Source organism: Nocardioides sp. Root1257 (genome assembly GCF_001425175.1).
Lineage (GTDB): Bacteria > Actinomycetota > Actinomycetes > Propionibacteriales > Nocardioidaceae > Nocardioides.
The window spans coordinates 112,656-168,381 of the sequence record NZ_LMDV01000013.1 but is presented as its reverse complement, the minus strand read 5'-3'; the positions used below and the strand labels follow the sequence as shown (position 1 = coordinate 168,381).

Here is a 55,726-nt window from a genome sequence, read left to right as displayed (position 1 = left end):
AGGCGGTCGGCGTACGTGCGCAGCCGCGGGATGAAGTGGTCCCAGCCCTGCACGTGGTCGACGTACGCCGCCTCGAGGACCGCGGCCTCCCAGCCCATCTCGCGGAAGCCGGTCTCGGTCATCCGCAGCGACGTGCCGGTGTCGGTCGGGGTGAGCTCGAAGACGACGAGCAGCGAGTTGCCGACCTCGGCCTCCTCGTCGATCGCGTGCGTCCACCGGAAGGCGAAGCGGCGCGGCGGGTCCGACTCGACGACGGTCATCGCGACGACGTTGGCCCGCGGGTTCGCGTCGTCGCCCCAGATCAGCTCACCGGTCGCGCCGGGTGCCGACGAGTCGAGGCTGATGTCGTCGGGCCACCACTCCTTGAGGTGCTCGGGGCGGCTGACCACCTCGAACACCACCTCGGGCGAGGCCTGGACGTGGATCTCGCGCTCGATGCTTGCGTACTCCATGGGATCTCCCGGTTCCGTAGTGCAACGTTTGGTTGCACATCACCGTAGACCGTGCTGTCGCCAAATGCAACCGTTGGTTGCGGGTCGGCGGTGAGCAGGCAACCGTTTCGGCGAGCCGTGCGGCAGGTTTCGGTTGCTGGCTCACCGCTGCCCGACGTCAGCGGTTGAAGCGGTAGCCCATTCCTCGCACCGTCGCGATCGCGGTGGGTCCGAGCTTCTTGCGCAGGTAGCCGACGTACACGTCGACCACGTTGGAGCCCGGGTCGAAGTCCATGCCCCAGACCTGGTCGAGGAGCTGCTCGCGGGAGAGCACCTGGCCGGCGTTGACCATGAACATCTCGGCGAGCGCGAACTCGCGGGCGGAGAGCTCGACCTCGCGCCCGGCGACGTCGGCGCGCCGGCTGCGTACGTCGAGGCGCACGCCGCCGGACTCCATGACATCGACGGCCGTCCGGCTGCCGTCGCCGTGCTGGCGCAGCCGGAGCCGGATCCGGGCGAGCAGCTCGGCGAAGCGGAACGGCTTGGGCATGTAGTCGTCGGCCCCGCCCTCGAGCGCCGAGACGGTGTCGCCGACGGAGTCGCGGGCCGTGAGCACGATGACCGGGAGCTGGGAGCCCTGCGAGCGGAGCCGGTCGAGCACCTCGAAGCCGTCGATGCCGGGCAGCCCGATGTCGAGCACCATCAGGTCGAAGTCGTCGCTCAGCGCGTGCTCCAGGCCGTGGCGGCCGTCGCCCACGCAGGTGGTGACGTGCCCGTCGGCACGCAGCCCCTTCGACACGAACGCGGCGATGCGCTCCTCGTCCTCGACGATCAGGATGCGGGCCACTCGTCCTCCAGCGTCTTGGTCCTGGGCAGGGTCACGACGAACCGGGCGCCCGGCGGCTCGGCGTCCTCCACCGTCACGGTCCCGCCGTGCGCCCGCACGACGGCCCCGACGATGGAGAGGCCCAGACCGAAGCCCTCGTCACCAGGGGGTACGGCGGAGCGGCCGAAACGTTCAAAGATCAGCTCACGGTCCTCGGGCGGTACGCCGGTCCCGGTGTCGCGGACCCACAGGCGGGCCTCGGTCGCGGTCGCCGAGGAGCCGATCGCGACGGTGTCGCCGTCCCGGGTGTGCTTGACCGCGTTGTCGGCGAGCTGCAGCACCGCCTGGGTGAGCCGCTGCTGGTCGGCGACGATCTTGACGTCGGCGCTGTCGTCCAGGACCCAGTCGCGATCGCCGAGCCCGCGCGCCTTCGCGACCAGGTCGAGGGTCAGGCCGCCGAGGTCCACCGGCGAGGACTGGAGGAAGTCGGGCCGGTCGCTCTTGGCGAGCAGGATCAGGTCGCCGACCAGGCGGGACATCCGATCGATCTCGTCGAGCAGCAGCAGCCGGGTCTCCGCGACGTCGTCGGGGTTGCCGGTGTCGAGCAGCTCGAGGTGCCCGCGCAGCACGGTCAGCGGCGTCTTGAGCTCGTGACCGGCGTCGTCGAGGAACTGGCGCTGGCCGACGAACGCCGCCTCCAGCCGCTCGAGCATGCCGTTGAACGTCCGGGTCAGCGCGGTGAGGTCGTCGTTGCCGGTGACCGGCAGTCGCTGGGAGAGGTCGTTCTCGGAGATCTCGTCGGCGGTCTCGCGCAGCGTGCGCAGCGGCGAGAGCAGCCGGCCCGACACCCACGCGGCCATCGCCGTGACGAGCAGCAGCGCGAGCGCGGCCACGATCGCGTAGGTGCGCATGGTCTCGTGCAGCCCCGCGCGCGAGCGGTCGAGGAAGGTGACGACCACGAGGGCGCCGGTCCGGTCGCCCTGGGTCACGCTCTGGGTGGAGACCTGGAGCTCGCCGAACTCGGAGTCGACCGTGGTGGTCCCGTTGTCGGCCAGCAGGGGGCGTACGGCGTCCGCGAACCAGGCGCTCCTGCTGATCGTGTTCCACTTCGGCGACTGGGCCTGGACGCCGTCGTCCCACCAGCCGATGAGCAGCTCGTTGTCGTCCGGGACGTTGCTCTCCATGAACTGCCGGACCATCGCCTGGGGGCTGTCGAAGGGCCGGCCGGTCGCCGGGTTGAGGCCCTTCGCCTGGAGCTTGGAGAACTCCGCGAACTCCTGGTCGACCTCGGCGGTGATCTGCTGGTCGACGCGTCGGGACTCGATCGTCGCGACGACCACCCCGGCGACCACCAGGCCCGCGAGCACGAGCAGTGCGACGGTGGCCGTGATCCGGACCCGGACCGAGACGCTAGTCCTCGCCACTGCCACCGTGCCCGCCGTCGTCGCCGCTGCCGTGACCGCTGTGGTCGTCACCGCCACCGTCGTCGCCACCGTGGCCCCCGCCGTCGTCACCGCCGCCACCGTGGCCGCTGTGGTCGTCGCCGTCGCCGTCGTCGTCGCCGCGGTCGTCGTGGTCGTCGAAGTCGTCGTAGTGCGGCGTGATGACCTCGACCTCACCCGTGTCGCTCGGCTCCGAGGTCGGCGGCGGCGTGCGGGTCGGGGTGGGGGACGGCGAGGCCGAGCGGCTGTGCTCGGTCTCGTTGATCTGGATCGTCTGCCGGGGCGTCGGGTCGTCCGAGGCGGACGCGGCGAGCGAGCCCGCGACGTACGCCCCCATCGGGACGACGAGGGCGAGCCCGAGCAGGACCTTCCAGACCGTCTTCATGTGAGGACCATCCTCCCCGATCGTGGGGCATCCATGAGAGCGCCATGAGAGGACTCTCATCCCCGCGGCGGCTGGCTACAGTGGCGACATGATCGTCCCGTTCAGCGTTTCGGACTTCATCGATCGAGCCGTGCAGGTCTACGGCGAGCGAGTGGGCGTCGTCGACGAGCCCGACCAGCCGGCGCCGCCGCTGAGTGGATCCTCGGGCAGCGGCGAGCTCACGTACGCCGAGGTCGGAGCGCTCGCGCGGCGGATGGCCGCGAAGCTCGACGAGCTCGGGCTGGAGGTCGGCGACCGGGTGGCGATCGTCAGCCACAACAGCGCGCGGCTGCTCACGGCGTTCTTCGGGGTCAGCGGCTGGGGCCGCGTCCTGGTGCCGGTGAACTTCCGGCTGCGCCCCGACGAGATCAGCTTCATCGTCGCGCACTCCGGCGCGCGGGGGCTGCTGGTCGACCCGGAGCTCGAGGACGCGCTGCAGGGCGTCGAGGCCGAGATCAAGCTGGTCCTGGGCGACGACGACAGCCTGTACGCCGCGGCCGACGCCGAGCCGCGCGCCTGGGAGCCGGACGAGAACGCCACGGCCTGCATCAACTACACGTCGGGCACGACCGCGCGCCCCAAGGGCGTCCAGATCACGCACCGCAACATCTGGGTCAACGCGGTCACCTTCGCGATGCACGCGACGGTCTCGGACCGCGACGTCTACCTGCACACGCTGCCGATGTTCCACGCCAACGGCTGGGGGATGCCGTACGCGATGACCGGCCTGGGAGCAAAGCACATCGTGCTGCGCAAGGTCGACGGCGCCGAGATCCTGCGCCGGGTCCGGGACCACGGCGTCACCGTGATGTGCGCAGCGCCGGCCGTCGCGGCGGCGGTCCTGGAGGCGGCGCAGACCTGGGAGGGCGAGATCCCCGGGCGCGACCGGGTGCGGATCATCATGGCCGGCGCGCCGCCGCCGACGAAGACCGTCGCGCGCGTGCAGGAGGAGCTGGGCTGGGAGTTCATCCAGATCTACGGCCTCACCGAGACCTCGCCGCTGCTGACCTTCAACCGCACCCGGGCCGAGTGGGACGACCTCGACGCCGAGGAGCGGGCGACGAAGCTGACCCGGGCGGGCGCACCCGCCCTCGGCGTACGTCTCGCGATCTCGGAGGGCGACCCCGAGGACGGCGGCGGGGAGGTCCTGGCGCGCTCGAACGTCGTACTCGAGGGCTACTGGGAGCAGCCCGAGGAGAGCGAGCGGGCGCTCGCCGGCGGGTGGTTCCACACCGGCGACGGCGGGGTCGTCGGCGACGACGGCTACCTGACGATCTCGGACCGCAAGAAGGACGTGATCATCACCGGCGGCGAGAACGTCTCCTCGATCGAGGTGGAGGACGTGATCTTCTCGCACCCGGCGGTCGCCGAGGTCGCGGTGATCGGCATCCCCAGCGAGAAGTGGGGCGAGACGATCATGGCGCTCGTCGTGCTGGCCGAGGGGGAGTCCGTGACCGAGGCGGAGCTGATCGCCTGGTGCAAGGAGAAGGCCGCCGGCTACAAGGCGCCGACGATCGTCGAGTTCCGCGACGAGCTGGCCCGCACGGCGACCGGCAAGCTCCAGAAGTTCAAGCTCCGCGCGCCGTTCTGGGAGGGGCGGGACCGGCAGGTCAACTGAGCCTGTTGGGGTAGTCCCTGACGTTTCGGCCCCTTGGGATCGCTCCCAGAGACCAAATCGTCAGGGACTACCCCAAGCCACGTCAGGAACCCTTGACGTCGAGCACGACCTCGAACTCGAGCAGCTCGGCGCCGGTCGCGACGGGGTTGGCGCGCTGCCCGGCGTGGGCCGCGGCCGCGCCGCCGTCGCGCCAGGCGGCGAAGGACTCCTCGTCCTCCCAGTGCGTGACGACGAAGTAGCGGTCCTCGCCCTTGACCGGACGGAGCAGCTGGAAGCCGAGGAAACCGGGCGAGCCGTCGACCGTGTGCGCGCGGTGGGCGAAGCGCTTCTCGAGCTCCTCGTGCGCGTCGGCGGGCACGGAGATGGCGTTGATCTTCACGACGGACATGCCACGAGCCTAGCCAGGGCGCACCGGGTCCCCGACCCGGATCGTCCCCGACGAGAGTGCCCGGAACGCCGTACCTCCACGACGGCGCAGCGCGACCCGTCCGCCCGGCCCGATGGAGGTCTCCATGATCCGGCACGGCGCCGCGATCCGGACCGCCTCCAGCAGGACCTCGCCGACGACGATCCGGGCGCCGGGCTCGGTCGGGACCGGTACGTCGACGGTGACGTTGCGCCTCGTCATCGGCGGGGTGACCGGCGCGCCCAGGTCGGCCGCCGCGGCGTCGAGGTCGGCCGCCGACTGCACGGTCACGTGTCGGTGCCGACTGCCGTGGTAGCGGTCGCCGACGATCCCGCTGCCGGCCTCGACCTGGATCGACTCGCGCGGCTCCATCGCGGCGTGGTGCTCGGCCGCGACGTACAGCGCGATGACGGTCCCCTCCACGACGTGCATCCTCCCCGATAGCCTCGGCCCATGCCTCACCTGTCGGACGTCGTCGACCTGCTCCACGGCTGGTACCCACCCGAGACGGCCGACTCCTGGGACGCCGTCGGCCTCGTGCACGGCGACCCGGAGCAGCCGGTCGGCAAGGTGATGTTCGCCGTCGACCCGACCCTGGAGGTGGCGCAGGAGGCGGCCGCGTGGGGCGCGGACCTGCTGGTCGTGCACCACCCGCTCTTCCTGAAGCCGGTCCACGGGTTCGCGGCGACCACGCCGAAGGGTCGGACGCTCGCGACCCTGGCGGGTGCCGGCTGCGCGCTGCTGACCGCCCACACCAACGCAGACCAGGCGCTCGGCGGCGTCTCGGAGGCGATGGCGACCGCGCTCGGCCTGACCGACGTCGCGCCGCTGCTCCCCGCGCCGGGTCTCTCGATGGACAAGCTGACCGTCTACGTGCCCGTCGACGACGCCGACCGGCTCCGCACGGCCCTGGCCGACGCCGGCGCGGGCCGGATCGGCGACTACGACACCGCGTCGTTCTCGACCCCGGGGACCGGCCGCTTCCGGCCGCTCGCCGGGGCCAACCCGACGATCGGCGACGTCGGCCGCCTGGAGGCCGTCGCCGAGGAGCGGGTCGAGGTCGTGCTGCCCCGCAGCCTCCGCCGGGCAGTCGTGGCCGCCATGCTGGCCGCCCACCCCTACGAGACCCCGGCCTACGACCTGGTCGAGCTGGCCGACCCCGGCACGTCCGACACCGGGACCGGGCGGATCGGCTCCGTGCCGCCGACGACGCTGGGGGAGTTCGCCGCCACGGTGGCCGGAGCGCTGCCGCCGACGGCGCACGGCGTACGCGTCGGAGGCGACCCGGACCGCGTCGTACGACGGGTGGCACTGTGCGGGGGAGCCGGCGACTTCCTGCTCGACACCGTCGCGCGCACCGACGCGGACGTCTACGTGACGAGCGACCTGCGGCACCACCCGGCGGGCGAGTTCCTGGAGCGGGGCGGGCCCGCGCTGCTCGACGTGGCGCACTGGGCGGCCGAGTGGACGTGGCTCCCGGTGGTGGAGGCTCGGGTGCGCGAGGCGCTGGACGATACGGTGGAGACCCGCGTGAGCACCATCTGCACGGACCCCTGGCAGCACCGCATCTGAGGAGACCCCGCTGAAAGCCGATCCCGCCGCCCAACTCAAGCTCCTCGACGTGCAGGAGCTCGACTCCCACGTCGACCAGCTGCGTCACCAGCGGGCCAGGCTGCCCGAGCTCGCCGAGATCGCCGAGCTCACGGCCAAGCGCACGGACGTCGACAACCTGGCGCGCGACGCCCGGATCACCGTCGACGACCTCACCACCGAGCAGAAGAAGGTCGACCTCGACGTCGAGGCGGTCAAGACGCGACGCACGCGCGACCGCGACCGGATGGACCAGGGCCTGATCACGAACCCCAAGGACCTCGAGCGGATGCAGCACGAGCTCCAGTCCCTGGAGCGCCGGATCTCCAGCCTCGAGGACGACGAGCTCGAGGTGATGGAGAAGATCGAGGAGGCGCAGAAGGAGCTCGTCCAGTACGAGACGATGGTCGCCGAGACCGACGAGCGGCTGACCGCGCTGGCGGTCGCCCGCGACGAGAAGGTCGCCGCGATCGACGAGCAGCTCCAGGACCTGGCTGCCCGGCGCGGTCCGGCGGGCGAGGGCCTGCCGGACGACCTCGTCGCGCTCTACCAGCGGCTGCGCGAGCAGAAGGGCGGCGTCGGCGCGGCCGCGCTGCGGGCGCGGACGTGCACCGGCTGCCAGCTGACGCTCGACTCGGTCGAGCTCAGCCGGATCAAGGCACTCCCGGAGGACGAGGTGGTCCGCTGCGAGGAGTGCAATCGGATCCTGGTGCGCACCTCCGAGTCGGGGCTGTGACGCAGGCTCGACCGAGCAAGGTCCTCATCCAGGCCGACGGGGGCTCGCGCGGCAACCCCGGCCCTGCGTCGTACGGCGCGGTGCTGACCGACGCCGAGACCGGCGACGTCCTCGCGGAGGACGGCAGCACGATCGGGGTGGCGACCAACAACGTCGCGGAGTACTCCGGCCTGATCGCCGGCCTGCGGCTGGCCGCCGAGCTCGCGCCCGACGCCTCTGTCGAGGTGCGGATGGACTCCAAGCTGGTCGTCGAGCAGATGTCGGGGCGCTGGAAGATCAAGCACCCCGACATGAGGCCGCTGGCCGCCGAGGCCGCCGAGCTGGCGCCGCCCGGCACGACGTACACCTGGGTCCCGCGGGAGCAGAACTCGCACGCCGACCGGCTCGCCAACGAGGCCCTCGACGGCAAGCGCAGCGGCGTGACCGTGGCCGGGGCCCCGAAGGTCGAGCCCAAGGCCGAGCCCAAGGCCGAACCCAAGGTGCGCGCCTGGGGGCCGCCGAGCGTGCCGACCACCGTCATCCTGGTGCGCCACGGCGTCACGCCGCACACCGTCGACAAGCGCTTCTCCGGCGGCCTCGCGAGCGCCAACCCGGGCCTGAGCGACGACGGCAAGGACCAGATCCGCGCGGTCGCCGACTGGCTGGGCCTGCTCGCCGACCGCGTCGACGCCGTCATCTCCTCACCCGTACGCCGCACGCTGGAGTCGGCCGAGATCATCGCCGCCGCGCTGGGCCGCGAGGTCGAGGTGGAGCCCGGCTTCGCCGAGATGGAGTTCGGCACCTGGGACGGGATGACCTTCGCCGAGGTCGGCGAGCGCTTCCCCGACGACCTCCAGGCGTGGCTCGGCTCGCTCGACGTGGCGCCGGGCGGGGGAGAGTCGTTCCGTGTCGTCGAGGAGCGGGTGCTCGCCGGTCTCGCGCGCGTGCTCGATGAGCACGCCGGCCGCACGGTCGTCGTGGTGAGCCACGTGACGCCGATCAAGACCCTCGTCGCGCACGCGCTGGACGCGCCGCTCGATGCCGTCTACCGGATGGAGCTCACGCCGGCGTCCGTCACCGTCCTGAACTGGTACGACGGCCGCCCGTCGATGCGGCTCTACAACGCGCTGCCGCCAGGCCGCGACCCGCTCGCTACACCTCGCTGACGACCACGTCGAGGCGACCGCCGTCGACTTCGACCGTCCAGCCGAGGTCGCGCAGCGCGTCCGCGAGCTTCGCCGGCGTCCGTGGGTCGGCGCCGCTCTCGAGCAGGGCCCGGACGATCCGCCCCTTGGTGGCCTTGTTGAAGTGGCTGACGACCTTCCGCTGGCCCTGGTGCTCGTGCAGCACCCGCACGGTGGCGACCTTGACGTCCGGCGTGGGCTTCCAGAACGCGCCGTACATGCCGCTACGCAGGTCGACGAGCAGGCCGCGTCCCACGGCCGCGGTCGCGACCGCGCCGAGGTGCTCGCGCCACACGCCGGCGACCGGGCCGAGCCCGGGCAGGGAGGCGTCGCCGGAGAGGCGGTACGCCGGGATCCGGTCGCTGGGGCGCACCAGTCCGAAGAGGCTCGACGTGACCGCCAGCCGTGCCGTGGCCCGGCGGCGGGCGGCCGTGGAGAGCGTCGCGACGTCGAGCGCGTCGTACAGGACGCCGGAGTAGACCTGATCGGCCCGCGCGGTCGCGCTGGTCCGCAGCGAGCGGTTGAGCGCGACCAGGTCGAGCTGGGTGCTGCCGATGCCGAGGGTCTTCGCGGCGACGTCGGGGTCGCCCTCGCACAGCCCGACCAGGGCGTCCAGGATCCGCTCGCGCGGCTCTGTCAGAGCGGCGAAGTCGAGGGCGGCGAGGTCGAGCGGCTTGCCACGACGTGGCGCGGACTTGCCCTCGCTGGGCGGCAACAGGATGAGCACGCAGTTATGGTGCCGGTATGCCGAGCAGTCGCGTCGTCCGGGTCCGGTCCGTCGATGACGGGGTGGCCGCGGCCACGCTGCGGGGAGGCATCGAGGCCATCCTGAGCGAGATGGATGTCTCCCCGGCGTTCCCACCGGAGGTCGAGGCTGCGGCCGAGGCCGCGGCGGCCGCGCCGCGCCTGCCGGAGCTGGACCGCACCGACGTCGCCTTCGTGACGATCGACCCGGAGGGTGCCCGCGACCTCGACCAGGCGATGCACCTCTCGCGCGCCGACGACGGCGGGTTCGTCGTGCTCTACGCCATCGCCGACGTCGCGGCCTTCGTGACGGCCGGGGACCCGGTCGACGTGGAGGCGAACCAGCGCGGCGAGACGTTGTACGGCGCGGACACCAAGGTGCCGCTGCACCCGCCGGTGCTGAGCGAGGGTGCCGCGTCGCTGCTGCCCGGCGAGGTGCGTCCGGCGCTGCTGTGGACGATCAAGCTCGACGCCGAGGGCACGCGCACCGACGTACAGGTGGAGCGGGCGCGGGTGCGCTCGACCGCCCAGCGGACCTACGAGGAGGTGCAGCGCTCGCTCGACGACGGCACCGCCGACGAGTCGATGGTGCTGCTCAAGGAGGTCGGCGAGATCCGGATCGCCCGCGAGGCGGCGCGCGGCGGTGTCTCGCTGCCGCTGCCCGAGCAGGACGTCGACGTCCAGGGCGACCGCTGGCACCTGGAGTTTCGCGAGCAGCTGCCGGTCGAGCGCTGGAACGCGCAGATCTCGCTGCTCACCGGCTACGCCGCCGCCGACCTGATGATGTACGCCCGGGTCGGGCTGCTGCGCACCCTGCCGCCGCCGGACCCGCGTGACGTGCAGCGCCTGCACCGCACGGCCCGCGCGCTGGGGATCGAGTGGCCGGCCGAGCTGCTCTACCCCGACTTCATCCGCTCGCTCGACCCGTCGATCGCTGCGCACGCCGCGATGGTCAACGCCTCCGCCCGCCTGCTGCGCGGCAGCGGGTACGTCGCCTTCGACGGCGAGGTGCCCGCGCAGCCGCTGCACTCGGCCCTGGCGGAGGAGTACGCCCACGTCACCGCGCCGCTGCGTCGCCTGGGGGACCGGTACGCCGGCGAGGTGTGCCTCGCGCTCTGCGCCGGCACGGAGATTCCCGACTGGGTGCACGCCGCGCTGCCGGGGCTGCCGAAGACCCTGCAGGCCTCGGCCTCGCGCGCGCACGCCTACGAACGCGCCGTGCTCGACCTCGTCGAGGCCGGCGTCCTCGCCGACGACGTGGGCACGACGTACGCCGGCGTGGTGGTCGACGTCGACGACAAGGACCCGCACCGCGGCATCGTCGTCGTGCACGACCCCGACGTCGAGGCGCGCGTCGTCTCCACGTCGCCGCTGCCGCTCGGGACCGACGTACGCGTGCGGCTGTCGGTAGCAGACGTGGCGACGCGCCGCGTGGAGTTCGAGCTCTCGGCGGACTGACTCACCTCTGCGGGTGAGCGGTGGACCAGACCTCCGGTGGCCGATCGCTGCCATGGCCGGATCCGGCGCCCTGATCGCCCGGGTCGACCCCTAGCGTCACCAGGACATCGAACTGGGGGGAACCGTCGTGATGACGAAGCTGCGCGCCCGCGCGCTGACGCGGACAGGTCTGGTCGGGGTGCTGGTCGCCGGCATCCTGGCGCTGGTGCCGGTCGCGCCGGCGTCGGCGATCCAGACGATGGCATGGACCACGGCGCCGCCCGCGACCGCCGCCCTGGGCCAGCCGGTCTCGTTCGCCTGGACCGGGACGGCGAACACGTTCCTCGGCGCCCGCATCACCGGCTGCTTCGCCAACTTCCCCGATTCCCCCAACTACACGAACACCTTCGGCGGCAACTTCACGACGGGCAACTGCAACATCACGAACCGCGTCGTCACCACGTCCCCGACGTACACCATCCAGGTCGGCTTCAACCTCTCGACCGGCGGCCAGATGACGATGAACTGGAACATCAGCGTCCAGGCCGTCTCGCCGACCCTGATGAGCCTGCCGACCGGCAACGCGCTGAGCCTCACGGCCAACACGTCTGGCGGCGCCACCGTGCCGGCGTGGAACGTCTACGGCTACGACAGCACCTACGGCACCTACTCAGCCACCTGCACGCCGGCTGCCGGCACCATCATCTCGGCGCCCGGGACCACCGGCTCCTGCTCGGCCACCAACCCGGGCGGGCAGACCACGACGCAGGCCATCACCATCAACGTCGCCAAGGGCACGCCGACGGCGATCTGGAATCCGGCCGGCCAGTACAACGCCGGCACCACCTGGGCCTCGGTCATGAACGCGTCGGTCACCCCGGCAGGGCTGGCCGGCACCTGGACCTATAGCGACGGCAACGCCAATCCGATCAACAGCAACGCCGCGATCCCCGTCGGCACGACCCAGGTCACCGCCACGTTCAACCCGACCGGCACCACGGGCACCAACTGGAAGTCCGCCACCGTGACCCGGAACATCACCGGGATCCAGACGACCCAGTCGGTCTCGTTCTCGAGCCCGCCGTCGTCCAAGACCTACGGCAACGCCCCGTTCGCCGTCACGGCCGTCGGGACGTCGGGCGGTGGCCAGGTGGCCATCAACGCCCAGGCGGGCAGCCCGTGCACCGTCGCGAGCCCGTCGGGCACCACGACGGTGTCCGCGACCGTCACGCTGACCGGCGCCGGCAGCTGCGTGCTCCTCGCCAACCAGGCGGCCAGCGGCTCCTACACGGCGGCCCCGCAGGGCAGCTGGACGGTCGCGGTCGGGAAGGCCACGCCGTCGGTCAGCTACACGTCGGCCTCGCAGATCACCTACGGCACGACGCTGGCCTCGGTCCTCAACGCCACCGGCTCGGTGCCGGGCACGATCACCTACACGATCAGCGGCACGCCGGTCAGCGCGAGCACCGTGCTGAACGCCGGCACCTACCTGATCACTGCGACGCTGACTCCGACGGACAGCGCCGACTACACGACGGCCTCTGCGAACCTCAGCCAGACCGTCACCCGGGCCGACGCCGGCCTCTCGGTCAACCCGGTCGCCGACACCACCTACGGCACCGGCGTCCCGCAGATCACCGCCTCGGCAACCTCGCCAGCGACCCGCCAGTACTCGACCAGCACTGCGAGCGTCTGCACCGTCAGCAGCTCCGGTGCCGTCACCCTCGCCGGCACCGGCACCTGCACGGTGAGCGTGTCCGTCGCCACGGCGGCCAACTTCAACGCCTCGACCAAGTCGGTCAGCTTCAACGTCGCCAAGGCGGTGCCGAGCCTGGCCTGGTCGTCGCCCGCAGACATCACGTACGGCACCGCCCTCGGCGCCGCCCAGCTGGAGGCGGTCCTCAACACCTCGGCGTTCCCCTACGGCACCCCGGCGATGGGCGACATCGTCTACACCTACGGCAGCGGCCTCCCCGCCTACGGCGCCGTCCTCGGCGCGGGCGACCACGTCCTCACGGCGACCTGGACCCCGTTCGCCAACTTCGCCGGCCGCTACGGTCCCGTGACACGCACCGTGTCGATCCACGTGGCGAAGGCAGCGCCGACCCTGACCTGGGCCGCGCCGGCCGACATCACCGACGGCACGGCGCTGGGCGCCGACCAGCTCGGCGCCACGGCCGACCAGCCGGGCACCTTCACCTACATCCTCGACGACGAGACCGGTCCGGCCACCGGACGGAAGCCGGCGATCGGCGATCACGTGCTCCACGTGCGGTTCGTCCCGGACTCCTCCGACTTCGCGGTCGCGACCGCTCAGGTCCCGCTGACCGTGTCGCCCTCGCCCGAGGCCCCCGACGTCCTCGGCCCGGCCGTCCAGCACCAGGTCGACGAGCAGCGGGTGGAGACCCAGGCCGACCTGTCGGCGGGGGAGACCCGCACGATCTCGGTCGGCTGCCCGAGCGGCTACGTCGCCAGCGACGGCTCCGGCCGGGTCGACGCCGTCGACCAGGGCACCGGCACGCTCGCCGACGTACGCGTCCTCGAGTCGCGCTCGACCGCGCTCGACACGTGGACCGTGACGATGACCAACCACGCCACCGGGCGTGCGCAGGGCAAGGTCTTCGCCGACTGCGTCCAGCGCGAGACCTCCACCGTCGACGGCCACCGACACGCGCTGGTGCTCGACCAGGCCTCGCCCGTGACCCGGACCCTCTCCGGCCCGACCACGGTCACCGTCGCCTGCGCGGACGGCCGGTCGCCGGTCGCACCCGGCTTCGAGCTCGACGGCGACGCCGTCGTACGCCGCAGCGCGCCGGACGGCTCGTCCTGGGTCTTCGAGGTCGTGCCCCACGGCGCGACGACCGGCACGTTCTCCGCTCGCTGCCTCGCCCACCGGGTCGCGACCGTCGACGGCCACGACCACCGCCTCGCCCTGACCCAGGTCGACCAGCACGTGACCGTGGCGGCCGGGCAGGTGGCCGAGCTCCAGACGACGTGCGGTGACCTGGCGCGCGGGATCGTGGGCGGCTGGTCGCTCGACGACGGCCTGGTCCTCACCGGCGCCGACCCGCGCGCCAAGACCCGCGCCACGCGGCTCTTCAACCCAACCGGCGCGCCGCTGTCGGCCGACCTCACGCTCGAGTGCCTCGACACCCGGACCGTGGGCGGCGCGGACAGCACAGCGGCGCCGGTGCCTCCGGTCGCTGTCGCCGCGCCCGCGGCCCAGCAGTCCGTCGCTCGCCTTGCCTCGAGTGCGGTCACCGTCCTCGCCCGTGGCCGCATCTCCGCAGCCGTCGTGTGCGGCGACGGTGGGACGCGGTGCACGGGCACCGTCAGCCTGGTCGCGCTGCGCAGCCAGCGTGTCGCCGGCCGGGTGCTGCGGAAGGGCACGGTGCTCGCGACCGCGACGTACGCCGTCGCCGCGGACAGCGCGGGTCAGGTGGTGCTCCGGACCACCCGACGCGGCCACCAGACCCTGCGTGCCCACGGCCTGCGGCGCGCGCAGCTGCGGATCGACGACCAGGTCCGGACGGTCCGCCTGCGCCGCTAGCGGGTGGAAGTCACACGCGAGCGCTGAGCGGAGCCTCGACCGGCTCGGACGACCCGATCCGGGCGTGGACCGCGAGGGTGTCGCTCCTGGCGCCGTCGACCCAGATGTGGGTCGCGCCCTCCTCGGTGAGGACGTGCTCGACCGCTGTCAGGAGCTTGTCCATCAGCGTGAGGGGCAGGGCCGTGTTCAGGTTGAAGATGTGGTTCTCCGCGAGCATGCAACGTCCTTGGGCCAGGAGGGGGGACCCATTGGCGGCGCGGAAGGGGGCTGGCTGCCTCAGGTCGAACGAGCCGCAGATTAGCGCGTTGATCTGCCGCTCGGGAAGGTTCTGGCGCAAGTCTTGTCATAAGTCGGCAGGTCGCACGTGCGCCGCCGCCACCCACCCCAGGTGCGCGTGCGCTTTCAGGTTGCCGCCGCCGTCCACCCAGACCACCAGCGCCTCCCAGCTCCCGCGGCTGTCGACCCGCCAGTCGATCAGCACCCCGGCGTACCGGTACGCCGGGCTGCCGGTCACGTTGACCCACACATGGCGGGGCATCGTGTGGCCTCGCTGCCCTGATCCGTCACCCGCCCTCACAGGTCCAGATTAGAACATGTGTTCGATCACGGGTCAGGGTGCTGCTCGTTCGTCCGGGACGGCACCCGGCCGCCCGCTCGTCCCCGGGCTGGTATCGGTCTGTGAGAGCCACGTTGACCTCCTCGCGGTGTCGCGCCCGTCGCTCCGGCGCATTTCGACCATGGCACTCCGTACACACGGGCGACAAGCAGCGACCGGCAACGTCCGACGGGTTGGCACGAGGTCACGCACCCGACAGCATGGTGACCGGTGCCTGGCAGGGAGGTGGGTGGTGGATCTCGACACTGGCCTGCGCGCGCTGCTGGTCGTGTCGATCGTCTCCGCGGCGGCACCGTTCGTGTGCGCGCTCCTCGCCCGCTTTCGGGTTCCCCAGGTGGTGGTGTTGATCGTCGGCGGAGTGCTGGTCGGTCCCGAGGTTGCGGGGCTGGCGGAGCCGGACGCTATCGCGCTGGTCGCCAACGTGGGTCTGGGCTTCCTGTTCCTCCTCGCCGGCTACGAGCTGGAGCTCGACCACTTCGGTGAACGCTCCGGCCGGCTGGCCGTGGCCGGCTGGTTCGTCAGCGCTGTGCTCTCGGTCGTTGTCACCGGCGCGCTCGCGGCGGCCGACATCGTCCACGCCTTCGTCCCCGTCGCGCTTGCGCTGACCGCGACGGCGCTCGGAACCCTGTTGCCGATCTTGCGTGACAACGACATGTCGGCCGGCCCTCTGGCGCGGTTCGTGCTGCCCGCCGGGGCAGTCGGTGAGTTCTTCCCGATCGTCGGCATCGCTGTCTTTCTCGGCTCACGTGGCCGCCTGTTCGGCCTGGTCTCGCTCGTGGCGATGTGCGTGCTGGCGCTGGGCCTGACCTGGTTGCCGCGGCTGGCCCGCCTCGATCGGTTCGAGGCGATCTCCCGCAGGGGCGAGAACGCGACGTCGCAGACGACGCTGCGCCTGACCGTGATGCTGTTGTTCGGCCTGCTGGTCTTCGCGAGCGACGTGGGGCTGGACGTGGTCCTCGGTGCGTTCCTCGCGGGCGTCGTCCTGCGTCGTTGGGCGCCTGGAGACGTCGAGGCCCTCGAGGACAAGCTGGACGCGGTGGGCTACGGGTTCTTCATCCCGGTCTTCTTCGTCTCCTCAGGTATGGGTCTCGATCTCGACTCGATCAAGGAGGCGCCGGCCCGGCTGGTCGGATTCTTCGTGCTGCTGCTCGCGGTGCGCGGTCTTCCCTCGCTCTTCCTCTACCGCCGCGACCTAGTGCTGCGTCAACGGGTGCAGCTGATGCTGCTGACCGCGACGTCGCTGCCCCTGCTCGTCGCGCTGTCCGCAATCGGGCTGGACACCGGCCACATGCTGCCGGAGAACGCCGCTGCACTCGTCGGGGCGGGCGTGCTCTCCGTGATGGTCTTTCCTGGACTGGCGGTTGCGCTCAACCGCCCCGTGCGCGCCCGCGATCCTGACGAAGCACCACCTGCCGGTGCCGAGCCGTCGCTGTAGCGAGCATGGGGGTAGCGACGTACGCCGATGAGGAGTACCAAGGAAGCAGCGGGTACCCCCGCCCGCGGGACGGACGGACACCATGGCAAGTCAGATGCCGGATCACCGCAGCGAGCCGACACGGGCGTACGACGAGCGGTGGGCCTCGACCATCGCGTTTCTGGGCGCGGTGCTGCTGGGCGCGGGAATCATCGGGCTGTTCATGTTCATCACCTGGTTCACCTACGCAACGGACTGACGTAGCTCGTGACGACCAAGGAGGACTTCTCCGAGGAGGAGTGGACCCGGATCGTCCGAGCACCGTTGGTGGCCGGACTTGCTGTCGCGCTTGCCGATCCAGGCGGTCCGATCGAGGTCGCGAAAGAGTCGATGGCGATGATCAGGTCCGCCACCAACCCGTCCAGTCGCGAGCAGCTGGTCGCCGAAGCTGCGCTCGACATCCAGGCAGCGGTCCAGCAGAAGAGGAATCCGCTCAAGGGGTACCGCCCGACCTCGCCAGGAACCGCCCCGGCGGGTGATCAGGTCCTGGTCGAGCTCAGGGAGGTCCGGGCGATCGTTGCTGCGCGGGCGACCCCTGACGAGACGACCGCCTTCGGGCAGTGGCTGGTCGAATCGGCGCAGGCCGCCGCCGACGCTGCGAAGGAGGGAGGCTTCCTGGGGTTCGGTGCGAAGCAAGTGAGCGAGGGGGAGCAGCACATGCTCGACCAGGTCCGCGCGGCCGTCTCACCCACCTGACGGTCGCAGGCATGACGTCGTCCCAGCCTGAGGAGGACGGACCGGACGCTGCCGCCGGTCGCCGAGCTCGAGGCGGCCTGGGCGAGCCTCGGTGGCCGATGGCCGGTGCAGTCCTGGTGTCCGTTGCTCTGCAGCTCTCACTCCCCGATCGTCATGTGCTGTCCCCGTCGGTGCTCTTCCCGTCGGTGGAGGTGCTTCTCCTCGCGGTACTCGTGGTCGGCGATCCAGGTCGCATCGACCGGCGTTCCCCGACCCTCATGAGGCTCACGATCGCTCTGGTGGTTGTCATGACCGTGGACAACCTCGCCGGGGTCGCGGAGCTCGTTCGAGGCATTCTCGATGGGTCGGACCGTGACAACGGCCCGGTACTCCTGGCGACGGGAGCGGCGCTCTGGGTGACGAATGTGATCGCGTTCAGCCTGTGGTTCTGGTTGCTCGACCGGGGCGGCCCGGCCGCTCGCGCGTCGGGCAGGCCGCTCGCCGCGGTCTTCGCGTTCCCGGAGAACGCCGCACCCGACCTGGCCCCGCCGAGCTGGTGGCCGCAGTACCCGGACTACCTGTATCTCGCGTTCACCAACTCAGCCGCACTCAGTCCCACGGACACGATGCCGCTGACCCGCTGGGCAAAGATGCTGATGCTCCTCCAAGCCTCGATCTCGTTGGTGATTGCCGTCATGATCGTCGCGCGAGCCGTCAACATCCTCGGCTAGCGGAGACATCTCCCAACACCGTCGACAGGTACCCGGCCCGACATCCGCGTGGGTTCGTGCGACACAAATGGGTGGCAACTCCCCATGTGCCGCGGATGCGACGGCGCGAGTGTTGAGGTCCCGGCGGCACGAGGCCCCGGGACGACACAAGGAGTAGCAATGCAGCGTTTCATCATCGAGCGGGAGATCCCGGACGCGAAGGACCTGACCCAGGACCAGCTGGCCGAGATCGCCCGCACGTCCAACGCGGCCGTCGAGTCGCTCGGGGTCCCGTACGTCTGGATCGTCAGCTACGTGGCTGGCGACCGGATCTACTGCATCCACGACGCCGTCGACGGGGAGGCGATCCTCGAGCACGCCCGTCGAGGCGGCTTCCCCGCGAACAGGGTCACGCCCGTCGTGGCGGAGTTCGGACCGCACACGGCGAACGTCTGAGCCGACGGCCACATGACGACCGACGATCTCCTCGGCGTCACGGAGGAGGGCACCTACACTCGGGCTGTGCGGCTCTTGGAGCGCAGCGCCGAGGTGGGTGTCCTCCGGGCAGCCCTCGGCCACGCCCGTGGCGGTGACGGCAGTGGGGTGGCCATCACCGGAGACAGCGGTGTCGGCAAGTCGTCGCTGGTCGACGCCGTCATCGCGGAGACGGCGGCGGCAGGGTTCGAGGTGCGCGTGCTGCGCGCCCATTGCGACCCGCTCGACACGCCGCGACCGCTCGGCCCCTTCCGCGACCTCGAGCTTCTCGGTGCCGCGGGCGACCCACGGCGCGAGGACGAGTCGCGAGCCGAGCTGTGCGAGCGAGTGTACGACGCCCTACGAAGCGAGCCGAGTCTGCTGATCGTCGAGGATCTGCACTGGGTCGACGCCGCGACAGTCGATGTGCTCCGCTTCCTCGCACGGCGGGTCGAAGCGATGCCGCTCCTTCTCGTCCTCACCTACCGCGACGGGGAGATCGGCCCGCGACACTCCGCGAGGCCGCTGCTGGGCGACCTCGCCTCGCTCGATGGCTTCACGCAGCTCGGGCTCGCGCCTCTCTCGGTGGACGCGGTCCGTGAGGTGGTCAGCGGCACCCACCTGGACGCGTCGCGCGTGCACGCGCTCACCGGAGGCAACCCGTTCTTCGTCGCGGAGGTCGCCAAGGAGCCCGACCGCCCCCTGCCGGCCACCGTGCGTGATGCGGTGCTCGCGCACACGACGGACGTCACCGACCACGACTTCGAGGTCCTCCAGCTGATCGCAGCCGCCCCCGACCACCTCGACAACCGAGTGCTGCCGCACCTCGACGTCGACCTTCCGACCCTGCGGCGTCTCCAGGACACGTCGCTCCTCTCGCGTACCGCCGACGGTCTGGTCTTCCGCCACGAGCTCGCCCGGCAGGCGATCGAGAGCACGATCCCGCCCGGTGGCGGACCACGACTGCATGCCCGGCTCGTCGTCGCGCTCGAGACGATCGATCCTGCCGATCCGGCCGTCCTCACCCACCATGCCGTCGCTGCGCGCGACGGCGCGCGGGCGACGTCGTACGCCCGCCGGGCCGCTGAGGACGCGAACGCGGCCGGATCCCACAGCGAGGCGGCTGCCTTCTTCGAGATCGCACTGGAGCACCTGGAGACCCGTGATCCCGAGGAACGGGCACGTCTCCTGCTCGAGCTCGCCTACCAGCAGTACATGACCAGCCGACTGTCGGAGGCGATCTCGAACGTACGGGCGACCTTCCGGCTCTGGGAGGAGGCGAGGAACCACGAGGGGCTCGCCGATGCGCACGACGCGGTCGCGCTGTTCGAGTACTACAACGCACACCGCGAGAAGGCCGAGCACCACTCCGAGACGGCGGCGCGGATCGCTCTCGATGCCACCACGCCGTCCACCTACGGCGCGGCGCGGGCGACCCAAGGCTTCCTGGCCTATCTCCGCAACGACCTCGTACGGGCACGCGAGCTGGCCGCGGAGGCACGTCTGGTGGCCGAGCGCAGCGACCTCGGCGTGCTCGGTCTGCGCAGCGAGGTCGTCACGACCGTGAGCGACCTGGTGAGCGGCGACGAGGCTGCGCGAGCCACGTTGCTGACCCAGGTCGAGACCGCCCGTGACCGAGGCTGGGACGAGCTGGCGTCGACGGTCTACTCGCAGGTCGCCAGCCTCGACGTCGAGCACGGTCGGTTCCGCGACGCCGAGCAGCTGCTCCAGGTCTCCATCCCCTTCGCCAACCAGCGCGACATCCCGATCTGTCGCCACTGGCAGACCGGCGTGCGTGCGCGGCTCAAGTTCCAGCGCGGACGGTGGGAGGCGGCGCTGGAGGATGCCGCCACAGTCATCGGTGACGACGGGATGCCCCTCGCCACCTTGTGGCCGCGGCTGGTCAGTGTCCTCGTGCCGTTGCGTCGTGGCGAGGATGCCGAGCTCGGCATCCTCGATGACGCGTGGTCGCTGGCGGAGCAGATCGACGAGCCGCTCCGCCGGCTCTCCGTGCTCGCGGCGCTCGCGGAGGCGGCGTGGATGACGGGACGCACGGACCATCGCGTGTCCGACTACGCCGTGTCGCAGCTCGCCGTACTGGGCGCGTGTCCCGGTGCCGAGTGGGGTGCGGGGCACGTGGGCGCGTGGCTGCGTCGCCTGGGCCTCCCGGTGCCTCAGCTGGCCCGGGTCGCCGAGCCCTACCGCCTGGCAGACGAAGGCAGGGTCGCCGAGGCCGCGCGGGCGTGGCAGCTGCTGGGCGATCCCTTCGCCGAGGCGATGGCCTGGACCGACTCGGTGGTCCCCGAGGACCGGGTCACAGGCATCCGGTTGCTCGACTCGATCGGCGCGGTCGGCACGGCCGACCGGCACCGCGTCGTGCTGCGCCAGGAGGGCAGCGTGGTCGTGCCCCAGCGCCCTCGGGAGAGCACCCGCGCGAACCCGGCGGGCCTCACCAACCGGCAGCTCGAGGTCGCACGACTGGTCGCGCGAGGGCTCTCCAACGCCGAGATCGCGACCCAGCTCTTCATCTCACCGAAGACCGCCGACCATCACGTCTCGGCCATCCTGACCAAGCTCGCCGTACCCAACCGGCGTGCCGTCGTGGTCAACTCCGCGCAGCTCGGGCTGACCTGATCTCCGCTCCCGCCGGGGCACGAGCTCGAAGCGCACGTACCAGACCAGCATGAACGCCGTGGTTCCCAGGTGGAACGAGTGCAGCGCCCACAGTGGACCCGGCGCGAGGCTGAAGACGTACACCGAGTAGATGGCGTTCCCGAGGTTCGCCAGCATCAGGTTGCCCAGGCTGTAGGAGCTGAGCTCGCGCGTGCGCAGCGCCTTGCCGAGCATCGGCATGGTGCTGGAGGCGAAGATCACCGTCGATGCGATCCCCGCTAGCACGGGCAGGGCGATGTACATGTCATCACGCCCGGAGCGGCAGGGCGGGACGCGCAGTGGGCTGACGCCCGCCCATGTCGGCGCCAGTGGGCCGGTCGCTCAGCGCGCGTCCTTGCCGTCGCGCTCTGCGGGAGGCCTTCGCGGTGCGCCGTCGGTCGGCGTCGGCAATCATCTCTCGCCGGCGAAGACTGGCCAGGTCCAGGCTGTAGGGGTTGTACATGGCATCACCTCGTCGTATCGGTTAGGACACGACAAGGCTGGTGTCGCGAGCGACCCCGGACATCGGAGGAAATCCCCACCTTTGGCGCAATCTCGCCCAGGTAACGAGCGCAGCTGCGGCGGGTGCTGCAAGGCCTCGTGCGCGACGGGCTGGCCTGTAGGCCGGGTTCTGTACGCCGAAGCGTGGCGACCATCCATCTACGACGACCGTTGCCGGCCGCCTCCAGCGATCTACCCGCGTACTCGGGCGGGCAGCCCTCGGACGTACGCGCGTTCGGGGCCTGGGGGCTCCGAACTTCTTGATCTTGCTCCAGGTGGGGTTTGCCTAGCCGGCCGGGTCGCCCCGACCGCTGGTGGTCTCTTACACCGCCGTTTCATCCTTACCGCCCGGCGCGGAGCGCTGGGAGGCGGTCTGTTTTCTGTGGCACTGTCCCGCAGGTTGCCCCGGGTGGGTGTTACCCACCACCTTGCCCTGTGGAGCCCGGACCTTCCTCGGGGAGTTGCCTCCACGCGGTCGCCCGGCCAGCCCGTCCGCAGGCCAAGGATAGGGGAAACGGCTCCGGGCGCGGCTCTCGCCACGTACGGTCGCGGACAAGCGCAGCGACGAGGGGAGACGACGATGCGGATGCGACGTACGGCGGCGGGGGCCGTCATGGTGACGACGGTGGTCGTCGTGAGTGGCCTGGTCGGGGCCGGGCCGGCGGCAGCGGTGTCGTGGCGCAACTGCGACGCCGTGCACCGGACCTACCCGCACGGGGTCGGCAAGGTCGGGGCGCGCGACCACACGAGCGGGACTCCGGTGACGAGCTTCAAGCGCTCGAACGCGCTCTATAGGACCGCGATGCGGGTGAACAGCGGGCTGGACCGCGACAAGGACGGGATCGCCTGCGAGGCGAGCTGACGGGTTAGGTCGCTTGTCGGTTTCCGGGGTTTCGAGACGGCGCTAGCGCGCCTCCTCAACCGCCGGGAGACTGGCCCGGTGCTTGGTGACGGGTATGTGATCAGGGAGTTGCGGGTGGGGGACGGGGCGGCGCTGGCGGCGGCGTTCCGGAAGAACAAGGAGCACCTGTCGCCGTGGGATCCCGGGCGGCCGGACAGCTTCTACGCCGACGCCGGGCAGGAGGCGGAGGTCGCGCGCAACCTGGGGGAGACGGCGGCGGGCCGGTCGTACATGTACCTGGTCTGGCACGACGACCTGGTCGTCGGGCGGCTGATGATCACCAACATCGTCCGGGCGGTGCTGCAGTCGGGGACAATCGGCTACTGGATCGACCACGAGCACCTGGGTCGCGGGCTGGCGACGGCCGGGGTCGGGCACATGGTCGTGCAGGCGACGAGGCTCGGGCTGCACCGGCTGGAGGCCGGGACGCTGGTCGAGAACACGCCCTCGCAGGCCGTGCTGCGGCGCAGCGGCTTCCAGCAGTACGGCGTCGCCGAGCGCTTCCTCTACATCCGCGAGGAGTGGCGCGACACCATCCTCTTTCAGCGCCTCCTGCACGACGATCCACCCGGGAATCCCGTGCCCTGAGAGAACGTTCAGGAGGCATGAACGACGACATGCTGCCCACGCCGCCCGTCGTGTTCCCGGGACAGACGGCGGCTCCCGAGGCGGCCTACCGCACGGCGTACGATCTCCTGGAGCGTCGCGCCGCGAAGGAGGCCCTGGAGGTCCTCGAGCCGGCGCTCGAGGCGGACCCCGACAACACCGGCCTGCTGACCCTGCGCGCCTGGGCCTACCTGATCCGCGTGCAGCTCCAGCGCGCCGAGACCGACCTGGAGCGGCTGGTCGCCGAGAACCCCACCGACGACTGGGCGCAGCACGCGCTCGGCCGGTGCCTCGAGCGGCAGAGCCGGTACGCCGACGCGCTGCCGCACCTGCGGCTCGCGGCCGCCATGAGCGGTGACTGGGACCACGGGCTCGCCGTGCTCCGCGTCGAGGAGCGGCTCAGCACGAAGGACGAGTGAGCCTCAGGGCGCCGGCGCGAAGTAGGTCTGCTCGACGCTGAACGACGCGACGTCGTACGCCGCGCCGCTCTGCGTGGTCACCGACCAGACGCCGGCGGCCGTGAGGCCGCCGTGCGGGACGTGCAGCGGGATCCAGGGCGACACGAAGCTGCCGTCGCCCTGCATCGTCGTGCCGCTGAGCGAGGCCGTGTCGGGTGCGCCCGGCGTGCTCGGCCCGCCGGTGGCGGTGACCCGGATCTGCTCGTGGCCGGTGTCACCGACCGCCAGGAAGTCCGCGGTCGAGGGGTGCGTGGCACCGGCGCCGCAGCCCGGGCCCGACCGGAAGGACAGGCCGTCGGCGTAGCGGTCGGACCCGACCGGGCCGCACGAGTCGGTGCCGCAGCCCTGGGGAGCACCGGGAATGGCGCACGCGCCGGGAGAGCGGGGCGTGTGCGCGGCGTCGTACGTCGTGGTGCGCGTGTGCTCGACGAGCGGTGCGGCGGAGACCGTCAGCGGGGTGTCGGACACGGCGCGGTTGCCGGCCAGGTCCTCGCCGACGACGTGGAGCACGTAGGAGCCGGGCGGCTGGACCGCGCCCGAGGCGTCACGCCCGTCCCAGCGCAGCATCGGGCAGCCGCCGCTGTAGTACCAGCCCCAGCCGTGGTCCGGCTCCCCGGAGTAGCACGGCGTGTCCTCGGCCGTGAGCGTCCGCACCGCCGCGCCGGCGGCCGTCTGCACGGTGGCGTGGATCTGCGGGGCGGTGATGTCGTGGCCCTCGAACTTGAAGCGCACCTCGTCGGAGAACAACGTGGTCGCCGGGTAGACCGTGGTGCGGTTCGCCGTCACCGTCGGGTCGGGGGCGGTCGTGTCGAGGATCCACGCCCCGATCCAGCCGCTGCTGGCCGTGTGGTGCGGCCGGGCGACCTGGGTGCCGGCGATGGCGAGGTCGTAGCGCCCGGCGGGCACCGGGTTGCCGTGCTCGTCCAGTCCGGACCAGTCCCAGACGTGGTGACCGGCGCTCATCCGGCCGAGGGGGATCCGTGCCACGACCTTGCCGTGGCCATGGTCGACCCGGACGGCGCCCTGCACGACCATCGGCTGCTCGAGCGTGAACCCGAGCCGGGCGACGTCCTGCTGTCCGTCGCCGTTGGGGGAGAAGAAGTGCTGCACCGTGCGCACCGGACCTTGAACGGCCCGGACCATGCGGACGTTGGTCCGGGCCCGGCGCGCTGGCCCGACGTCCTGGACGCGTGCCTTGCGGGTCGGAGAGGCCCAGAAGACGATGCTGAACCGGCCCGGCTTCTGCCGCCACGCCTGAAGGGAGTAGAGGTCCTCGGCGGGGACCCGGTAGGTCCCCGGCTTCAGCCGGCAGCCGGGCCGGCCGAGGCACACCAGCCGGTTGTAGGCGACGTCGGTGTCGCCTCGGGTGTAGGTGACCGTCGCGTGCAGGTAGGCCGCCTGGCGCAGCCGCACCGGGATCACGAGACGGTCGTGGTAGCCGTCCCCGTTGGGGGAGAACTCGTGGCGGTACTTCCCGATCGAGATGACCGGGCCGCTCGCTTCCGCGGGCGCGGCGCTCAGGGCGGCTCCCGCGGTCAGGCCGGCACACACGACGGCGACGGCAGCGACGATGCGCGTCCTGAAGCCCATGATCGATCCCCCTTCGCACGGGCGACCCGATGGCGCCCGGCACGCACTACAGCGCCGATCGGTGCCCGGGCGTTACATGCCGTCGTGGGCCGTCGTGGGTCACGCCAGCCGGGTGAGCGCGACGTCCACGCTCATGGACGACGTCTTCGCGCCCGAGAAGATCCCGCTGAGCGGCTGGACGTCGCCGTACTCGCGACCGGTCGCGACCACGACGTAGCGGTCGCCCGGCTCGGAGTCGTTGGTCGGGTCGAAGGCGTGCCAGCCGTGGTCCCACCACTCCACCCAGGCGTGCGACTCGCCGGGCACCTGCTCGCCGACGGCGGGTCGGCTCTGCGGGTGGAAGTAGCCCGAGACGTAGCGCGCCGGGATGCCGAGCGAGCGGAGCCCGCCGATCGTCAGGTGCGCCATGTCCTGGCACACGCCGGCCCGCTGCTCCCAGGCGTCGGCGGCCCGGGTGTGCACATCGGTCGCGCCGGCGCGGTACTCGACCTCGCGGTGGACGAGGGCGCACACCTCGCGAGCGGCGTCGCCGGGGAGCTCGGCCTCGGCGCGGATGCGCTGCACCCGCTCGCTGAGCTCGGGGTGCAGCGCCACGGCGGGCGTGGTGGCGAGGTACTCGGTGTGCTCGTCGGCGACGTCGGGGTCGGCCAGCTGCTCCCAGCCGATCGTCGGCATCCCCGTCGGCGCGCGGTCGGTGTGGACCGTCGAGGTAGCGGTCACCGTCATCGTCTCGTGCGGGTCGAGCACCTCGAACGCGGTCACGGCCGTGCCGAAGTAGTCGCGGTAGTCGTAGAGCCACGGCGCGGGGGAGACCTCGAGCCGGCTGTGCGACACGATCTGGCCGGGCGTCGTCAGCGGCGTCATCCGCGCCTGGTTGTACGACGCGACCGCGCGGCCGTCGTACTCGAACGTCGTGCGGTGCACGATCCGGAGCTGCATGCTCACGAGAGGACCCCCTGCCACGTGAGCGACTCGGCTCGGGCGAAGTAGCGACGGGTGATGGCGTCGGTGGCCAGCGCGCAGGTGCGCTGGAGCCGCTCCATCTCGTTGGGCAGGTCGGCGAGCACGTCGGAGAGCGAGCGGTACTCGAGCTCGGCGCGAGTCCGGCCCAGGAGCCGCTGCCCCTCGTTCTGGAAGCCGGCGCGCTGGCCGGACGACTCGAGGTTGTCGACGCACTGCTCGGCGCGGTTGAGCGAGAACACCACCGATCGCGGGAAGAGCCGGTCGAGCAGCAGGAACTCCGCGGCCGCGCGGTCGGTCTCCAGGCCGCGGTAGGTGCGCAGGAACGCCTCGTAGGCACCGCAGGCGCGCAGTGTGCTCGTCCACGGCGAGCCGGTCGAGACGGCGGCGGTCGCCACCAGGCGCGAGGTCATGTCGGCGCGCTCGATGCAGCGGCCCAGCATCAGGAAGTGCCAGCCCTCGTCGCGGGTCATGGTCGCGTCCGCGGTGCCGTTGATCAGGGCCGCGCGCTCGCGCACCCACTGGAAGACCATCGGCGGGCGCATGGACCGGAACTGGCCGGACGGGATGGCGCGGTACGTCGTGTTGAGCGCCTCCCACATCGGCACCGACAGCGTCTCGCGGGCCCGGCGGGCGCTCTCGCGCGCGGCGCCGAGGGCGGTGGCGATCGAGACCGGCGACTCCGGGCTGTAGGCGAGGTGGCGCAGCACCGTCGTCACGTCGACCTGGTGGAACTCGGGGTCGTCGTCCTCGATCTCGACGCCCATGATCTGCAGCAGCATCCGGCACGTCTCGCGCTCGTCGATGCCGGCCTCCTCGAGGATCAGCTGGGTCTGCACGTCGAGGATGCGCGCCGTGTCCTCGGCGCGCTCGACGTAGCGGCCGATCCAGAACATCGACTCCGCGATCCGGCTCAGCATCGGCCCACCCCCTGCTGTTGCTGCTGTTGTTGCTGCTGCGGCTCCTGGTCGGCGCCGGGCTCCGACAGTGCGGGACCGGTGGTCTGCGGCGTCGGCGCAACCGGCTCGACCTTGACGGGCTCGGGCGGCCGCGCCGCCTGGCCGGTCCCGGCGAGCACCCAGGTGTCCTTGGAGCCACCGCCACGCGAGGAGTTCACGATCAGCTCTCCCTCCGCGAGGGCGACGCGGGTCAGCCCGCCCGGAAGCACCCAGACGCGCTGGCCGTCGTTGACCGCGAACGGACGCAGGTCGACGTGGCGCGGCCCGAACCGCCCGTCGACGTACGTCGGGACCGTCGACAGTTGCACGACGGGCTGGGCGATCCACGAGCGCGGGTCGGCGAGGATCTTCGTGCGCAGCTCGACCAGCTCGGCCGCGGTCGCGCGCGGGCCGATCACGATGCCCTTGCCGCCGCTGCCGTCGACCGGCTTGAGGACCAGCTCGTCCAGGCGGTCGAGCACCTCCTCGCGGGCCTCGGCGTCGCCGACCCGCCAGGTGTCGACGTTCTTGAGCACCGGCTCCTCGCTGAGGTAGTAGCGGATCAGGTCGGGCAGGTAGGTGTAGACGAGCTTGTCGTCGGCGACGCCGTTGCCGATGGCGTTGGCGATCGTGACGTTGCCGGCGCGGGCGGCGTCGATCAGGCCGGGGCAGCCGAGCATCGAGTCGGCGCGGAAGTGCACCGGGTCGACGAACTCGTCGTCGACGCGGCGGTAGATCACGTGCACCGGCGCAAGGCCCTTGGTCGTGCGCATCATGACGCGGCCGCGACGGCACTCGAGGTCACGTCCCTCGACCAGCTCGACGCCCATGGTGCGGGCGAGCAGCGCGTGCTCGAAGTAGGCGCCGTTGTAGACGCCGGGCGTCAGCACGACGACGGTCGGGTCGGCGACGCCGGCGGGGGCCGCGGCCCGCAGCGCGGCCAGCAGACGCTGGGGATAGCCCGCCACCGGTCGGATCCGGTGCTCGGCGAACGGCTCGGGGAGGGCGGAGGAGATCGCGCGCCGGTTGGTCATCACGTACGAGACCCCGGACGGCACCCGGACGTTGTCCTCCAGCACCCGGAACTCGCCGTCGTCGTCGCGCACCAGGTCGATGCCGGAGACGTGCACGCGGACGCCGTTCGGCGGGCGCACGCCGGCGGCCTGGCGGTGGTAGTGCGACGACGTCACGATCACCCGGCGCGGGATCACACCGTCGGCGAACACCTGCCCGGCGTCGTACACGTCGGCCAGGAAGGCCTCCAGCGCCGCGACCCGCTGCTGGACGCCGCGCTCGATCGTGGACCAGGTGTCCATCTCGATGACCCGCGGGAGGATGTCGAGCGGGAACGCGCGCTCCTCGCCGCCGATGTCGAAGGTCACGCCCTGGTCGAGGTAGCTCGCCTGCAGCGCCTCGACCCGGGCGGCCAGGTCGGGGATCGTCAGGTCGTTGAGGGAGTCGCGCAGGCGCTCGTACGGCGGGCGCAGCTGCTCGGCGTCGAACATCTCGTCGTACGCGGCGCGCGTCCCCGAGTAGCCCTCGAACAGCGTGCTCATGGGCGTTTCCATGCGCGGACCCTACCCATCCTGTTGTTTCGGGAACGTTGCGTCGGCGACTGGTCTGGGTACGTTGCCGTCATGAGTGACGACTTCTGGTTCTGCGTGAAGCACCACCGCGTCGAGCAGGGCGAGGACATGTGCCCGCCGATCGACCGCCTCGGACCGTTCGGCAGCCGCGAGGAGGCCGAGGGTGCGCTGGGCAAGGCCGAGCAGCGCAACGAGGACTGGGACAACGACCCGAAGTGGAATGACTGACACCCGCCTCACCCCGGCGTCACCGTGGCCGTTCGTCGGCATGGCCGGGATGGCGTGCGCGTTCTTCCTGTACGCCGCGAGCGGGCTCATCGTCCCGTGGTGGGCGGTCGTGCTGCTGCTCGGCGTCTGGGTCGCGCTCTTCGCCGTCGCCTGCGCGTGGTGGACCCTGCACCCGACCAGGCTGCCGTGGGTGGCGGTGCTCGCGCTGGTCGTCTGGGTCGCCGCGATCTGGCTTGTCGGCCTGGCTACCTGACCTTGCCCGCGACCCTCAGCCTGGTGGTGACGGTGCGGTAGCCGGGCGCCGTCACGGTGACCAGCACCGAGACAGCCTTGCCCGCGACGGCCTCGAGCGCCTTGCCCGCCAGCGTGAACTTGGTGGCTGTGGCCTTCGGGATCGCCTTCGCGCCGGCGTACCACTGGATCCGCACCGTGGCTCTCGACGGCGTCCAGACGCCGGGGGAGACGGTGAGCGTGGCGTTCTTCCTCGCCGTGCCGGTGACCTGGGGCTTCCTGGTCGCCGTCAGGACGCCCTTGCCGACGATGCGGGCCGCCGAGGTGGCGACGCCCGCGGTGTGGCCGGCGGCCGTGGCGGTGACCCGCACCTCCAGCCTCTTGCCGAGGTCGGCCGGCACCGGCCGGTACGACGAGGTCGTTGCGTGCGCGACCGGTGTGCCGGCCACGAGCCACTGGTAGGTCAGGGTGGGGTCGGCGGGGGTCCACGTGCCGGGCGCCGCGGTCACGGTCGCGCCGACCCGGGGTGCCCGCGTGATCGCCGGTGGTGTCGCGCTGGCGACCGGCTGGTCCGCCGGTGCCACAACGGCGGTGGCACCGGAGGTCGCCGTCCCGGCGTGGTAGCCGGTCCTGGTCGCGGTCACCTCGAACCGCACGGTCTTGCCGACGTCTCCCGCCGCGGGCAGGTACGACGTACCGGTGGCACCGGCCACGGGCTCCCCGTCCACCAGCCAGCGGTAGGCGAAGGAGAGCCCGCCGGCGGGATCCCACGAACCGACGGCGCCGGTCAGCGCTGCGCCGACCTGCGGGGTCCCTCCGATCGTCGGCAGCGCGGTGTTGGTGATCGCAGGCGCTGGTCCGTCGACGCTCAGCTCCACGTCCTTGCCGCTGGTGGTCGCGCCGCCCGTGACCGACACCGTGGTCGCCGTCTCGACGGTCCAGGCGTCGTCCCACCACTCGCTGACGTAGCCGCTGCCGGACGGCGCCGCGAACCGCAGCCGGAAGCCCCCTGTCGGGAGCCCATCGAGGTCGTAGTCGCCCTCGTCGTCGGTCAACCTCGTCACGCCGGTGCGGTGCCAGTCGTCGCCGACGAGCTGCCAGGCCGACACGTCGACGTCCGCGACAGCGACGCCACCGGTGCCGGTGACGGTGCCGGTGACGTGACCGGCGACGGCCAGCTCGGCGTTCGCGGTGGTCGTCACGCCGGCCGTCACCGGGACGTTCGTGGCGGTCGCCATCGTGGTGGCGTCGTCGTAGTACTCGGTCGCGTAGCCGGAACGGCTGAACACCATGCTGTGCGGGCCGCCCGCCGCGACGTCGACGTCGTACTGGCCGTTGATGCCAGTGAGTGTCGTGGCGGCGAGCATCCAGTTGCCTTCGTTGAGGTACCCCACGCTGACCCAGACGTTCGCGAGCGGCGTGCCGCCCGGTGCGGTGACGACCCCGGTGATGTGTCCGGTCCCTGCGGCGAGGGTCGGGCCTCCGGGCACGCACACCGCCGTCACGACCAGGACCAGGCCCGCTAGCCAGGCGATCGGACGTACGGCGGCGCGGTCACGTCGCATGCAGATGTGTCTCCCCGTGCAGTGGCGAGGCCCGATGCCGCGTCGCTGGTCCGGGACAGGCTAGGGGTGACCGTGCTCCGGGGGAGTCGTTTCCGTGGAACCGGCACTCAGACGGATGCTGACCTGCGTGATCCGGTGCCGGTCGACCTCGGTGACGACGAGCTGGTGGTCGCCGACGACCACGGTGTCGCCGGGCTCCGCGAGCCGGCCGAGGGCGTGCATGACGTAGCCGGCGACGGTCTCGTAGGGGCCGTCGTCGAGGGGTACGCCGGTCAGGCGGGCGAACTCCTCGATGGTCAGGCGGGCGTCGACGACGTCGGGCGCGGTCTCCGGGTCGGCCTCGTCGTACTCGTCGCGGATGTCGCCGACCAGCTCCTCGACGAGGTCCTCGAGGGTGACGATGCCGTCGGTGCCGCCGTACTCGTCCACGACGACGGCGATGTGGCGGCCCTCGTCGCGCATCCGGGCCAGCGAGGGCAGCAGCCGGTTGGTGGCGGGCAGGTGCAGGATGTCGCGGGTCAGGCCCCGGATGCGGCGCTGCGGGTCGGCGCCCAGCAGGTCGCGCACGTGCAGGAAGCCGAGGACGTCGTCCTGGCTGGTCCCGATCACGGGGAAGCGCGAGTAGGGGTGGGAGAGCGCGGCCTCGACGGCCTCCGCGACGGTGCAGTCGATGGCCAGGAAGGTGACGTCGCGGCGCGGACGCATCACCTCGCTGAGCGAGCGGTCGCCGGCGTCGAAGACGTCGGTCAGGATCTTGCGCTCGTCGTCGGCGAGACCCTCGTGCTGGTCGACGAGGAAGCGGAGCTCCTCGTCGCTGAGCTCCTCCGCCGTGGCCGACGGATCGCCGCCGAAGAGCCGGACGATGCCGTTGGTCGAGACCGACAGCAGCCACACGACCGGCCGCATCACGATCGCGAACCGGTCGAGCGGTCCGCCCACCGCGTACGCCACGCCCTGGGAGCGCTGCAGCGCGAGCCGCTTCGGCACCAGCTCGCCGAGCACCAGGGAGAGGTAGGCGATGAAGAGGGTGAGCAGGATCAGCGCTGCGGTGTCGGCGGCGGCTCCGCTGAGCCCGGCGTTCTCGAGCACCGGGGCGAAGTCGGGCGCGAGGGTCGAGGCGCCGTACGCCGCGGAGAAGAAGCCGGCGACGGTGACGCCGATCTGCACCGCGGCGAGGAACCGGTTGGGGTCGCGCGCGACCCGGGCCACGCGGGCTCCGCGCGGACCACGCTCGGAGAGGGCGTTGATCTGCCCCTCACGCAGCGAGACGAGGGCGATCTCCGTGCCGGCGAAGACCCCGCCGACGAGGATGAACGCGACGACGAGAAGCAGGTTGATCAGGGTCTGGGTGTCCACCGGGGGTCCGCGGGCTCCGTCAGGTCGGGATCAGGAGTCCTCAGCATGCCGGATCGCTCCAAGGCGCCGCCGATCAGCGCTTCGGGCGGACCCGCAGGATCGCGTCGGTGCCGCTGCCGTTGTCGGTGGTGACGAAGAACGTCGAGCCCGGCCCGTCGACCACGGTGCGGATCCGACCGAACTGCCGCAGCGCCGCGGGCACCTTGACCCGCTGCAGCTTGCCGGCCTTCGAGAACGTCAGGAAGAGCACCCGCTCCGCCTTCAGCGCGGCGACCGCCAGGGTGCCGTTGTAGGCGCCGAGGCCCACGCCGTACACGAACCCGCCGCCGGAGGTCGCGATCGTCGGGTCGCCCGAGCTCCACGCGGCACCGATCTGCTTGCCGGGCAGCGACTGGTCGGTCATCGGGACGGACTCGTTGTAGCCCGGCACCGGGTTGTAGCCGTAGTCGCCGCCGTTGCGGAGCCGGTTGACCTCGTCGTCACGGTAGGTGCCCTGCTCGATCGACCACAGCGAGCCGTCGGCGCGCTGGCTCAGACCCTGCACGTTGCGGTGGCCGTAGGTCTGCACGTAGCGCTTGTTGTGGTTGGTGCTGCTGATGAAGGGGTTGCTCGGCCAGGGCGCACCGGTCATCCGGTTGAGCCGCAGGGTCTTGCCGCCGAGGGACGTCGTGTTCTCCGGGTTGGTGCCGGTGGCAGCGTCGCCGGTGCCGACCAGCAGGGAGCCGTCGTCGGCGATCAGCAGGCGGCAGCCGCCGTGCCGACCGGAGGTCGTCGGGAACCCGCCCACCAGCTGCTTGATGCGGGTCGCCTTCGTGGCCTTCGCGTTGAGGCGCCACGCGATGACGCGGACGTCGTGGCCGCCACTGCGCGTGATGCCGCCCTGGCAGGTGTAGATGCGGTGGTTGCTGGCGTAGGCGGGGTCGACCTCCAGCCCCATCAGCCCGGTCTCGCCGCTCACCCAGACCGAGCTGCTGGGGAACTTCACCCGGTGCTTGCGCCCGTGCGCCCACGTCGTCAGCGTGGCGCGGTCGCGCTGCGTGTAGATCAGCCGCCCGCCGCCGAGGGACCGGACGTCCCACGGGTGGTCGAGCCCGGTGACCAGGCGCTTGACCTGGAGGACGGGGTACGCCGCCCGCTGGTGCTTCGCCTGATGTGCGTGCTGCTGCGTGTGCTGCTGGGGTGCGAGCTGTGCCTGGGTGGGCGCCGGCGCGACCGTGAGGCCCAGCGTCAGGCCCAGCGTGAGCGCGGTGACAGGTCCGAGAACGAGGGAGCGCATGCCTGGCACGTTACCCAGCGAAGATGAGATCACGCCGCCAGCGACCAGCCGCCGGCGCGCAGGCCGTCCTCGATCTGGTCGAGGAACGCCTCCGGCTGCAGCCGCAGACCGAGCAGCGGCACCCGGAGCACGGTGTCGCCGTCGAGCGCGACGGCGTTGTGCCGCAGCGCATCGCCGACGAGGTTCTCCACCCATGCGTGGTGGATGCCGTCGATCTCGACGACCAGCCGGTAGTCCGGCCAGGAGAGGTCGAGGTAGTAGCGCCCTCGTCGGTCCTGCCGCACTGCCTGACGCGCGGGCGCAGGCAGTCCACGTCGTCGCAGCAGCGTCGCGATGTCGATCTCGCCCAGGGACTGCGCGCCGTCGAGCAGCTCGTTGACCACGGAGTGGAGGAGTAGCCGACGCTTGTCGCGACGCACGCGGAGCAGCTCGGTGCCGATGTCGCGCGCGGCGACGATGCGCTGCTGGACGGCGAGGAGCAGGACGTACGTCGCCTCGCGGTCGGTACGGGCCCACAGGGCGGCGCGGATCGCGGCAGTGGCGCTCCTGGTGCGGGGCAGGCCGACGCGGATGATGTCGCTCTCGGCCCACCGCCGGGTCTGGCGGATGTCGAAGCGCGGGTGACGACGGATCCGGGCGCCGCGCGGCACCGAAACCCGGACGCGCTCCAGTGTGTAGCGCTCGAGACCGGCCGCGACCAGGGCCGACCCGCCGTCGAGGCACGCCCGCGGACCGCCGTGGAAGACCGCAGCCCATTGCTCGCCCTCGGGGGAGAGGTGGCCGTTCTCGAGGTGGACGCACTGGTCCCCGATCAGCTGCCAGCGGTGTCCACGCACCTGGCCGCGGATCTCCCACCGCGTGATGCCGACGCCGTACAGCTGAGGTCGAGAGAGCACGCCGCCCTGGTCGGCGGCCAGATCACGCGCAGCCACGAACCGATCGTCGTCGTACGGGACCTGGCGGGGCATGGGTGCAGCGTTGCCTCATCGAGGCTCCGAGCGCCGATGCCGTGTCGGCGGGTGTGGAGGAGGCGGCTCGCGGTGGCGCTGTGGACGACTTCCGGTCCAGGGCGCCCCGCGGGACGTCATACGGACGGAGCAAGCGGATGCTCCGTCCGTATGACGTCCCGCCAGCCGCCGGTCAGAGCCAGCCGTTGCCCTCGGCGGTCAGCACCGCCTCGGCGCGGTTGGCGGCGCCGGTCTTGCCGATGGCGGAGGACAGGTGGTTGCGGACCGTGCCCTCCGAGAGGAAGAGCCGCGCGGCGATGGTGGCGACCGGGGAGCCGTCGCGGGCGGCCTGGAGGACCTCGGTCTCGCGCGCGGTCAGGGGTGATTCCCCGGCGAGCAGGCTGTCGGTGGCGAGGGCGGGATCGACGACGCGCAGGCCGGCGTGCACCCGGCGTACGGCGTCGGCGAGCTGGGAGGCGGGGGTGTCCTTGACGACGAAGCCGGACGCGCCGGCCTGGAGGGCACGCCGGAGGTAGCCGGGGCGGCCGAACGTGGTCACGATGAGCACCCGGGTGTCGGGGGCGTCGCGGCGTACCTCCGCGGTCGCGGCGATGCCGTCGAGGCCGGGCATCTCGACGTCGAGCAGGGCCACGTCGGGGCGGTGCTCCAGCACGGCGGGCAGGACGGCATCGCCGGAACCGACCTCGACGACGACCTCGAGGTCGGGCTCCAGGTTGAGCAGTGCGGAGAGAGCCCCACGGACCAGCGCCTGGTCGTCGGCGAGCAGGAGGCGGATCGTGCTCCGTCCGTTCACGGGCGCACCACCTGGAGCGAGAAGCCGGGGGAGAGGTGCCGGACGACGACGGTGGCGCCGACCCCGGCGGCGCGTTCGCGCAGCCCCGCGAGCCCGGAGCCGCCGGCGTGCTCGCTCTCGCACCCGGGGCCGTCGTCACGGACCTCGGCGCTGGTCGGGGTGAGCCGCACCTCGCAGGTCTGCGCGCCGGAGTGGCGGATCACGTTGGTGACGCCCTCGCGGACCGTCCAGGCGAAGAGCTCGCGCAGCTCGGTCGGCACCTCGTCGGCGGAGTTGGGGAGCCGCGCCTCGATCTCGGCTGCCGCGAGCGCGTTGCGGGCCCGGGTCAGCTCGCCGGGCAGCGTCAGCTCGCGGTAGCCCTCCACCGCGCGTCGTACGTCGGTCAGCGCGTCGCGGCTGAGCCGCTCGAGGTCGGCGAGCTCGGTGCGGGCGCGCTCGACATCGACGTCCAGCAGGCGCTGGGCCAGCTCGGCCTTGACGGTGATCACGGTCAGCGAGTGGCCGAGGATGTCGTGCAGGTCGCGGGCGAAGCGGGTGCGCTCGTTCTCGACGGCGAGGCTGGCGTTCTCCTGCTCGGCCTTCACCAGCGCGAGGTTGCGGCGCATGATCGTGCGCATCCCGAGCACCGCGACCGACGACGCCATGATCGCGAAGGCCAGCCCGGTCTGGCTGCCCCAGCCCTCGACGGCGCTGAGCGACAGCGACCCGACGACCAGCACCACCACGATCGGGCTGGCCACGCGCAACGGCAGCACCATCACGCAGCCGACGGCCAGGTAGACGGCACTGGTCATGCCGACGGCACCGAGCGTCGCCACCATGACGGCGCCGAGGACGACCATGCCGCCGAGGTAGACGGCCACGAAGCGGTGCGACGGGTTCTCGATCAGTCGCATCCGGTTGGCGCGCACCTGCACCCAGAGCGCCATGTACGTCGCCGCGAACGCCAGGGTCGCGAGGAGGCCGACGACACCGGCGAGCTCGTCGCGGTGCCGCCAGCCCTCGAGCAGCGGGTCGATCAGGAAGAACAGCCAGATGGCCGCGAAGAACGGACCCGTGCGGTCCAGCCGGTTCGGGTGCGCCGACGGGTTCTCGCTCACGACGCTCAGGCTAGTCACACGCGGGCCGTGTCCTTGGCCATCCGCCAGGCCGCGCCGCCGACGAAGATCGCCAGCCACAGTGCGGCGTTGACGACGGCGTACCACGGGAGGTCGTGCGTCAGCGGGGCGCGGGCGACCATGGCGACGCCGTACATCGGGGTGAAGACCGCGACGTGCCAGACGGCGCTGCCCTCGGTGAGCGGCCAGAAGACGCCACCCAGGAAGGACAGCAGGGCCAGGCCGGGGCCGAGGATCTGCATGGCGTTCTCGCCGGGGACGATGTAGCCGACGAAGACGCCGAGCGCGGCGAAGGTCAGCGTGCAGAACAGCGTGACGATCGCGGAGACGACCCAGATGTCGGTCGGCATCTCGGCACGACCCTGGAAGATCCCACAGGCGTTGACGACCGCGATGGCGAAGGCACCCATGAGCAGGGCCACGATCGCCTTGACCAGGATGTAGGACACTGGGTTCAGTGGGGTGAGCCGCAGCTGGCGCGACCAGCCCAGGGCGCGCTCCATGGCGACCATCGAGCCGCAGGAGGCAGCGGTGAGGGCGGCGCCGTACAGCGCCATCGAGATCAGGATGTACGCCGCCTCGTTGCCGGACCCGACGGGGGAGTCCCAGGTCTGGTCGCTGCCGGTGATCGCGAAGTAGAGCGCCGCCGGCAGCACCAGGGTGAAGATCACCGTGCGGCGGTTGCGCAGCATCCGGCGGATCTCGAGACCGAGGACGGTCAGGTTGAAGCCGCCGAGCGGCGGCACCTTGCGGACGGTGGGGTCGATCACTGTGGTGGTCATCGGGCGTCTCCGGTCAGGCTGATGAAGGCGTCCTCGAGTCCCTTGGCGGTGATCTCGAGGTCGCGGGCGTCGGTGGAGGTGAGCAGGTGCCGGGCGACGGCGTCGCTGTCGTTGGCGTGCAGGATCACGGTGTCGCCGCGGACCTCGACGCCGTCGACACCGTCGATGCGCGCGAAGGTCTCGGGGTCCGGGTCGGGCAGCGTGAAGCGGACGGTGCGGCCCGAGGCGAGCGCCTTGATCTCGGCGCCCGTGCCGTCGGCGACGATCCGGCCGTGGCTGATCAGCACGATGCGGTCGGCGTACTGGTCGGCCTCCTCGAGGTAGTGCGTCGCGAAGAGGACGGTGCGTCCCCGCTCGGCGTCGCGTCGGATCGCGGACCAGAAGGCCCGGCGGCCCTCGACGTCCATGCCGGTGGTCGGCTCGTCCAGCAGGAGCAGGGCCGGGTCGGACAGCAGCGCCATCGCGAACCGCAGCCGCTGCTGCTCACCGCCGGAGCACTTGGCGACCTTGCGGTCGGCGATCTCGGTGATGCCGGCGTCGGCGAGCACGTCGTCGACGGCGCGGGTGTCGGCGAACAGGCTCGCGGTGTACTGGACGGTCTCGCGGACGCTGAGGTCCTTGAGGAGCCCGCCGGTCTGCATCACCGCGGACACGAGGCCACGCGAGATCGCCTGGCGGGGCTCGAGCCCGAGCACCGTGGCCGTCCCGGTGGTGGGCTTCGAGAGCCCCAGGATCATGTCGATGGTGGTGGTCTTGCCGGCGCCGTTGGGCCCGAGGAAGGCGACGATCTCGCCCTGCTGGAGCTCGAGGTCGATGCCCTGCACGGCGTGCACGCTCTGCCCTCCGCTGGCGAAGTCCTTGGTGACGCCGGAGAGCCGTACGGCGGCGGTCCGAGTGACGGTGCTCGTGGTCATGGCCTCAGCCTGCCGTCGTACGGCGGTGTGCTCCTCGCTCCTGCGTCACGACGTCGGCATGACAGATGTCATGCGCCACCGCGGCTCAGAAGGTGTGCTCCTCCGCGGGGAAGGTGCCGGCCTTGACGTCGGCGGCGTACTCCTGCGCCGCCTTGAGCAGGACCCCGTGGACGTCGGCGTACTGCTTCACGAAGCGGGCCATCCTGCCGGTGCGGAAGCCGAACGCGTCGCCCCACACGAGCACCTGGCCGTCGCAGCCGGGGCCGGCGCCGATGCCGATGGTGGGGATGCCGACGGCGGCGGTGACCTCGGCGGCGACGTCGCCGGGGACCATCTCCATGACGACGGCGAAGGCGCCGGCCTCCTCCATCGCCTGGGCCTCCTCGACCACCTTCTTGGCGGCGTCGCCGCGGCCCTGGACCCGGTAGCCGCCGAGGTTGTGCTCCGACTGCGGGGTGAAGCCGATGTGCGCCATCACCGGGATGCCGCCCTCGGTCAGCTTGCGCACCTGCGGCGCCATCTCGACGCCGCCCTCGAGCTTCACGGCGTGGGCGTTCGCCTCCTTCATGAAGCGCACGGCGGTCAGGTAGGCCTGCTCGGGCGAGGCCTGGTAGGAGCCGAAGGGCAGGTCGGCGACGACGAGCGCGCGGTGCGCCGAGCGGGTGACGGCGCGGACCAGCGGGATCAGCTCGTCGACCGTGACCGGCAGCGAGGTCTCGTTGGCGAAGACGTTGTTGGAGGCGCTGTCACCGACGAGTAGCACCTCGATGCCGGCCTCGTCGAAGGTCTGGGCGGCGTACTGCTCGTAGGCGGTGAGCATCGCGAACTTCTCGCCGCGCTGCTTCATGTCGCGCAGGTGGTGGGTGCGGATCCGCTTGATCTGCGGGGCGTCCGGCTTGGCCGGACCCGTGCCGTACGGCGCGGTCTCCTCGGGCATGACTCACTCCAGAGATGTCATCTCGCGGCTCCCTGATGGAGTCCACGGACCGTTCCTCAGGCTAGCCCCGGGAGGCGGCGCCGACGCTGTGTCGCTGGTCACGACCCGCCCACGTGACGACCACCAGACCGGCGACGGCGACGGCGATCGCGACGCCCAGCGCGCCGCGGGGGCCGAGCCCGGTGCCGGCGACCGCACCGAGCAGGTACGGCGCGAAGAAGCCCAGGTAGGTCAGTCCGTAGAACACGGCGACGACGGCCCCGCGCTCGTCGGGAGGGGCCAGCCGCTCGACCTCCCGCAGCCCCGAGACGAGGCCGCACCCGTAGCCGGCGCCGAAGAGCGGCGCGGCCACCAGCAGCAGCACCCGGCTGTCCGCCGTCACCGCTGCCACGCCCACGAGCAGACCGGCGCAGGCGCTCAGCATCCCCACCCGGCCGGCGAGCAGGGGACGGCGGTCGTCGAGGCGGCGGGCCAGCGGCTGCACCGCGACGCCGGTCCCGAGTGCGACGCCGGTCAGGATGCCGGCGAAGGCGACGGCGCCCGAGGTCGGCAGGTCGACGACGCTGGGCAGGTAGGCGAACGAGATCGCCACGCAGCCGAAGACCCAGGGGGCGATCGGGGCCACGGTGAGGAGGAACCGCCGGCCCCTCGTGACGCGCGGCAGGCTCACGAGCGGTCGGTGCACCGCTGCCTGTGGGGCCGGGCCGGGAGCCGGCAGGAGCACGACCAGGGCGACCATCCCCAGCACGAGGTGTGGCACGTAGGGCACGACCAGCGGGTGCGCGGAGATCTCGGCCAGGACGCCCGCGACCAGCGGACCGAGGCCGAAGCCGGCGGAGAGCGACAGGGCGGCCCGGCGGGCGCCGGTGCCCGCCGCGTCGTCGGCGGAGAGGTCGGCCATCCAGGCGCTCGCCGCGCCGAACACCACCCCCGAGCTGAGCCCGGCCAGCAGCCGGGCCAGCGCCAGCCCCGGGATCCAGTCGCTCCAGATCATCAGCAGCGCAGTGGCCACGGGGGAGAGGGCGACGAACGGTACGACGACCGCCCGCCGGCCCCACCGGTCGGAGGCGGACCCGCCGATCAGGAGCGCGGGGATCAGGCCCACGGCGTACAGGGCGAAGAGCAGCGCCCGGGCCTGCGCCGACATGCCGAGCTCGTCGCGGTAGGCGAGCAGCATCGGCGAGAACTGGTTGGCGCCCCACCCCACGGCGAACATGGCGACGGAGACACGCTGCCAGGGATGGAAGGTCACCCGTCGACCGTAGGCCAGCGACGTTTCAATGCCCGTTGAACGGTCGCGGGGCTAGGTTCGACGCATGAGCGGTGACACGGACCTGGCGGCGATCGGAGCGCTGATCGGCGACCGCGTGCGGTCGGCCATCCTGCTGTGCCTCCTCGACGGCGGGGCCACGAGCGCCTCGGACCTCGCCCGGGCGGCTGAGGCGTCCCCGTCACTCACCAGCGCCCACCTCAAGCGTCTGCGGGAGGGCGGCCTGGTCGAGGTGGCGACCGCGGGGCGCCAGCGGCTCTACCGGCTGGCGTCGGTGGAGGTCGCGGAGATGCTCGAGACGATGCAGCTGCTCGCTCCGCCGACGCCGGTGACGTCGCTGCGCGGCGCGAACAGCAAGCGGCGGCTGCGCCGCGCGCGGATGTGCTACGACCACCTGGCCGGCGTGCTGGGGGTGGCGGTCACCGACGCTCTCGTCGGCCGCGACGCGCTGCACGCCGAGACGCTGGCGCTAGGTGACGAGGCCGAGCGGGTGCTCGCGGAGCTGGACGTCTCGCTGGCCGCCCTGGGCTCGGCGTCGCGGCCCGTCGTACGCGCGTGCATGGACTGGACCGAGCGCCGCCCGCACGTGTCGGGCGGAGTGGGCGCGGCCGTGGCCGACGTCCTCCTCGATCGGCGGTGGGTCGTGCGCCGCACCGGCTCGCGCGGCCTCGACGTGACCGCGGACGGGGCAGCCGGACTCGAGGACTGGCTGGGGATCCGGCTCACGGATCGGGCGGAGTGGCAGGAGTCGGCCTGATCGGCGCCGCGGCGTCGGCCGCGGCCTCGATGTCGGCGATGATGATCTTCTGCTGCGTCATCATCGCGGCGACCGCTGCCTGGGCGCGGAGCGGGTCGGGGTCGGAGATCAGCTCGTAGAGACGCACGGGCACGACCTGCCAGGACAGCCCGAACTTGTCCTTGAGCCACGCGCACTGGTCCGGCTGTCCGCCGGCGACCAGGGTGTCCCAGTAGTAGTCGACCTCGGACTGGTCGGCGCAGCTGATGCTGAGCGACACCGTCTCCGTGAAGCCCGCATGGACCGGCCCGCCGTTGATGCCGCGGAACGACCGGCCGTCGAGGGTCCACTCCGCGGCCAGCACGCGGCCGTCCTCGTAGTGGGAGACCCCGCGCCGCTCGGAGTTCGGGAAGACGGTCGTGTAGAACTCCACCGCCTCCATGAGGTCGTCGTCGAACCACAGGCAGGTGCTGATCTCGGGCATACCCCTCAGACCCGCACCGACGCGTGGACTCATCGCGGGACCGCCCAGCCCTAGACTCGCCACGTGGACTTCTACTCCGCGTACGCCCAGGGCTTCGCCCGGGTGGCGGCCTGCACGCTGCCGGTCGCGATCGCCGACCCGGCCGCCAACGCCCGCGCGATCCTTGGGCAGGCCCGGCTCTGCCACGAGGACGGTGTCGCGGTCGCGATCTTCCCGGAGCTCTCGCTGACGGGCTACTCGATCGACGACCTCTTCCTCCAGGACACGCTGCTGGACGCGGTCGGTGCCGCGATCGGCGACCTGGTCGCCGGTACGACGGACCTCCGGACCGTCCTGGTCGTCGGCGCGCCGCTCGTGCACGGCACGCGCGTCCTCAACTGCGCCGTCGTCGTGCACGCCGGCCGGGTGCTCGGCGTCGCGCCGAAGTCCTACCTGCCGACCTACCGTGAGTTCTACGAGCGCCGCTGGTTCGCGCCGGGCGACGACCGCCGGGGCAGCACCATCGTGGTCGGCGGCGTCGAGGTGCCGTTCGGCCCCGACCTGATCTTCGACGCGACCGACGTGCGCGGGCTGCGCCTGCACGTCGAGGTCTGCGAGGACATGTGGGTGCCGATCCCGCCGAGCGCCGAGGCCGCGCTGGCCGGCGCGACCGTGCTCGCGAACCTGTCCGGGAGCCCGATCACCGTCGCCCGCGCCGAGGACCGGCACCTGCTCACCCGCAGTGCGAGCGCGCGCTGCTCGGCGGCGTACGTCTATGCCGCGGCGGGCCAGGGCGAGTCGACCACCGACCTGTCGTGGGACGGCCAGACGATGGTCTACGAGTGCGGCGAGCTGCTGGGGGAGTCCGAGCGGTTCCCCGACGGCCCGCGCCGCACGATCGTGGACGTCGACCTCGACCGGATCCGGCAGGAGCGGATGCGGCAGGGGACCTTCGACGACAACCGTCGGACGTACGACGACCGCGTGGCCGACTTCCGCACGGTGGCCTTCGAGCTGCGGCCGCCGGCCGGTGACATCGGGCTGCGCCGCAAGGTCGACCGCTACCCGTTCGTGCCCGACGACGCGGAGCGGCTCGCCCAGGACTGCTACGAGGCCTACAGCATCCAGGTATCGGGGCTCGAGCAGCGCTTGCACGCCATCGGCAACCCGAAGGTCGTGGTCGGCGTCAGCGGCGGACTCGACTCGACGCACGCGCTGATCGTCGCCGCGCGCGCCATGGACCGGCTGGGCCGCCCGCGGTCCGACATCCACGCGTTCACGATGCCGGGATTCGCGACCGGTGAGCAGACCAAGAGCTACGCGACCCGCCTGTCGAAGGCGCTGGGGGTGACGTTCGAGGAGCTCGACATCACCGCAGCCGCGCGGCAGATGCTGGCCGACATCGACCACCCGTTCGCCGACGGCGAGCCGACGTACGACGTGACGTTCGAGAACGTCCAGGCCGGGCTGCGCACCGACTACCTCTTCCGGCTCGCCAACCACCGTGGCGGCATCGTGCTCGGCACCGGCGACCTGAGCGAGCTGGCGCTCGGCTGGTGCACGTACGGCGTCGGCGACCAGATGTCGCACTACAACGTGAACGCCGGGGTGCCGAAGACGCTGATCCAGCACCTGATCCGCTGGGTCGCCGCCCACGGCGTGGTCGACGAGGAAGCCAACGAGCTGCTGCTCGAGATCGTCGAGCAGGAGATCACTCCCGAGCTCGTGCCGGGCGGGGCACAGTCGACCGAGGCGACCGTCGGCCCCTACGCGCTGCAGGACTTCACGCTCTACCACGTGCTGCGCCGCGGCGCCCTCCCTAGCCGGATCGCCTTCCTCGCCTGGCACGCCTGGCGGGACGTGGCGGTGGGGGACTGGCCGCCGAACTTCCCCGAGGAGCGCCGCTCGGCGTACGACCTCGCGCAGGTGCGGCACTGGCTCGAGGTCTTCACGAAGCGGTTCTTCGCGAGCCAGTTCAAGCGCTCGGCGCTGCCGAACGGTCCGAAGGTGAGCGCCGGCGGCACGATGTCGCCGCGCGGTGACTGGCGGATGCCCTCGGACGCCGCGCCCACCGCGTGGCTCGCCCAGCTCGAGTCGGTCCCGACGGAGTGAGGCCGCGCCGGGCGCCCGCGGCGCTCCTTGCCGGTCTCGGTGTGCTGCTCGCTGCCTCCCTGGTGGTGGGGCTGGTGCTGCTCGTGACCGACGACGACCCGAGCGGTCCGCCCTGCAACGGGCACGCCGAGCTCTGCTCGCGCTCGTACGACGAGGTCGCGTTCGCCGCGACCCACAACTCGATGTCGGCCGCGGCCGAGCGCGGCTGGTTCTTCCCGGACCAGCCGGACGGGATCGTCGCCCAGCTCGACCACGGCATCCGCGTGCTGCTCGTCGACAGCTGGTACGGCCAGCGGACCGACCGTCCGGGCGTCGTCGCCACCGCCGGCTCACGGCGCTCGGACGGCATCGCGGAGGCGAACGGCGAGTTCGGCGAGATCGCCGTCCGTGCGGCGCTCCGGGCGCGAGGAGCCAGTCGGCTCGCGCCCCGCGGCCCGATCACGCCGTACCTCTGCCACGCGATGTGCGAGCTCGGCTCGACGCCCTGGCTGCAGAGCCTCGAGGACACCCGGGCGTGGCTCGACGAGCACCCGCGCGAGGTCGTCACGATGTTCGTGCAGGACATCGTGACGCCGGAGGACACGGCTGAGGTCTTCACCGAGGCGGGGCTGCTGCCCTACGTCTACACGCCGACCTCGCGGTCACCCGACCGGTGGCCGACCCTCGGCGAGATGATCGACTCCGGCCACCGCCTGGTGGTGCTCATGGAGGAGCACGGCGGCGGCTCGGCGTATCCCTGGCTGCTGCAGGGCTTCGACCGCGTCCAGGACACGCCGTACCTCTTCGCGAGCGCCGCCGACTTCACCTGCACCGCCAACCGCGGCCCGGCCGACGCGTCGATCTTCCTCGTCAACCACTGGATCGACGCCAAGACCCGCCCGGCGGCTCACGCGCTCGAGGTCAACGCCCGCGACGTGCTGCTGCCACGCCTGCAGGAGTGCGAGGCCGAGCGCGGGCGACTGCCCAACTACGTCGCCGTCGACTACTACAACCGCGGCGACCTGCTCGACGTCGTCGACGAGCTCAACGGGTTCTAATGGCGTCATGCCCACCGAACCGAAGGACGTCCTCACCAGCTACCTGCGCGGCGCGCGCGACTCGATCCTCTGGAAGCTGGAAGGCCTGTCCGAGCGCGACCAGCGCCTGCCGCGCACGCCGACGGGCATGAACCTGCTCGGCATCGTGAAGCACGCGCTCAACACGGAGGTCCTCTACTTCGGGCAGTGCTTCGGGCGTGAGTGGCCGACCCCCGACGAGCTCGTGCCAGGAGACTGGGCCGACCCGCAGGCCGACTGGTACGCCACCGCCGACGAGTCGGCCGCCGGCATCGTCGACCTCTACCGGCGGGTCCAGGTGTTCGCCGACGAGACGATCGCCGACCTGCCCCTCGACGCGGTCGGTCACGTCGCCCACTGGGGCGGGGCGGAGGTCACGCTCCACGAGATCCTGGTCCACACGCTCGTCGACCTGCAGCGGCACGCGGGCCACGCCGACATCGTGCGCGAGGAGATCGACGGGGCCGCCGGGCTGCTGCGTGACTCGAGCAACCTGCCCAGCGACGCGGACTGGCCGGCGTACGTCGCGAGCCTGACGGCGATCGCTGATCGGTTCTGAACCGGAGTGGGGCCGGGTGGCCGACGGTGGTTTCGAGGCTCGCTCCGCTCGCACCTCAACCACCGAGCCTCGAAACCACCACGCCCCGGGGTTTCGAAAGCGGCTCGGCAGGTGGTTCGCCCGGTCCGGGTGAGGCCGGGGGCGCGTGGCTGCGGCAGCATCGATGTGCTCGGGTGGCGTAGGCCCGAGCGCAGGAGGCAGCGTGTCGCAGGGCGAGGCTCCGAGGGGGCTCAGGGAGCCGTCCCTGAGCGATGCGCTCGTGCCGCTGATCGCGCTGGCGACGCTGATCGCGGGGGCGCTCGCCCTGTTCGGGCTGGACGCGCTCGACGGGCCGATCCAGGTCGCACTGCTGATGTGCTGCGCGGTCGCGGCGCTGATCGCGATGAAGAACGGGCACCCGTTCACGGCGGTGCAGGAGGCGAGCAAGGGTGCGGTGGCGTCGGTGACCAGCGCCGTCTTCATCCTGTTCGCCGTCGGGGCGCTGATCGGGGTCTGGAACCTCAGCGGCACCATCCCGACGCTCGTCTACTACGGCATCCAGGTGCTCTCGCCGGGGTGGTACTACCCGGCCACGGCGCTGATCTGCGGCATCGTCGCGCTGAGCATCGGCAGCTCGTGGACGACGGCGGCGACGATCGGCGTGGGCCTGGTCGGGATCGCCGGGCTGATCGGGGTGTCGCCGGAGATCACCGCCGGAGCCGTCATCTCCGGCGCCTACCTCGGCGACAAGACGTCACCGCTGTCGGAGACGACGATCCTGACCGCGCAGATCGTCAAGGTCGACGTCTACGAGCACATCAAGCGCCAGGTGTGGACGTCGGTCCCGGCGTTCCTGATCGCGCTGGTCGTGTTCTTCGTCCTCGGCGTCACCGGCCCCGACACGGTCAGCGATGCCGAGACGACGTCCGACCTCGACAAGCTCAATGACATCTTCAACATCACGCCGCTCGCCCTGCTGCCGATCGTGCTCCTCGGCTACCTCTCGATCCGCAAGGTCCCGGCCTCCCTGGCACTGCTGGCCGCCACCCTCTTCGCCGGTGTGCTCGGCGCGTTCCTGCAGCCCGACGTGTACGCCGACTTCGTCGCTGGCAGCGGCAACGTGGTGGTCGAGTCGCTCAAGGCGGTGTGGTCGGCGATGGCCACCGGCTTCTCGATCAGCTCGGGCATCCCCGACGTCGACCGCCTGTTGTCGCGCGGCGGCATGGACAGCATGCTGCTGACGATCTGGCTGATCCTGGGCGCCGTGACGTTCGGGGCGATGCTCGAGGAGTTCGGCCTGATCAACCGCCTGGTCGACCCGATGATCGCCGCGGCGACGAGCACGGGCCGGCTCTTCCTGACCGTCTTCGCCTGCGGCTTCGGGCTCAACGTGGTCGCGGGTGACCAGTACATCGCGCTGGTCCTCCCGAGCCGGATCTTCCGGGCCGAGTTCGCACGCCGTGGGCTCGCGCCGACCAACCTCTCGCGGCTCGCTGCGGACAGTGGCACCGTCACGTCTCCGCTGGTCCCGTGGAACTCCTGCGGCGCCTTCATGGGGGCCACGCTGGGCGTCTCCACACTGCTCTACCTGCCGTACGCCGTCTTCTGCTATGCCAGTCCTGCACTCAGCGTGTTGTACGGCGTGACCGGCTTCAAGATCGAGAAGATCGAACCCACCGAGCTCCAGGAGGAGACGGCATGAGCACTCACACGGAGGAGGCGCCGACCAGCGCCGTCGCCACGATGAGCGTCCCCACGCTGACTGCCATGGTGGTCGGCGGCATGGTCGGCGCCGGCGTCTTCTCGCTCCCGGCCCGCTTCGGCGTCGCGACGGGCATCCTCGGCTCGCTCATCGCCTGGGCGGTCGCCGGCACCGGCATGCTGATGCTGGCGTTCGTCTTCCAGAACCTCGCGATCCGCAAGCCCGAGCTCGACTCCGGTGTCTTCATCTACGCCAAGGCCGGCTTCGGCGACTACGCGGGCTTCAACTCCGCGATCGGCTTCTGGGCCAGCTCGATCGCCGGCAACACCTTCTACTGGGTCTTCATCGGGGCGACCCTCGGCGGCATCTCGCAGAGCGACTCGGCCGTCGGGGACTTCTTCCGCAGCTTCGGCGACGGCGACACCGTCATCGCGGTCGCGCTCGCCACGGTCGGCGTCTGGACCTTCCACTACCTGATCGCCCGTGGGGTCCGCGACGCCGCGGTGATCAACCGGATCGTGACGGTCTTCAAGATCATCCCGATCCTGGTCTTCATCGTCGTCATGTTCTTCTACTTCGACGCCGGCGTCTTCGCCGACAACTGGACCGCGACGGGGTACGGCGACCTCGGCAACCTCAACGAGCAGGTCCGCAACACGATGCTGATCACGACGTTCGTCTTCATCGGCATCGAGGGCGCCAGCGTCTACTCCCGCTACGCGAAGAGGCGCGAGGACGTCGGCAAGGCGACCGTCATGGGGTTCCTCTCCGTGCTCTCGATCTTCGCGCTGGTCACGTTGTCCAGCTACGCGGCCGTGCCGCAGCCCGAGCTGGCGAACACGCGGCAGCCCTCGATGGTCGGGGTGTTCGAGTCGCAGGTGGGTGACTGGGGCGGGACCTTCATCAGCGTCGCCGTGATCGTGTCGGTGCTCGGCGCCTACCTCGCCTGGACGCTGATGGCCGCGGAGGTCATGTACATCCCGGCCCGCCAGGACGACTTCCCCGAGTTCCTGGGCCGCGAGAACGAGGCCGGCACCCCGATCACCGCGCTCGTCGTCACGTCGCTGGCCGTGCAGGGCCTGCTGGCCCTCACGCTCTTCGTCACCGACGCCCTGAACTTCATGCTCGACCTGTCCACCAGCCTCGCGCTGCTGCCCTACCTGCTCGCCGCGGCGTACGCGCTCAAGCTCGGCCTGACGGGGGAGTCGTACGACGGCGTCTCGGCCGGCACCCGGCGCAAGGAGACGATCGTGGCGGGCGTGGCCACGGCGTACACGATCTTCCTCTTCGACGCGGCCGGCATGAAGTTCGTGCTGCTGATGACCGTCATCCTCGCCCCCGCCTCGCTGCTCTACGTCAAGGCCCGCAGCGAGCACGGGCGGCGCCTGTTCAGCCCCGCGGAGATCGGGCTCTTCGCCCTGATCGTCGCCGGCGGCGTCATCGGTGCGATCGGTCTCTGGACCGGTCGCATCTCCCTCTGAAAGGAACACCATGTCCGCGTCGCCCTCCAGTCCTGCTTCGGCGTACGGCGTCCACTCCGAGGTCGGCCGGCTCCGCAAGGTGCTCGTGTGCCGTCCCGGCCTGGCGCACAAGCGCCTCACGCCGAGCAACAACGACGAGCTGCTGTTCGACGACGTGATGTGGGTCGAGAACGCGCAGCGCGACCACGCGGACTTCGTCAACAAGCTCACCCAACGTGACGTCGAGGTCGTCGAGCTGCACGACGTCCTCGCGCAGACCCTCGCCGTGCCGGGTGCACGCGACTGGCTGCTGGACCGCAAGATCGTCCCCAACCAGGTCGGCCTCGGCCTCGTCGACGACACCCGCAGCTATCTCGAGTCGCTGCCCGAGAAGGAGCTCGCCGAGTTCCTGATCGGCGGCCTCGCGACCAGCGACCTCCCCGACGACTTCCGCACCGACTACGTCAACCTGGCGCGCGAGTCGACCGGAGCCCGCGAGTACCTGATGCCGCCGCTTCCCAACACGCTCTACACGCGCGACACGACCTGCTGGCTGTACGGCGGCCTGACCATGAACCCGCTCTACTGGCCGGCGCGCAAGGAGGAGACCCTGATCTACAAGGGGATCTACCAGTTCCACCCGGACTTCGTGGGCTCGACGGTCTGGTGGGGCGACCCCGACCAGGACTGGGGCCAGGCGACGTTCGAGGGCGGCGACGTGATGCCGGTCGGCAACGGCGTCGTGCTCGTCGGGATGAGCGAGCGCACGTCGCGCCAGGCCATCACGCAGGTCGCCAAGGCGCTCTTCGACCAGGGCGCCGCGACGCGGGTGATCGTCGCCGGCATGCCGAAGCTGCGCGCCGCGATGCACCTCGACACGGTCTTCACCTTCGTCGACCGCGACATCGTCACGCTCTACCCGACGATCATGGACGCGGTGCACACGTTCACGCTGACGCCGTCGGACACGGCGCCCGGCGTCGAGGTGCGTGACGAGGGCTCGGCGCGGTTCGTCGACGTGGTGGCGCGCGAGCTCGGGCTGCCCTCGATCCAGGTCATCGACACCGGCGGCGACGTCTACCAGTCCGAGCGGCAGCAGTGGGACAGCGGCAACAACGCCGTCGCCCTGGAGCCCGGCGTGGTCTTCACCTACGACCGCAACACGCTCACCAACACCCTGCTGCGCAAGGCCGGCGTCGAGGTGATCACGATCGTGGGTGCCGAGCTCGGACGGGGCCGCGGTGGCGGGCACTGCATGACCTGCCCGATCATCCGGGAGCCGGTGGAGTTCTGAAGCCCTGGCTCATCCGGCTTGGCCTGCTGGCGTTGGCCCTGGCGGTCACCGCGTTCGTCATCAGCCTGATCGGCCGGGTCGACTGGGGCGAGGTGCGTAGCGCTCTGGCGCACCTCGCCTGGTGGCAGTTCCCGGTGCTCCTCGTCGTGCTGCTGCTCCGGCAGGTGCTCAACGCGCTCCCGCTGTCGCTCTACATCCCGGGCGTCTCGGCGTACCGCGCCACGCAGAACGACCAGGTCGCCATCCTGATGTCGACCATCGCGCCGCCGCCGAGCGACATCGCGCTGCGGATGGCGATGTTCTCGTCCTGGGGCGTCCCCGTCGCGAAGGGACTGGCGGGCACCCTGATGAACACGCTCACGTTCTACATCGTCCGCTTCGGTGCCCCGGCCGTCGGCTTCGTGCTGCTCGCGACGACCGGGGGAGAGGTCGGGCTGCGCTGGGCGGACCTCATCAGCGTCGCCATCTCGGTCTCGATCTTCGTCGGGGTGGTGCTGGTGATCCGCAGCGAGGCGCTCGCGCGCCGGGTCGGTACGACGGGTGGCCGCCTCGCCCGGCGCTTCCGCAGGAGCGTCGACCCGGAGGCGTGGGCGGCCGCGTGCGTCCAGTTCCGGATCGACATCGCGGCCCGCTTCCGCCGCGGCTTCCCGCGGTCGCTGATCGCGCTGAGCGCCATGCTCGTCGTCGACCTGACGATGCTGATCATGGCGCTGCGGTTCGTCGGCCTCGACGACGGCGAGCTGCCGGTCGTCGAGGTCGCCATCGCCTACCTCTTCGCCTACCCCTTCACGCTCTTTCCCTTCTCCGGCATCGGCATCGTCGACGCCCTCGTGCTGGCCGCGATCGTCGAGTACGCCGGGGCCGACGTCGAGGCGGTCGCCGTCGCCGGTCTGGTCGTCTGGCGGGTGTTCACGATCGGCGGTCCGCTCGCCCTCGGCGCGCTCGGTCTCGCCGCCTGGCGACGCACTTCCGGACCAACGCACGAGACGGTCGCGACCAGCCCCTAGGCTCTGGCCCATGGGTAAGCAGGAAGACTTCGTCCTCCGCGCTCTCGAGGAGCGTGACGTCCGGTTCGTCCGGCTGTGGTTCACCGACGTGCTCGGGTTCCTGAAGTCGGTCGCGGTGGCTCCGGCGGAGCTGGAGCAGGCGTTCTCGGAGGGGATCGGCTTCGACGGCTCCTCGATCGAGGGCTTCGCCCGCGTGTACGAGTCCGACATGCTCGCCAAGCCGGACCCGTCGACCTTCCAGATCCTGCCGTGGCGCAGCGGCGAGGGCCCGTCGACCGCCCGCATGTTCTGCGACATCGTGATGCCCGACGGCTCCCCGTCGTACGCCGACCCGCGGCACGTCCTCAAGCGGACGCTGAGCAAGGCGGCCGACAAGGGGTTCACGTTCTACACGCACCCCGAGATCGAGTTCTACCTCTTCAAGGACGTGCCCGAGGACGGCGGACCGCCGGTCCCGGCCGACCGCAGCGGCTTCTTCGACCACACCGCCCAGTCGATGGGGGCCGACTTCCGCCGCGAGGCGATCGGCATGCTCGAGCAGATGGGCATCTCGGTGGAGTTCAGCCACCACGAGGGCGGCCCGGGCCAGCAGGAGATCGACCTGCGGTACGCCGACGCCCTGTCGACCGCCGACAACATCATGACCTTCCGCACCGTCGTCCGCGAGGTCGCGCTGACGCAGGGCCTGTGGGCCTCCTTCATGCCGAAGCCCTACACGGAGCACCCCGGCTCCGGCATGCACACCCACGTCTCGCTCTTCGAGGGCGACAACAACGCGTTCTTCGCCGCCGGGGCCGAGTACCAGCTCTCCGAGACGGGCCGCCGCTTCATCGCGGGCATCCTCAAGCACGCCAACGAGATCAGCTGCATCACCAACCAGTGGGTCAACAGCTACAAGCGGATGCTCTGGGGCGCCGAGGCGCCGTCGTACATCTGCTGGGGCCACAACAACCGTTCGGCGATGATCCGGGTCCCGATGTACAAGCCGCTCAAGGGCCAGTCGACCCGGGTCGAGCTGCGCTCGCTGGACGCCGCCTGCAACCCCTACCTGGCGTACGCCGTCGTGCTGGCCGCCGGCATGAAGGGCATCGAGGAGGGCTACGAGCTGCCGCGCGAGGCCGAGGACGACGTGTGGTCGCTCTCGGAGCGCGAGCGCAAGAGCCTGGGCATCGACCCGCTGCCGCGCAGCCTCTACGACGCCATCAACATCGCGGAGAGCTCCGAGCTGCTGGCCGAGACCCTCGGCGAGCAGGTCTTCGAGTTCTTCCTGCGCAACAAGCGCGCCGAGTGGGACGACTACCGCGGTCAGGTCTCGGCCTTCGAGCGGGAGCGCATGCTCCCGGTGATCTGATGAGCGACGTCGAGATCTCCGACGAGCGCGCCAAGGGGATCCGCCGCCTGCTCTACGTCGTCCTGGGGTTCGCCGTGGTGCTGCTGGCCCTGAGCCTGCCGCTGGTCCTCGGCGACTACGTCCAGTACGGCGTGATCGTGCTCGCCATCGCCGTGGTCCTCGGCGTCCTCGGGACCCTCGCGCTCCAGTCCGTCCGCGGCCGGACCGCGCCCGCCCGGCGGCTCTGCATCATCACCGGCGTGGCGACGATCGTGCTGTCGGTGCCGCTGATCCCCATCTGGATCGGCCTGCTGACGGCCATCACCGGGGTCGGGCTGCTGGTGGTGGTCCTCGCGCCCGAGCGCGAGGAGGCGTCGTGAGCGGGCGGGTGCTGGTCGTCGAGCACGACGCGGAGTGCCCGGCCGCCCTGATGGGCACCTGGCTGACCGAGGCCGGCTGCACGCTCGACGTCTGGCGCCCGTACGCCGAGGGCGCCGGTGAGCTGCCCGGGCCGGCGTCGTACGACGGGCTCCTGGTGCTGGGCGGCCCGATGGGTGCCGACGACGACGCGAAGCACGGCTGGCTCGGCCCGGTCAAGGAGCTGCTGCGCGAGGTGCGGGGGAGCGGGCTGCCGACGCTCGGCATCTGCCTGGGCCACCAGCTGATCGCCTCGGCCCTCGGTGGCCGGGTGGAGCGCAACCCGCGGGGCCAGCAGGTCGGCCTGCTCGACGTCGGCTGGACCGACGCGGCCGCCGCCGACCCGCTCCTGGGGCCGCTCGCCACGCCCCGGCGCGGGGTCCAGTGGAACGACGACCTGGTCACCGCCCTGCCGGCCGGCGCGACGCTGCTCGCGGAGACGGCGTACGGCGAGGTGCAGGCGGTCGGCTACGGGCCTGCGATGTGGGGCGTGCAGCTGCACCCCGAGGTCGACGCGGCGGGGCTGCGGCCCTGGGCCGACGAGGACCGGGGCAGCCACGAGACCCGCGGCATCGACACCGACGCCGTGCTCCGCGAGATCGAGGCCGCCCGGTCCGAGCTCGACGAGGCCTGGCGCCCGCTCGCCACCGGGTTCGCGGCGCTGGTGCGATGACCCGGGCGGCGACCAGCAAGGGCAACCTGCTGCGACTCGGGTTCCAGGACCCCGACGCCGCCCTCCAGGACCTGCTCCGCCTCGGCGAGGCCGCGGAGCCGCTGCTGGCGCTGCTGGGCCGGACCGCCGACCCCGACGCCGCGCTCTCCGGGCTGCTGCGGATGCGTGAGGTGGTCGCCGATCCCGACGCCCTGCTGGCGGCTCTGGTCGACGACGAGGGCACCGCCATGCGGCTCCTGTGCGTCCTCGGCGCCAGCGAGGCGCTCTCCGACCACCTCGTCCGGCACCCCGAGCACTGGCGCGACCTCACCGCGCCGCACCTGGGCTCGACCCGGCCGGCGGCGTGGGCGATGCGGGAGTCCCTGCTGACGGCCGTCACGGGGCTGCCCGACGCCCAGGCGGTCGACGCGCTCCGGGTCGAGTACCGGCGCCAGCTGCTCCGGCTCGCCGCTCGCGACCTGACCCACCACCTCGGCGTGGACGACGCCGCGGCCGAGCTGTCCGACCTCGCGGCGGGCACCCTCGAGGCGGCGCTCGAGATCGCCCGCCAGCGGGTCGGTCCCGAGGCGGCCACGGCCCGCCTGGCGGTGATCGCGATGGGGAAGTGTGGCGGCCACGAGCTCAACTACGTGTCCGACGTCGATGTCATCTACGCCTACGCCCCCGTCGAGGGCGCCGACGAGAGCGCCGCCCTGAAGGCGGCCACCCAGCTCGCCAGCCAGCTGATGCGGGTCTGCTCCGACCACACCGGCGAGGGCACGATCTGGCCGGTCGACGCCAACCTGCGCCCGGAGGGCAAGGCCGGCCCGCTGGTGCGCACCATCGCCAGCCACCGCGGCTACTACGAGCGCTGGGCCAGCACCTGGGAGTTCCAGGCGCTGCTCAAGGCCCGGCCGGTCGCCGGCGACGTGGAGCTCGGTCGCGAGTTCGTGGAGATGACCTCGCCGATGGTGTGGTCGGCCGCCGAGCGCGAGGGCTTCGTGCAGGACACCCAGGCGATGCGGCGCCGGGTGATCGACCACATCCCGGCGCGGGAGGCGCAGCGCCAGCTCAAGCTGGGTGCGGGCGGGCTGCGCGACGTGGAGTTCGCCGTCCAGCTGCTCCAGCTCGTGCACGGCCGCGCCGACGACACGATCCGGGAGCCGACGACGCTGAGCGCGCTCGCCGCGCTCACCGACGGCGGGTACGTCGGGCGCGAGGACGGCGAGGCGCTGCACGACGCGTACGCGTTCCTGCGCACCCTCGAGCACCGCATCCAGCTGCACGGGCTGCGGCGTACCCACGTCGTGCCGGACGACGAGGTCGCGCTGCGCCGCCTCGGTCGCAGCATGAACTTCCTCAAGGACCCCGTCGGCATCCTCGAGAAGACCTGGCAGCACCACCGGCGCGAGGTCCGGCGACTGCACGAGAAGCTCTTCTACCGCCCGCTGCTCGCCGCGGTCGCCCGGATCCCCGGCGACGAGGCGCGGCTCTCGCCAGAGGCCGCCGAACGACGGCTGGGGGCGCTGGGCTTCGCGGACGCGCGCTCCGCGCTGCGCCACCTCGAGGCGCTGACCTCCGGCGTCAGCCGGACCGCCCAGATCCAGCGCACCCTGCTGCCCGCGATGCTGTCGTGGTTCGCCGACGCACCGGACCCGGACGCCGGGCTCTTCGGCTTCCGCCGGATCAGCGAGTCCCTCGGCGCGACGCCGTGGTACCTCTCGACGCTGCGCGACGAGGGCCAGGTCGCCGAGCGGCTGGCCCGCATCCTGGCCACGTCGCGCTACGCGACCGACCTGCTCGAGCGCGAGCCGCAGGGCGTCCGGATGCTCACCGGCGACCTCCAGCCGCTGTCGGCCGAGGCGCTCACCGAGGAGATGCTGGCCCTGGCCGGCCGGCACGAGGCCGAGACGGCGGCCAAGGCGATCCGCGGCATCCGCCGGCGCGAGCTGCTCCGGATCGCCGCCGGTGACCTGCTCGGCCAGACCGACGTCGCCGTCGTCGGGGCCGGGCTGTCCCGGCTCACCGACGCGACCCTCGAGGCGACGCTCGCGGTCGCGGGCCGTGTCGCCCTGGCCCAGCGGAAGCTCGACGAGGCGCCGACCCGGATGGCCGTCGTCGCCATGGGCCGCTACGGCGGCTTCGAGCTCTCCTACGGCAGCGACGCCGACGTGATGTTCGTGCACGACCCGCAGCCGGGCGCCGACCCGCAGGTCGCGGCGTCGTACGCCCAGGCCGTCGCCAACGAGCTGCGCCGCCTGCTCGCCCTGCCCGGCCCGGACCCGGCGCTCGAGATCGACGCCAACCTGCGCCCCGAGGGCGCCCAGGGCGCGCTGGTGCGCACGCTCGACTCCTACGCCGCCTACTACGCGAAGTGGTCGAAGGTGTGGGAGGCGCAGGCGCTGCTGCGCGCCGATGCCGTCGTGGGCGACCACGACCTGCGGGTGCGGTTCGAGGAGCTGATCGCGCCGCTGCGCTACCCGCCCGACGGGATCTCGCAGGACGACGTGGTGGAGGTGCGCCGGATCAAGGCGCGCGTCGACTCCGAGCGGCTGCCGCGCGGCGCCGACCCGCACACGCACCTCAAGCTCGGGCGCGGCGGCCTCGCGGACATCGAGTGGACGATCCAGCTGCTGCAGATGCGCTACGCCGGCGCCGTGCCCGGGCTGCGCACGTCGCGCACCATCGAGGCCCTCGCCGCCGCCCGCGAGGCCGACCTGATCAGCGAGGACGACGCCGCGGTGCTCCAGCAGGCGTGGCGCCGGGTCAGTCGGGTCCGCAACGCGGTCACGCTGGTGCGCGGCAAGCCGGGCGACGAGCTGCCCCGCGACTTCCGCGAGCGCGCCGCGGTCGCCTCGGTGCTGGGCTACCCGCCGGGCTCCTCCGACGCGATGGTCAACGACCAGCTGCGCTACACGCGCCTCGCCCGGGCCGTCGTGGACCGGGTGTTCTGGGAGTAGCGGCCGCACGGGGCGGCGGCGGGTCGCGCGGGTTTTGGCGGTCAGCCGGTGAAA

At 71.7% G+C, this 55,726-nt stretch carries 54 protein-coding genes and 1 other RNA gene (1 of these 55 running past the window's edge); 29 read left to right on the top strand and 26 right to left on the bottom strand.

Going from position 1 to position 55,726, the window contains the following annotated elements:
• The 4 genes from ASC77_RS23855 to ASC77_RS23840 form a co-directional block, all read right to left on the bottom strand.
• Positions 1 to 452: the 5' portion of an SRPBCC family protein gene (locus ASC77_RS23855; RefSeq protein WP_056159095.1), read on the bottom strand. It extends 16 nt beyond the left edge of the window; 452 of the gene's 468 nt are visible here — the first part of the coding sequence; it begins with the start codon at positions 450 to 452; the stop codon falls past the left edge of the window.
• Between the two features lie 157 nt (positions 453 to 609).
• Positions 610 to 1,278, bottom strand: coding sequence for a response regulator transcription factor (locus ASC77_RS23850; RefSeq protein ID WP_056159092.1), 669 nt, complete (start codon positions 1,276 to 1,278; stop codon positions 610 to 612).
• Positions 1,263 to 2,732, bottom strand: a complete 1,470-nt coding sequence (locus ASC77_RS23845) for a sensor histidine kinase (RefSeq protein WP_235547923.1) — start codon at positions 2,730 to 2,732, stop codon at positions 1,263 to 1,265. The genes ASC77_RS23850 and ASC77_RS23845 overlap by 16 nt, the downstream gene beginning before the upstream one ends.
• The gene (locus ASC77_RS23840; protein ID WP_056159085.1) at positions 2,668 to 3,084 is read right to left on the bottom strand and encodes a hypothetical protein; all 417 of its coding nucleotides are present in this window, start codon (positions 3,082 to 3,084) and stop codon (positions 2,668 to 2,670) included. The genes ASC77_RS23845 and ASC77_RS23840 overlap by 65 nt, the downstream gene beginning before the upstream one ends.
• An 88-nt stretch (positions 3,085 to 3,172) precedes the next feature.
• Between ASC77_RS23840 and ASC77_RS23835 the strand changes: the two genes are divergently transcribed.
• Complete coding sequence (locus ASC77_RS23835; RefSeq protein ID WP_056159082.1) at positions 3,173 to 4,741, top strand: AMP-binding protein; 1,569 nt, start codon at positions 3,173 to 3,175, stop codon at positions 4,739 to 4,741.
• A gap of 82 nt (positions 4,742 to 4,823) precedes the next feature.
• Here the strand turns inward: ASC77_RS23835 and ASC77_RS23830 are convergent, their stop codons facing one another.
• Positions 4,824 to 5,129, bottom strand: a complete 306-nt coding sequence (locus ASC77_RS23830; RefSeq protein WP_056159079.1) for an antibiotic biosynthesis monooxygenase family protein — start codon at positions 5,127 to 5,129, stop codon at positions 4,824 to 4,826.
• 9 nt (positions 5,130 to 5,138) lie between these two features.
• Positions 5,139 to 5,570, bottom strand: coding sequence for an MOSC domain-containing protein (locus ASC77_RS23825; protein ID WP_200945124.1), 432 nt, complete (start codon positions 5,568 to 5,570; stop codon positions 5,139 to 5,141).
• A 30-nt stretch (positions 5,571 to 5,600) separates the two neighbouring features.
• On the opposite strand from ASC77_RS23825, the gene ASC77_RS23820 reads away from it, so the two are divergent.
• The 3 genes from ASC77_RS23820 to ASC77_RS23810 are packed head-to-tail and all read left to right on the top strand — an operon-like array spanning position 5,601 to position 8,618.
• Positions 5,601 to 6,719: a Nif3-like dinuclear metal center hexameric protein gene (locus tag ASC77_RS23820; protein WP_056159071.1), complete on the top strand. Its 1,119-nt coding sequence runs from the start codon at positions 5,601 to 5,603 to the stop codon at positions 6,717 to 6,719.
• Positions 6,720 to 6,768: 49 nt separating this feature from the next.
• On the top strand, positions 6,769 to 7,473 hold the full coding sequence (locus ASC77_RS23815; RefSeq protein ID WP_200945123.1) for a zinc ribbon domain-containing protein: 705 nt from the start codon (positions 6,769 to 6,771) through the stop codon (positions 7,471 to 7,473).
• Positions 7,470 to 8,618, top strand: a complete 1,149-nt coding sequence (locus ASC77_RS23810; RefSeq protein ID WP_056159065.1) for a bifunctional RNase H/acid phosphatase — start codon at positions 7,470 to 7,472, stop codon at positions 8,616 to 8,618. The genes ASC77_RS23815 and ASC77_RS23810 overlap by 4 nt, the downstream gene beginning before the upstream one ends.
• Here ASC77_RS23810 and yaaA read toward each other — a convergent pair.
• Positions 8,605 to 9,363 carry a peroxide stress protein YaaA gene (gene yaaA, locus ASC77_RS23805; protein ID WP_056159062.1) on the bottom strand — a complete coding sequence of 253 codons (759 nt, stop codon included), beginning with the start codon at positions 9,361 to 9,363 and terminating at the stop codon, positions 8,605 to 8,607. The genes ASC77_RS23810 and yaaA overlap by 14 nt on opposite strands.
• Positions 9,364 to 9,380: 17 nt before the next feature.
• Between yaaA and ASC77_RS23800 the strand changes: the two genes are divergently transcribed.
• The gene (locus ASC77_RS23800) at positions 9,381 to 10,838 is read left to right on the top strand and encodes an RNB domain-containing ribonuclease (RefSeq protein WP_056159058.1); all 1,458 of its coding nucleotides are present in this window, start codon (positions 9,381 to 9,383) and stop codon (positions 10,836 to 10,838) included.
• 130 nt (positions 10,839 to 10,968) lie between these two features.
• Positions 10,969 to 14,367: a hypothetical protein gene (locus ASC77_RS23795; RefSeq protein WP_056159054.1), complete on the top strand. Its 3,399-nt coding sequence runs from the start codon at positions 10,969 to 10,971 to the stop codon at positions 14,365 to 14,367.
• Positions 14,368 to 14,377: 10 nt separating this feature from the next.
• Here the strand turns inward: ASC77_RS23795 and ASC77_RS23790 are convergent, their stop codons facing one another.
• A complete protein-coding gene (locus tag ASC77_RS23790) occupies positions 14,378 to 14,584 on the bottom strand; it encodes a hypothetical protein (protein ID WP_056159051.1) in 207 nt (68 codons plus the stop codon).
• 126 nt (positions 14,585 to 14,710) lie between these two features.
• On the bottom strand, positions 14,711 to 14,905 hold the full coding sequence (locus ASC77_RS23785) for a hypothetical protein (RefSeq protein ID WP_156391263.1): 195 nt from the start codon (positions 14,903 to 14,905) through the stop codon (positions 14,711 to 14,713).
• 310 nt (positions 14,906 to 15,215) lie between these two features.
• On the opposite strand from ASC77_RS23785, the gene ASC77_RS23780 reads away from it, so the two are divergent.
• From ASC77_RS23780 to ASC77_RS23760, 6 genes are all read left to right on the top strand, one after another.
• Positions 15,216 to 16,418, top strand: a complete 1,203-nt coding sequence (locus tag ASC77_RS23780; RefSeq protein ID WP_200945122.1) for a cation:proton antiporter — start codon at positions 15,216 to 15,218, stop codon at positions 16,416 to 16,418.
• Positions 16,419 to 16,500: 82 nt separating this feature from the next.
• Positions 16,501 to 16,656, top strand: a complete 156-nt coding sequence (locus tag ASC77_RS26875) for a hypothetical protein (RefSeq protein ID WP_156391262.1) — start codon at positions 16,501 to 16,503, stop codon at positions 16,654 to 16,656.
• 8 nt (positions 16,657 to 16,664) lie between these two features.
• Entirely contained in the window at positions 16,665 to 17,153 is a 489-nt protein-coding gene (locus ASC77_RS23775; protein WP_056159041.1) for a hypothetical protein, read from the top strand.
• A 98-nt stretch (positions 17,154 to 17,251) separates the two neighbouring features.
• Positions 17,252 to 17,863 carry a hypothetical protein gene (locus tag ASC77_RS23770; RefSeq protein ID WP_156391261.1) on the top strand — a complete coding sequence of 204 codons (612 nt, stop codon included), beginning with the start codon at positions 17,252 to 17,254 and terminating at the stop codon, positions 17,861 to 17,863.
• Between the two features lie 159 nt (positions 17,864 to 18,022).
• Positions 18,023 to 18,298 carry a DUF4242 domain-containing protein gene (locus tag ASC77_RS23765; RefSeq protein ID WP_056159036.1) on the top strand — a complete coding sequence of 92 codons (276 nt, stop codon included), beginning with the start codon at positions 18,023 to 18,025 and terminating at the stop codon, positions 18,296 to 18,298.
• Positions 18,299 to 18,364: 66 nt separating this feature from the next.
• Complete coding sequence (locus ASC77_RS23760; protein WP_056159205.1) at positions 18,365 to 20,950, top strand: helix-turn-helix transcriptional regulator; 2,586 nt, start codon at positions 18,365 to 18,367, stop codon at positions 20,948 to 20,950.
• Here the strand turns inward: ASC77_RS23760 and ASC77_RS23755 are convergent.
• Both ASC77_RS23755 and rnpB read right to left on the bottom strand, forming a co-directional pair.
• Complete coding sequence (locus tag ASC77_RS23755) at positions 20,846 to 21,232, bottom strand: hypothetical protein (protein WP_056159033.1); 387 nt, start codon at positions 21,230 to 21,232, stop codon at positions 20,846 to 20,848. The two genes, ASC77_RS23760 and ASC77_RS23755, sit on opposite strands and share 105 nt — an antisense overlap.
• A 340-nt stretch (positions 21,233 to 21,572) precedes the next feature.
• An RNA gene (rnpB, locus tag ASC77_RS24010) (RNase P RNA component class A) lies at positions 21,573 to 21,960 on the bottom strand.
• Between the two features lie 89 nt (positions 21,961 to 22,049).
• Between rnpB and ASC77_RS23750 the strand changes: the two genes are divergently transcribed.
• From ASC77_RS23750 to ASC77_RS23740, 3 genes are all read left to right on the top strand, one after another.
• Positions 22,050 to 22,331 (top strand): excalibur calcium-binding domain-containing protein, encoded by a 282-nt coding sequence (locus ASC77_RS23750; protein ID WP_082575278.1) that lies wholly within the window; start codon positions 22,050 to 22,052, stop codon positions 22,329 to 22,331.
• Between the two features lie 96 nt (positions 22,332 to 22,427).
• Positions 22,428 to 22,958, top strand: coding sequence for a GNAT family N-acetyltransferase (locus ASC77_RS23745; protein ID WP_162249855.1), 531 nt, complete (start codon positions 22,428 to 22,430; stop codon positions 22,956 to 22,958).
• Positions 22,959 to 22,975: 17 nt separating this feature from the next.
• On the top strand, positions 22,976 to 23,395 hold the full coding sequence (locus ASC77_RS23740) for a tetratricopeptide repeat protein (protein WP_200945121.1): 420 nt from the start codon (positions 22,976 to 22,978) through the stop codon (positions 23,393 to 23,395).
• A gap of 3 nt (positions 23,396 to 23,398) precedes the next feature.
• Here ASC77_RS23740 and ASC77_RS23735 read toward each other — a convergent pair whose 3' ends face one another.
• The 4 genes from ASC77_RS23735 to ASC77_RS23720 form a co-directional block, all read right to left on the bottom strand.
• Positions 23,399 to 25,024 carry a FlgD immunoglobulin-like domain containing protein gene (locus tag ASC77_RS23735; RefSeq protein ID WP_056159024.1) on the bottom strand — a complete coding sequence of 542 codons (1,626 nt, stop codon included), beginning with the start codon at positions 25,022 to 25,024 and terminating at the stop codon, positions 23,399 to 23,401.
• A gap of 99 nt (positions 25,025 to 25,123) precedes the next feature.
• Positions 25,124 to 25,963 (bottom strand): transglutaminase family protein, encoded by an 840-nt coding sequence (locus tag ASC77_RS23730; RefSeq protein ID WP_056159020.1) that lies wholly within the window; start codon positions 25,961 to 25,963, stop codon positions 25,124 to 25,126.
• 2 nt (positions 25,964 to 25,965) lie between these two features.
• Positions 25,966 to 26,904, bottom strand: a complete 939-nt coding sequence (locus ASC77_RS23725) for an alpha-E domain-containing protein (protein WP_056159017.1) — start codon at positions 26,902 to 26,904, stop codon at positions 25,966 to 25,968.
• On the bottom strand, positions 26,898 to 28,478 hold the full coding sequence (locus ASC77_RS23720) for a circularly permuted type 2 ATP-grasp protein (protein WP_056159015.1): 1,581 nt from the start codon (positions 28,476 to 28,478) through the stop codon (positions 26,898 to 26,900). The genes ASC77_RS23725 and ASC77_RS23720 overlap by 7 nt, the downstream gene beginning before the upstream one ends.
• 81 nt (positions 28,479 to 28,559) lie before the next feature.
• Between ASC77_RS23720 and ASC77_RS27340 the strand changes: the two genes are divergently transcribed.
• Together ASC77_RS27340 and ASC77_RS23715 are read left to right on the top strand one after the other, a co-directional pair.
• The gene (locus ASC77_RS27340) at positions 28,560 to 28,736 is read left to right on the top strand and encodes a hypothetical protein (protein WP_200945119.1); all 177 of its coding nucleotides are present in this window, start codon (positions 28,560 to 28,562) and stop codon (positions 28,734 to 28,736) included.
• Complete coding sequence (locus tag ASC77_RS23715; RefSeq protein WP_056159012.1) at positions 28,729 to 28,989, top strand: hypothetical protein; 261 nt, start codon at positions 28,729 to 28,731, stop codon at positions 28,987 to 28,989. The genes ASC77_RS27340 and ASC77_RS23715 overlap by 8 nt, the downstream gene beginning before the upstream one ends.
• On the opposite strand, the gene ASC77_RS23710 is transcribed toward ASC77_RS23715, so the two are convergent.
• The 10 genes from ASC77_RS23710 to ASC77_RS23665 form a co-directional block, all read right to left on the bottom strand.
• Positions 28,982 to 30,532, bottom strand: a complete 1,551-nt coding sequence (locus ASC77_RS23710; protein WP_056159009.1) for a carboxypeptidase regulatory-like domain-containing protein — start codon at positions 30,530 to 30,532, stop codon at positions 28,982 to 28,984. The two genes, ASC77_RS23715 and ASC77_RS23710, sit on opposite strands and share 8 nt — an antisense overlap.
• Before the next feature lie 60 nt (positions 30,533 to 30,592).
• Entirely contained in the window at positions 30,593 to 31,888 is a 1,296-nt protein-coding gene (locus ASC77_RS23705; protein ID WP_056159006.1) for a hemolysin family protein, read from the bottom strand.
• A 73-nt stretch (positions 31,889 to 31,961) separates the two neighbouring features.
• Entirely contained in the window at positions 31,962 to 33,164 is a 1,203-nt protein-coding gene (locus ASC77_RS23700; protein ID WP_056159003.1) for a PQQ-dependent sugar dehydrogenase, read from the bottom strand.
• A gap of 29 nt (positions 33,165 to 33,193) precedes the next feature.
• The gene (locus ASC77_RS23695) at positions 33,194 to 34,096 is read right to left on the bottom strand and encodes a DUF559 domain-containing protein (RefSeq protein ID WP_156391260.1); all 903 of its coding nucleotides are present in this window, start codon (positions 34,094 to 34,096) and stop codon (positions 33,194 to 33,196) included.
• Between the two features lie 208 nt (positions 34,097 to 34,304).
• Positions 34,305 to 34,925: a response regulator transcription factor gene (locus ASC77_RS23690; RefSeq protein WP_056158997.1), complete on the bottom strand. Its 621-nt coding sequence runs from the start codon at positions 34,923 to 34,925 to the stop codon at positions 34,305 to 34,307.
• Positions 34,922 to 36,025: a sensor histidine kinase gene (locus ASC77_RS23685; protein ID WP_200945118.1), complete on the bottom strand. Its 1,104-nt coding sequence runs from the start codon at positions 36,023 to 36,025 to the stop codon at positions 34,922 to 34,924. Before ASC77_RS23685 ends, ASC77_RS23690 begins: the two co-directional genes overlap by 4 nt.
• 14 nt (positions 36,026 to 36,039) lie before the next feature.
• Positions 36,040 to 36,825: an ABC transporter permease gene (locus ASC77_RS23680; RefSeq protein WP_056158994.1), complete on the bottom strand. Its 786-nt coding sequence runs from the start codon at positions 36,823 to 36,825 to the stop codon at positions 36,040 to 36,042.
• Complete coding sequence (locus tag ASC77_RS23675; protein WP_056158991.1) at positions 36,822 to 37,739, bottom strand: ABC transporter ATP-binding protein; 918 nt, start codon at positions 37,737 to 37,739, stop codon at positions 36,822 to 36,824. The genes ASC77_RS23680 and ASC77_RS23675 overlap by 4 nt, the downstream gene beginning before the upstream one ends.
• Before the next feature lie 85 nt (positions 37,740 to 37,824).
• The gene (gene panB, locus ASC77_RS23670) at positions 37,825 to 38,676 is read right to left on the bottom strand and encodes a 3-methyl-2-oxobutanoate hydroxymethyltransferase (RefSeq protein ID WP_056158988.1); all 852 of its coding nucleotides are present in this window, start codon (positions 38,674 to 38,676) and stop codon (positions 37,825 to 37,827) included.
• A gap of 61 nt (positions 38,677 to 38,737) precedes the next feature.
• Positions 38,738 to 39,928, bottom strand: coding sequence for an MFS transporter (locus ASC77_RS23665; protein ID WP_056158985.1), 1,191 nt, complete (start codon positions 39,926 to 39,928; stop codon positions 38,738 to 38,740).
• Positions 39,929 to 39,992: 64 nt separating this feature from the next.
• Between ASC77_RS23665 and ASC77_RS23660 the strand changes: the two genes are divergently transcribed.
• Positions 39,993 to 40,703 (top strand): ArsR/SmtB family transcription factor, encoded by a 711-nt coding sequence (locus ASC77_RS23660; protein WP_056158982.1) that lies wholly within the window; start codon positions 39,993 to 39,995, stop codon positions 40,701 to 40,703.
• Here the strand turns inward: ASC77_RS23660 and ASC77_RS23655 are convergent.
• A complete protein-coding gene (locus ASC77_RS23655; protein ID WP_056158979.1) occupies positions 40,669 to 41,166 on the bottom strand; it encodes a VOC family protein in 498 nt (165 codons plus the stop codon). The genes ASC77_RS23660 and ASC77_RS23655 overlap by 35 nt on opposite strands.
• A gap of 63 nt (positions 41,167 to 41,229) precedes the next feature.
• Here ASC77_RS23655 and ASC77_RS23650 point away from each other — a divergent pair, with 63 nt between their 5' ends.
• The 11 genes from ASC77_RS23650 (at position 41,230) to ASC77_RS23600 (ending at position 55,672) form a co-directional block, all read left to right on the top strand.
• A complete protein-coding gene (locus ASC77_RS23650) occupies positions 41,230 to 43,257 on the top strand; it encodes an NAD(+) synthase (RefSeq protein ID WP_056158976.1) in 2,028 nt (675 codons plus the stop codon).
• Positions 43,258 to 43,298: 41 nt separating this feature from the next.
• The gene (locus ASC77_RS23645; RefSeq protein WP_056158973.1) at positions 43,299 to 44,294 is read left to right on the top strand and encodes a hypothetical protein; all 996 of its coding nucleotides are present in this window, start codon (positions 43,299 to 43,301) and stop codon (positions 44,292 to 44,294) included.
• A 7-nt stretch (positions 44,295 to 44,301) separates the two neighbouring features.
• A complete protein-coding gene (locus ASC77_RS23640; protein ID WP_056158970.1) occupies positions 44,302 to 44,871 on the top strand; it encodes a DinB family protein in 570 nt (189 codons plus the stop codon).
• A gap of 202 nt (positions 44,872 to 45,073) precedes the next feature.
• A complete protein-coding gene (nhaC, locus tag ASC77_RS23635) occupies positions 45,074 to 46,552 on the top strand; it encodes a Na+/H+ antiporter NhaC (RefSeq protein WP_056158967.1) in 1,479 nt (492 codons plus the stop codon).
• A complete protein-coding gene (locus tag ASC77_RS23630) occupies positions 46,549 to 48,033 on the top strand; it encodes a basic amino acid/polyamine antiporter (protein ID WP_056158964.1) in 1,485 nt (494 codons plus the stop codon). Before nhaC ends, ASC77_RS23630 begins: the two co-directional genes overlap by 4 nt.
• A gap of 10 nt (positions 48,034 to 48,043) precedes the next feature.
• The gene (locus ASC77_RS23625; protein ID WP_056158960.1) at positions 48,044 to 49,306 is read left to right on the top strand and encodes an arginine deiminase; all 1,263 of its coding nucleotides are present in this window, start codon (positions 48,044 to 48,046) and stop codon (positions 49,304 to 49,306) included.
• Positions 49,307 to 49,338: 32 nt separating this feature from the next.
• A complete protein-coding gene (locus ASC77_RS23620; protein WP_056158957.1) occupies positions 49,339 to 50,313 on the top strand; it encodes a lysylphosphatidylglycerol synthase domain-containing protein in 975 nt (324 codons plus the stop codon).
• 10 nt (positions 50,314 to 50,323) lie between these two features.
• The gene (locus tag ASC77_RS23615) at positions 50,324 to 51,664 is read left to right on the top strand and encodes a glutamine synthetase family protein (protein WP_056158953.1); all 1,341 of its coding nucleotides are present in this window, start codon (positions 50,324 to 50,326) and stop codon (positions 51,662 to 51,664) included.
• Complete coding sequence (locus ASC77_RS23610) at positions 51,664 to 52,023, top strand: hypothetical protein (RefSeq protein ID WP_056158950.1); 360 nt, start codon at positions 51,664 to 51,666, stop codon at positions 52,021 to 52,023. Before ASC77_RS23615 ends, ASC77_RS23610 begins: the two co-directional genes overlap by 1 nt.
• Positions 52,020 to 52,733 (top strand): type 1 glutamine amidotransferase, encoded by a 714-nt coding sequence (locus tag ASC77_RS23605; protein ID WP_056158947.1) that lies wholly within the window; start codon positions 52,020 to 52,022, stop codon positions 52,731 to 52,733. The genes ASC77_RS23610 and ASC77_RS23605 overlap by 4 nt, the downstream gene beginning before the upstream one ends.
• Entirely contained in the window at positions 52,730 to 55,672 is a 2,943-nt protein-coding gene (locus ASC77_RS23600) for a bifunctional [glutamine synthetase] adenylyltransferase/[glutamine synthetase]-adenylyl-L-tyrosine phosphorylase (RefSeq protein WP_056158945.1), read from the top strand. The genes ASC77_RS23605 and ASC77_RS23600 overlap by 4 nt, the downstream gene beginning before the upstream one ends.
• The last annotated feature ends 54 nt before the right edge of the window (positions 55,673 to 55,726 follow it).

What these genes read in the sequence shown, in the direction of transcription:
- ASC77_RS23840 (WP_056159085.1), bottom strand. Translation starts at nt 3,084, where the DNA reads ATGAAGACGGTCTGGAAGGTCCTGCTCGGGCTCGCCCTCGTCGTCCCG.
- ASC77_RS23835 (WP_056159082.1), top strand. Translation starts at nt 3,173, where the DNA reads ATGATCGTCCCGTTCAGCGTTTCGGACTTCATCGATCGAGCCGTGCAG.
- ASC77_RS23830 (WP_056159079.1), bottom strand. Translation starts at nt 5,129, where the DNA reads ATGTCCGTCGTGAAGATCAACGCCATCTCCGTGCCCGCCGACGCGCAC.
- ASC77_RS23820 (WP_056159071.1), top strand. Translation starts at nt 5,601, where the DNA reads ATGCCTCACCTGTCGGACGTCGTCGACCTGCTCCACGGCTGGTACCCA.
- ASC77_RS23800 (WP_056159058.1), top strand. Translation starts at nt 9,381, where the DNA reads ATGCCGAGCAGTCGCGTCGTCCGGGTCCGGTCCGTCGATGACGGGGTG.
- ASC77_RS23795 (WP_056159054.1), top strand. Translation starts at nt 10,969, where the DNA reads ATGACGAAGCTGCGCGCCCGCGCGCTGACGCGGACAGGTCTGGTCGGG.
- ASC77_RS23790 (WP_056159051.1), bottom strand. Translation starts at nt 14,584, where the DNA reads ATGCTCGCGGAGAACCACATCTTCAACCTGAACACGGCCCTGCCCCTC.
- ASC77_RS23785 (WP_156391263.1), bottom strand. Translation starts at nt 14,905, where the DNA reads ATGCCCCGCCATGTGTGGGTCAACGTGACCGGCAGCCCGGCGTACCGG.
- ASC77_RS26875 (WP_156391262.1), top strand. Translation starts at nt 16,501, where the DNA reads ATGGCAAGTCAGATGCCGGATCACCGCAGCGAGCCGACACGGGCGTAC.
- ASC77_RS23770 (WP_156391261.1), top strand. Translation starts at nt 17,252, where the DNA reads ATGGCCGGTGCAGTCCTGGTGTCCGTTGCTCTGCAGCTCTCACTCCCC.
- ASC77_RS23765 (WP_056159036.1), top strand. Translation starts at nt 18,023, where the DNA reads ATGCAGCGTTTCATCATCGAGCGGGAGATCCCGGACGCGAAGGACCTG.
- ASC77_RS23755 (WP_056159033.1), bottom strand. Translation starts at nt 21,232, where the DNA reads ATGTACATCGCCCTGCCCGTGCTAGCGGGGATCGCATCGACGGTGATC.
- ASC77_RS23750 (WP_082575278.1), top strand. Translation starts at nt 22,050, where the DNA reads ATGCGGATGCGACGTACGGCGGCGGGGGCCGTCATGGTGACGACGGTG.
- ASC77_RS23740 (WP_200945121.1), top strand. Translation starts at nt 22,976, where the DNA reads ATGAACGACGACATGCTGCCCACGCCGCCCGTCGTGTTCCCGGGACAG.
- ASC77_RS23735 (WP_056159024.1), bottom strand. Translation starts at nt 25,024, where the DNA reads ATGGGCTTCAGGACGCGCATCGTCGCTGCCGTCGCCGTCGTGTGTGCC.
- ASC77_RS23730 (WP_056159020.1), bottom strand. Translation starts at nt 25,963, where the DNA reads ATGCAGCTCCGGATCGTGCACCGCACGACGTTCGAGTACGACGGCCGC.
- ASC77_RS23725 (WP_056159017.1), bottom strand. Translation starts at nt 26,904, where the DNA reads ATGCTGAGCCGGATCGCGGAGTCGATGTTCTGGATCGGCCGCTACGTC.
- ASC77_RS23720 (WP_056159015.1), bottom strand. Translation starts at nt 28,478, where the DNA reads ATGAGCACGCTGTTCGAGGGCTACTCGGGGACGCGCGCCGCGTACGAC.
- ASC77_RS27340 (WP_200945119.1), top strand. Translation starts at nt 28,560, where the DNA reads ATGAGTGACGACTTCTGGTTCTGCGTGAAGCACCACCGCGTCGAGCAG.
- ASC77_RS23715 (WP_056159012.1), top strand. Translation starts at nt 28,729, where the DNA reads ATGACTGACACCCGCCTCACCCCGGCGTCACCGTGGCCGTTCGTCGGC.
- ASC77_RS23710 (WP_056159009.1), bottom strand. Translation starts at nt 30,532, where the DNA reads ATGCGACGTGACCGCGCCGCCGTACGTCCGATCGCCTGGCTAGCGGGC.
- ASC77_RS23700 (WP_056159003.1), bottom strand. Translation starts at nt 33,164, where the DNA reads ATGCGCTCCCTCGTTCTCGGACCTGTCACCGCGCTCACGCTGGGCCTG.
- ASC77_RS23680 (WP_056158994.1), bottom strand. Translation starts at nt 36,825, where the DNA reads ATGACCACCACAGTGATCGACCCCACCGTCCGCAAGGTGCCGCCGCTC.
- ASC77_RS23675 (WP_056158991.1), bottom strand. Translation starts at nt 37,739, where the DNA reads ATGACCACGAGCACCGTCACTCGGACCGCCGCCGTACGGCTCTCCGGC.
- panB (WP_056158988.1), bottom strand. Translation starts at nt 38,676, where the DNA reads ATGCCCGAGGAGACCGCGCCGTACGGCACGGGTCCGGCCAAGCCGGAC.
- ASC77_RS23660 (WP_056158982.1), top strand. Translation starts at nt 39,993, where the DNA reads ATGAGCGGTGACACGGACCTGGCGGCGATCGGAGCGCTGATCGGCGAC.
- ASC77_RS23655 (WP_056158979.1), bottom strand. Translation starts at nt 41,166, where the DNA reads ATGCCCGAGATCAGCACCTGCCTGTGGTTCGACGACGACCTCATGGAG.
- ASC77_RS23640 (WP_056158970.1), top strand. Translation starts at nt 44,302, where the DNA reads ATGCCCACCGAACCGAAGGACGTCCTCACCAGCTACCTGCGCGGCGCG.
- ASC77_RS23630 (WP_056158964.1), top strand. Translation starts at nt 46,549, where the DNA reads ATGAGCACTCACACGGAGGAGGCGCCGACCAGCGCCGTCGCCACGATG.
- ASC77_RS23625 (WP_056158960.1), top strand. Translation starts at nt 48,044, where the DNA reads ATGTCCGCGTCGCCCTCCAGTCCTGCTTCGGCGTACGGCGTCCACTCC.
- ASC77_RS23615 (WP_056158953.1), top strand. Translation starts at nt 50,324, where the DNA reads ATGGGTAAGCAGGAAGACTTCGTCCTCCGCGCTCTCGAGGAGCGTGAC.
- ASC77_RS23610 (WP_056158950.1), top strand. Translation starts at nt 51,664, where the DNA reads ATGAGCGACGTCGAGATCTCCGACGAGCGCGCCAAGGGGATCCGCCGC.
- ASC77_RS23600 (WP_056158945.1), top strand. Translation starts at nt 52,730, where the DNA reads ATGACCCGGGCGGCGACCAGCAAGGGCAACCTGCTGCGACTCGGGTTC.